The organism is Falsibacillus pallidus (assembly GCF_003350505.1).
Classification (GTDB): Bacteria; Bacillota; Bacilli; order Bacillales; family DSM-25281; genus Falsibacillus; species Falsibacillus pallidus.
Genome location: NZ_QQAY01000007.1, coordinates 1 through 57,671, shown reverse-complemented (window position 1 = coordinate 57,671; position 57,671 = coordinate 1). Strand labels below are relative to the sequence as shown.

Sequence of the window (57,671 nt, the reverse complement as noted above, 5' to 3'; positions counted from 1 at the left end):
ACGCTGATTGAATTCTACAACGGCAAAAATCCGGATTTTGAGATCGGAGAGGACATTTATACGCCGGGTACTGCAGGCGATGCCCTTCGTTCCATGAGCGATCCGACGAAATATGGCTATCCGGATAATTATTCTAACCGCTACACTGGTACGAGCGACAATGGAGGCGTTCATACGAACAGCAGCATCATCAATAAAGCTGCGTATCTTATGAGCGAAGGCGGCACACAATATGGTGTCACCGTCCCTGCTATCGGCCGGGATAAAATGGGTGCCATTTTCTATCGCGCCAACACGGTTTATCTGACTTCCAATGCAACCTTCAGCCAAGCGCGCGCCGCTGCTGTTCAGTCAGCTGCTGATCTATACGGCGCCGGTTCCGCTGAAGTGAATGCTGTGAATAAAGCGTTCGATGCTGTTGGTGTTCAGTAATTTGTTTTGGCAATTCTGCCACAATGATTGAAAGTGATTTTCTTTGATTGACTCTAGTATTCTCCCTAATACTATAGATTTTGACCCGTCCCTGTTGTGGGCGGGTATTTTTTATGGTGGAATTTGTTTTGACTGAGCGCTCAATCGAAACGAAGCAACACAACAAAAAAAAACACCCCTTACGCAACGTAGCGGGGTGTTTTTGAATATTCAGCCGAAATTGCAATAGTAGTGCTTCTTTCCGTACTGTATATAAGGTAGTTATGATTACGCGTTCATGTCTTCAACGTATTCAGCTGCTGGAGTTGTTTCGTCAGCTTCTGTAATGCGTTCGATGTCTGCTCCAAGTGCTGCAAGTTTGTTGTGGAAGCCCAAGTATCCGCGGTCTAAGTGTTTTAGCTCGGTTACACGAGTGTAGCCGTCAGCTTTCAGTCCTGCAATGATGAGGGCTGCTGCTGCGCGAAGATCTGTTGCTGCAACTTCTGCACCTTGAAGCTGGCTTGGTCCGTTCATGATGACGGAGCGGCCTTCGATTTTGATATCAGCATTCATGCGGCGGAATTCTTCCACGTGCATAAAGCGGTTTTCGAATACTGTTTCAGTAATCATGCTTGTGCCTTCTGCGCAAAGGAGAAGGGCCATCATCTGGGACTGCATATCCGTAGGGAATCCTGGGTGAGGCATCGTTTTGATGTCTACCGCTTTAAGCTTTTCAGGACCGATGACGCGAAGGCCATCTTCTTCCTCCTGGATGATGACGCCCATTTCTTCCAATTTGGAAACAAGAGAAGAGATATGTTCAGGGACTGCGCCTCTGACCAGGACGTTTCCGCCTGTAACAGCTGCTGCAACCATGAATGTACCAGCTTCGATTCTGTCTGGGATGATTGTATGATCGGCACCGTAAAGGCGTTCTACACCTTCGATACGGATAGTACCTGTGCCTGCGCCTTTAACGTTGGCGCCCATTTTATTTAAATAGTTGGCTAAATCGACGATTTCGGGTTCTTTTGCACAGTTTTCAAGGACGGATGTGCCATTTGCAAGGGCAGCAGCCATCATGATGTTTTGAGTTGCTCCCACACTTGGGAAGTCAAGGTAGATTTTAGCGCCTTGAAGTCTGTCTTCGACTTCTGCTTCAATGAAGCCATTTCCAACCTTTACTTTCGCACCCATTGCTTCGAAACCTTTTAAATGAAGATCAATCGGACGTGAACCAATTGCACAACCGCCTGGAAGTGCTACACGTGCTTTTCCGTGACGCGCCAATAAAGGCCCCATCACAAGAACAGAAGCGCGCATTTTACGCACATATTCGAATCGTGCTTCAATATTCAACTCTTTTGATGCATCCACAACTACATATTCACCATTGAATGAAACGTCTGCATTCAATGAACGTAAAACTTCATTAATTGTATATACATCGGAGAGAGTTGGTACGTCGCGAATGATACTTTTTCCTTCACTTGCTAATAATGTTGCAGTGAGAACAGGCAATACAGCATTTTTAGCCCCTTCGGCTTTTACTGTACCGTTCAATCTGTTTCCACCGCGGACGATGATCTTTTCCAAGAGTATTCCCCTCCGCGTCCAATTTCTATATATTAATATTCAATCGTTATGATGGGTGTGCCAATCACTACAGTAGTTTTGGCGCCCATTCCATTTTTCCTAAGGCCTATTTGGACATTCATCTGACTGTTCTTTAATGGAACAGCTTGTGTAAAATCTGGCGAGTATGCAGAAACTGAATAGAAATCTTTTTCTTTCAAAGACTCCTTTTCTTCAGCATGCAGATCTTTCAGCAATTTGCCTGCTTTTAGCAATAAAACATTATCCATCTTATCATTGAATTCGCCTTTGATACAAGAGAATATAGCAGGTTTTTCCTTGTAAATTAGAGCCAATCGCTCAGGGAACGATTCCTTGATGCTTTCGGCAATATGGCTGCTCCAGGTTTGACCTGACACTTCATAGATAACATACGAATAGCGATGTCCATTTTTGAGGGTCGAGATCAATTGGATTTTTTCTTGCAAGGCGGAATCTACTGCGGAAGGGTTGGTGCCGACTGCTGCAAAGCGGTTCTCGCCGTTTGGCTGCTTCCAATTCCATTTCGGGAATTTTCGTTTTAATTCGACAAGCTTTGAGCGGAACTGCTCCTCATCCTTCATGTTCAATGTCTCTCTTGTATATAGAGACCATTCAATGACTTGACCGTTTTCATGTTCAATTGCTTCAGCCATCTGCCAAAGATCAGCGCCTTGTTTCGCTGCATTGGTTGTTGTATTCCCCAATAAAAAAAAGATGAAACCTATTAAAACAATGGATATAAGTCCAATTGAAAATTTCTTTATCTTTTTATTCATTACTATCTCCCCCTCTTAGTAACCATTCTTTCCACTAAGAGTCAGAGAATACATGGGAATTGTCGTCACATTTTGACAAGTACGAACAACCTAAAAAATCTTGATGCAAATCAAATAATAATCAATTATCTTTTATTTGGAAACATGCAGTAAGACCTATTTTTTTACAAAAATGAAACGAATTGAAGCAGGAACTGAAGCTGCTTGGACCATAAGAGATAATCTAGGAAAAAATTGCTCAAAATGGTGCCAAGGGCAATGGTCAAAACGATATAGAGGAGCCTTGCCTGGAAAACACGGTTGGCTCTTATGAGTTTCTCAAAATTCAATGCCTGCAGCGCGTAGAATGCGACAGCCATGAACACAAGTTGAGAAATGATGCTGATCAATGCTTCGTGCCCAAATTGAGATACCATCCTTTTAACCTCCATAATCCCTTCAATTTCGCTAAAATTCGACCCAACCCACATTGTAACACAAACCCCTTGATTTTCATCTGTAAATTATGTTATTTCAGTAAATTATTTTTCGTGAAAATCCAGTAGCGGCGCGGGCTTTTAATGATAGCGTTTACACAAGGAAAACCGAGGCGTGACCGTCCCCATTCGATTTTAGTCGAACACAAAAAACCGCCCTTTTTTGAGGCGGTTTTGGTTATTTTGATGACTCTTTTTAGGAGCCGAAGTAGTGCTGGAAGTAGTCGAGCGGGATGTTTGGCAGGATGCCGAATAGGACTGTTGCCGCTACGGCGATGCAGAGTGCGAGCTTCCCTCCGAATGAGAGGCGGTCTTTCAAAATCTGCTCCTCTTTTCGGAAGAATACTTGGATAAAAATCCCGAAATAATACACATAAGATACGACGGTCGCAACAATCATGATGATTGCAAGCCACCATAGGCTGTTATCCTGCACCAACAGGGACATGATGATCTTTAGCTTGGCGATGAAGCCGGCCGTACCCGGTATTCCTGCCAAGGATAACAGCAGGATTCCAAGCGTACCAGCAGTCCATGGCGAACGCTGATACAGGCCTGCAAAGCCGCTGATATCATTGGATTTTGTCTGCATGATGACCCATTGAATGATGACGAATGTCCCGATTGTCATTAGAGTGTAAGTCAGCAAGTAAAACCAAATAGTATCCATCATAAAAATGGACAGCGATGCCACGGCGCCAAGCAGATATCCTCCGTGGACGATGCTTGAGTAAGCCAGCATCCGTTTGATATTCCGCTGCCGGAGTGCACCGAGCGTACCGATGATCATGGCTGCAGCGGCCAAAGCTGCAATGTACATCCGCATATCGGTAAGCATCGAGACGGAGGTCAATCCCTTTGAAGGGGCAGCGGCGAAGATCCCTGCCAATAACCGAAGCAGCAGAATGAACCCGGCCGTCTTGGAAACGGCGCTTAAGAATGCCGTTACAGCAGCCGGAGCTCCCTCATAGACGTCCGCCACCCACATATGAAACGGGACAGTCGCTGTTTTAAACGCCAGACCGACAAGGATCAAGAGGAAGGAAATCCCGAGCAGGAGCTGAAGTCCGCTGTCATAGACCCCGCTCAGCGCCTCCCCCATTTTCGCCAGGTTCGTCGTGCCTGTCACTCCATATAAATAGCTCATCCCAAACAGCGTAATCGCTGTTGAAATGCCTCCATTGACGACATATTTCAGTGCCGCTTCATTCGAACGGATGTCGTCTTTTTTAATTCCGGCCAATATATAAGAAGAAACCGCCAATAGCTCCAGTCCTACAAACAAGGTAATCAAGTCTCCACTGGACGAAAGCATCATGGCGCCGAGCAATGCGGTTAGGAGCAGGTAAAAATACTCCCCCCTCACATTCTCACTCCCATTTTCCTCCCCTTTGTGCATGCTCATCAGCAGAATGAGCAGGACCCCGATCATCAAAATGAGCTTAAACGCTTTCGCGAACGCATCCAATTGGAATGTTCCGTATAAAATTGAGGCGCTGTCGACTCCTGAAAAGAGGAGCAGTACGATCCCGCCGGCAAGGACGGCAAGCACCGACAGCCAGCCAAGCACCAGCCGATTCACTTTTTTCGGGAGGAACAAATCGAGCAGGGAGATAATGACGGCAGCAAGCAGCACAATGAATTCCGGGGTCATCAAATACCATTTTTCATCCATGATTGATTCATTCATTTATTCACCCTCCCATTCCCATTAGAATCGACTGAATGCTGTCTTGAATCGCCGTGCTCACGATGCTTGGATAGACGCCCATCACGACAATCATCAAAGTGAGGCAGACCGCCGGCACCCATTCCGCTTTCCGCAGATCGAACCATGTTTTCTTCAGCGGCGTCAACCCGCCAAAACTCATGTCCATCACTGCTTTCAACACATACACAGCAGTCAGGATCACACCGAGTGAGGCAACTGCCCCAATGATAGGCCATTGTTCGAACACCCCTAGGAACGCCGTGAATTCACTGACAAACCCGGACAAGCCCGGGAGCCCCAAAGAGGCAAGACCTGCAATCAGCAGGAACCCGGAGAACTTCGGCATTTTTTTCGCCAGGCCGCCGAGTTTCCGAATATCAGTTGTGTTGCTACGGTAGACGAGAATCCCCACAAGCAGGAACAGGAACGCAGAGATGAACCCGTGGGAAACGGTTTGGAAAATCGCTCCCTGGATGCCTGCTTCATTAGCCGCCCCGAGCCCCAGCAGGACAATCCCCATATGGGAAATCGATGAATAGGCAAGCACTTTTTTCAAATCCGTCTGGACGAATGCGACAAATGCGCCAAACAAAAGATTCACGACACCGGCAATTAAAATCCAAACAGATGCCTTTTGAAACGTATCAGGAAAAAGTTCCAGGCCGAATCGGATGATCCCGTAAGCCCCCATCTTCAAAAGGACGCCTGAGTGCAGCATAACAACAGATGGCGGAGCTTCCACGTGGACCTTTACCATCCAGCGGTGAAGCGGGAATGCCGGCAATTTAAATCCGAATGCGACCAGGACGGCAGCAAGCATCCAGCCCTTCGCTACTCCGGAAATCGTCGACGCCATTTCTCCCCCGTCTCCCGCAAGCAGGAACTGAAGTTTTTCAAAATTGACCGTGCCTGTTTTAACAAAGAGATACACAATGACAAGGAGCAGGATCGCTGAGCCGAGCCCGTTGTAAATGAGATACGCATAGGATGCCCTTTCCCGGGCAATCCCGCCCCACTTTCCAATGAGGAAAAACGTTGCAATCAGCGTCACTTCAAAAAATATGAAGAACAAAATCATATTTTGAGAGGTGAAAACGCCGAGCATCCCTGCTTCCAAAAGGAAAAATAGAAGCGTGTAGCCCTTCCATTCCTTTTGAATTTTAAAAGAAGCGATTGCCGCCATGGAAGCAATCACAGCCGTGAGCAGGACCATGAGCATGGAGAGTCCGTTAGCCCCCATTTCGAAGTCGATGTTGAAAAGCTGTTCCTGCAAATAGCTTATATTCCCGAATTGTATCCAGCTGTGTTTGATGCTCCAGTCGCTCAAATGGCTGCCGTGAAGCACCTCGCTGTATCCGTAAAGCGCGATTAAAAGGGACGGCAGCGTGCCGATCATACCGAACCATTGAATGAATGTCCTCTCTGTTTTTGGGACAATCAACAGGAGAAGAAGCATGACAAGAGGACTAAAGACGAGTATGAGTAAGAAATAGCTGGCATTCATCCGAAATAGCCCCCTGTCAAAAAGAATACGAGCATGATAAGGACGAGGCCCGCGAGAGCTGCAAATCCATATACCTGAACCTGCCCGTTCTGCGTCCTTGTAACGAATTTTCCAAAGTTCTGAAAGAGGTTCGCCGCACCTGAAGCAATCCCTTCAACGATTAAGCTGTCAAACCTCTTCAAAAACTTCCCGAATACTCTCGTAAAGAGGACCACTGTCCAGCCATAGACTTCGTCGATATACCCTTTCTTCAATAAGAATTGGCGGGTAATCGGCATTGCCGTTGACCAGGCTTCCGGCGGGAATGCGGGATTTTGAAAGCAGTAGTAGGCAATAAAGATTCCCATCAAGGAGAAAATAGACGAATACAACATGATCCAACTAGGAGCATGCACTGGTGCCAGATCCGGCCTGAGCCAGTCGCTGAACAGGCTGCTCCACGGGCTCTCGATAAAGCCGATTCCGAAGGCGAAAACCGCCAATACCGCCATCGGCACAATCATGACGGCTGGAGATTCTTGAATGGCTGCGTGCCTTGTGTGCCCTGTCCGATTTCTGAAAAATACCATAAAAAACATCCTGAACACATAGATGGATGTGAAAAATGCCGTGATCAAGGCTAGCCAAAATAAATAATTCGGGCCATTTTCATATATGGCGGTGAAAATGGCTTCTTTGCTGAAGAACCCTGAAAAGAACGGGAATCCCGTCAAGGCGAGTGCCCCGATCAGAAAGAGGGGAGCGGTGAATTTCATTTTGCCCCAAAGACCTCCCATGTCCCGGATATCCTGTGTATGAGCAGCATGGATCACACTGCCTGCAGCCAGGAACAATAGCGATTTAAAGAAGGCGTGCGTGAATAGATGAAAGACGCCAGCCGTATATCCCGCAGAACCGAGCGCCAACATCATGTAGCCGAGCTGACTCACAGTGGAATAAGCCAGGATCCGTTTAATGTCGTACTGGACCAGACCGAGTAGTGCTGCAAAGATGGCCGTGAACCCACCGACGATGGAAACGGTGAGGAGCGCCGCACTGCTTGCTTCGAACAGCGGAAACATGTCTGCGACCAAGTAGACCCCTGCCGCGACCATGGTTGCAGCGTGGATCAATGCGGATACAGGCGTCGGTCCTTCCATGGCATCCGGAAGCCAGGAGTGGAGCGGGAACTGCCCTGATTTCCCCATGGCACCGACAAAAATGAGAAGCGCCGTCAACGTGATCATGCCGCTCGTCAAATCGCCGGATGCGATGGAGGCAAAAATATCATCGTAGTCAAAGCTTCCGGTCTTCCAATATAAAAGGATGATCCCGATCAAGAGGCCGACATCGCCGATCCGCGTCATGATGAACGCTTTTTTTGCAGCCTGCTTCGCCTCTTGTTTGTAAAAATAAAATCCGATCAACAGGAATGACCCGAGGCCGACCAGCTCCCAGAAAAAATACAGCTGAAGCAGATTCGGGGACAGCACCAATCCCAGCATCGCGAACGTAAAAAAATTCAAGTATCCATAAAAAATCGCCATCCGCTTGTCGCTTTTCATGTAGCCGAGCGAATAGATCTGAACCATGAGGCTGATGAATGAGACCAGGACGAGCATCAGGACATTCAGCGTCGTCAGTTCAAACCCCATTTTCACAGTGTAATCGCCGAATTTCAGCCAATCCCAAGACTTTTCCCCGTCCACACCGTCAAAAAGGATCATGGCGGACAGGAGAAAGGAGATGGCGGTGGCCAGAATCCCCGTATATGCTGCGGCCAGGTCTTTTCCCCTTTGCAGCAAAAGAATCAGGAGAAAGGCTAACAGTGGTACGATCGGTATGAGCCATGCGGACTCATTCATGGTTTCTCAACCCCTTTTGTCTATGGCTCTTTTCGCAAACAATATTTTGTTCACGCAAGAGTAGGAATGTATATAAGAAGCAATCAATGCTTCAGATCCGTGAATTCGGTAATCTTGACGGTTTTCCGGTTCCGGTAGAGCGCCAGAAGGATGGCCAGTCCAACAGCCGCTTCTGCTGCAGCCACCGCGATGGAAAACAACGCAAAAATCTGTCCATCGATGGATGGCACCGCTCCCATGCGGCTGAATGCAACCAGGTTTAAATTGACAGCGTTCAGCATCAATTCGATGCAAATCAGGACAATCACTGTGTTTTTCTTCGTCAATGCTCCGAAAAGCCCGATGGAAAAGAGCAGGAGCGCGACGGTCAAATAGCCCGAGACAGGAATGGATGTCATGATTCTTTCGCCTCCCCGTCTTCTTTTTTCGCTAAAATGACAGCGCCGACCAGTGCGGCCAAAAGCAGGACCGAAGCCAATTCAAACGGGATGATCCAATGGCTGTACAGGGCCTTTCCGATTTCCTTCGTATTGTCTTTTGCAAGCGTGCCTGCCGTCCCGAAATCCAAGGAGCGGATGGCGGTGAAGACCATGATGGCAAATCCGAGAACCCCAATGAAAATGCCCCACTTCTTCCAGGTGTACTCCCTTTTCCCCTGGTCTTCCATCCGATTTGTCAGCATGATGCCGAAAAGCATAATGATGGTCACTGCCCCGGAGTAGATGAGGAGCTGGACGACCGCGATGAATTCGGCCGCCAGCAGGAAATAAAGGCTGGCAATGCTGACAAATGTAAGAACGAGGGCAAGAACCATATGAATGACTTTTGTCAATTGAAGCATGAGCACTGCACCAGTGATCGCCATCAGGGACAATATGAGGAACATCCACCATTCACCCGTCATACCTTGTTCTCCTTCCTTACGTTCTTATCGTTTGCATCAAGCCAGGCCATGTCTTTATATAATTCGCCCCTCGTATATTGAGAAAGCTCGAAATTATTCGTCATGACGATCGCTTCCGTCGGGCACACCTCCGTGCAGAGGTCGCAGAGGATGCAGATTTCAAAGTTGATGTCATACGTTTCGATGACCTTCCCTTTTTTCTCCGGATCTGGGTTTTTCTTTCCCGTCAGTGAAATGCAGTCAGTCGGGCAAATATTGACGCACATGTTGCAGACGATGCATTTATCCGGGTAAAACTTCTGTATGCCCCTGAACCGGTCTGGAAGCGGCAGCGGCTCATTCGGATAATCGTAGGTGACTTTTTCCTTTGATAAATTTTTCAGCGTGTAGGCAAGTCCTTTCGTCCATCCAAGCATGGTTATCCCTCCTCCTTCACAAGTTCAATAATTCCTTCAGGAGAGCCGTCAATACAATGTTTCCAAGCGCAATTGGCAGGAGGACCTTCCATCCGAACTCCATCAGCTGGTCTGCACGGAGACGCGGCAGGGTCACCCGCAGCCAGATCATCAGGAAGACGATGATGCTGAATTTCACAGCGAACCAGATAGGGCCGGGGATGAAATCAAGATGGAATGCCGGACTCCAGCCGCCAAAGAACAACACGGTCGTCAATGCCGCCATTGCAAACAGGTACACATATTCCGACAGCATAAAAAATGCCCACCGAAACCCGGAGTATTCTACATGATATCCTGCAACAAGCTCCGATTCCGCTTCAGGCAGGTCGAATGGCGTCCTGTTCAGCTCGGCGATGGATGCAATGAAAAAGACGATAAATCCTATCGGCTGATAAAAGATGAACCACACACTGTCCTGTGCCGAAACGATTTCCCGCAGATTCAGGCTCCCCGTGAGCAGGATGACGCCGATCACAGACATGACGAGCGGAATTTCATAGGAAATCATCTGTGCGGCCGCCCGCATGCCCCCTAATAGGGCGTATTTATTATTCGATCCCCATCCTGCCGTGAGGATACCGATTGTCGTCAATCCAGACACCGCAATATAGTAGAGCAGCCCAACCCCGATATCGGCAAACTGAAGCTGGTCCGTAAACGGAATGACCGCAAGCACCATGAACGCCGGCGCAAAGGCAATGACAGGCGCGATGATAAACAGCGGCCGGTCCGCTGCCTTTGGAATGGTATCTTCTTTCAGGAGCAGCTTTAAAACATCCGCGACGGTCTGGAGAAGCCCCCATCTGCCGCCGACCTGATTCGGCCCGTGCCTCAGCTGCATGAAGCCCATCACTTTCCGTTCTGCCAGGATGGCGTACGTCACAAATCCTAAAACGACGAAGAGCAGGATGACACCCATGAGAAAAAATCCAAGCGTGCTCCCAAACGTCGGTGTACCATGCAACAGCTCCTGTACCATCAGCCGTCCACCTCCCCGAGTACGATATCAATGGCTCCAAGAATGGCAATGACATTGGCGATATTCTGGCCTTTCAGGAGCTTCGGGAGAATTTGAAGGTTATAGAAGGATGGCCTCCTGAATTTCAGCCGGTAAGGCTCTTTTTTTCCTTCACTTGCGATATAGCAGCCGATTTCTCCCCGGGGCGACTCGATTTTCACGTAAGCCTCCCCTTTTGGCGGCTTAATGATCTTCGGCACTTTTGCCATGATCGGTCCTTGTTCCGGAAATTGCTCTGCTGCCTGTTCAATGATTTTCAACGATTCCTCGATTTCCGCCATCCGGCATTCATAGCGGGCAAGGCAGTCCCCTTCTTCCCGGGTGATGACATCGAAGTCAAACCGATTGTAGATGGAGTAAGGTTCATCTCTTCGCAGATCCCGATTGATCCCCGTACATCTGAGGTTGGCCCCGCTCAGGGAATATTGAAGGGCATCTTCCTTCGAATAGACGCCGACTCCCCTCAAGCGCTTCAGGAAAATTTCATTCCCGGTCACGAGCTGGTGGTACCCTTTCAGCTCCTTCCGCATATGGGGGACAAACGCCTTCACTTTATCGATCCAGCCGTCCGGTGCATCCCATTTCACCCCGCCGATCCGCATATAGTTGAAGGTCAGGCGAGCGCCGGAAAGTTCAGCGAGCAGGTTGATGATCATCTCGCGTTCCCTGAAGGCGTAGAGGAACGGGCTTACAGCGCCGATATCCAATAGGTAGGTGCCCCACCAGACGAGGTGGCTTGCGACCCTCCCAAGCTCCATGGCAAGAAGCCTGAGAAATTCGGCGCGCTCCGGCAGTTCGATTGCCATCATCGTTTCGACCGCATGGCAGATGACATAGTTATTCGTCATGGCCGAGACGTAGTCCATCCGGTCGGTGTAGGGAATGATCTGCGTATATTGCAGGTTCTCAGCGATTTTCTCCGTGCCGCGGTGCAGGTAGCCGATCACAGGCTCTGCTTTCGTGATGGTCTCTCCATCGATCGTCAGCACAAGGCGAAAGACCCCGTGTGTGCTCGGATGCTGCGGCCCTACATTCAAGATCATTTCTTCGGTTCTTACCATTCGCTCACCTCCTCTGCTTCTTCATAGTCCTTGCGGAGCGGGAAGCCGATCCATTCCTCTCCCAAGAAGATCCGTCTGAGGTCAGGGTGGCCCGTGAAGCGGACCCCGAGCAAATCATAGACTTCGCATTCCGGCCATTCAGCCCCTGGATAAAGGGAAGTGATGGACTCCACTTCCGGGTTGCTGCGGTCGAGCTCCACTTTGACGGCGACATCCTTTTTGCCTAAAAAAGAAGAAAGGGACACATACAGTTCCATATGCGTGCCGTAATCCGTTGCGTGCAGCTCGCTCATATAGGAATAATCCATTGTTTTCAAAAGTGAAATGATAGAATAATAGACGCTTTTTTGGACCTTTATGGTCGGTACATCTTTGGATAATGGATTGATTGATGCTTCCTCGATTACGTCCTTCCCAAGCTGAACCGTGATGGCATTGACGCATTCGTCGAGAAAGGGCTGATTCGGTGACGGAGCCTTTGGCACTGATTGGCTTTCTTCCTCAGCACCTGTCTCCTTCCCTTTTGCCTTTGCAGCAGCTGCGGCCTTTGCTTTTGCTTTGGCGGCCGCTACCGCTTTGGCTTTTGCTTCAGCAAGGTCGGCCTCAGGGCTTTCGATCGACTGAGACTCAGCAGAAGCTTCTGCCAGCTCTTTCGCTTTTTTCTTTGCGAGTGCAGCAGCTTTTGCTTTCGCTACGGCTGCTGCTTTCTGTTTTGCCAGGTCCGATTCAGAGTCAGTTTTTTCTGTTTCTGCTTCCCCTGTTTCAGCTTGCTGTGCTGCTTCTTTCGCTTTCTTCCGTGCAAGGGCTGCGGCTTTTGCTTTGGCGGCGGCTGCCGCCTTTTGTTTGGCGAGATCATCTGGTTCCGCTGGCGTCGCCTCTGCTTCCTTCGATGATGCTGCCGCCTGTGCCTCTTCCTTCGCTTTCTTTCGTGCAAGGGCCGCGGCTTTTGCTTTGGCAGCTGCTTCTGCCTTTTGCTTCGCCAGGTCTGTTTCGGCAGAGGATTCCTGCTCCTCCGCTTCTTCTGATGCATTTTCCTGTGAATCGGCAGCTTCTTCTTTCACCGAAGCTGGATCAGGCTCTTTCTTTTCTTCATTCTCAGTTGGCTCCAGCTCCTCTTCTGTTTCAGGTTCCTCCTGAGAAGCTGCACGCTCCTTGATAGCCTGCTTTTTGGCAGGGGCCTCTGCCTTTGCTTTTTCTGCAGCAGCTTTCTTTTTCTTCTGAAGATCGAGCCCTTCTTCCAGCGTTTCGGTCCGGGTTTCCTTTTGGACGGGCGTTTCCTCAGCTTCTGCTTCAACCGATTCTTCCTCGGGCTCTTCCAGCCAATCTATGAGTCTATCGATTTCTTTCTCGTCCTCTATCGATTTCTGATCTTCGTTTTGTTTCATTAACTTTAGTGCTTGCTGTTTTTCTTCCCTCAATTTCCGGGCTTTTTCCCTCGCTTTGCGAGCCGCTTGCTTTTTCAAGCTGTTGTTCCCTTTTTTCCGCGTCACCGCTACTTCACCTTCTTCCCGGTTTTAGCTTCATAGCGAATTTTTTCCTTGAGTTTATTGATGCCATAAATCAATGCAGCCGGATTTGGCGGGCAGCCCGGGATATACACATCCACCGGCACAACCTGATCGACCCCTTTTACCACGCTGTACGACTTTATGTATGGTCCGCCAGCCGTGGCACAGGAGCCCATGGCAATGACCCATTTAGGTTCAGGCATCTGATCATAAAGCCGTTTGACAATCGGCGCCATTTTCTTCGTCACCGTCCCAGATACGATCATGACATCCGACTGCCTTGGGGACGTCCTGAAAAATGAACCGAATCGATCGAGGTCATAATGGGCAGAACCCGATCCCATCATTTCGATGGCACAGCAGGCTAGCCCGAATGTCATCGGCCAAAGTGAATTGCTTCGCGCCCAGCCCTTCAGCTGCTCCAGGGATGAGAAAAATATATTTCGTTTCACTTCTTCCATTTCTTGAACACTTACATCCACGTCAACACCTTCTTCTTCCAAGCATATAGGAGACCAATGGCAAGCATCGCGATAAAAATGATCATTTCAACGAGTGCAAACAGCCCAAGCTGATTGTAGGCAGCGGCCCATGGATAAAGAAAAACCGTCTCGACATCAAAAATGACAAATAATAGAGCGAACATATAATAGCGGACATTGAATTGCACACGGGAGTCGTGGAATGGCTCAATTCCGCTTTCATACGTCGTTTCTTTGGCTTCACTCCTTACATTTGGACGGAGCATCCTCCCTAAGCTAAGCGCCACAATCGGCAGCAGAAGCCCCAGGACCAAAAATATGAGAAGAATGATGGTGCTATTTTTATAGACATTGAGCAGATCCAATACTTCCCCTCCTTCTTTCGTCAGCCTATTCTTTTTTCATATATATGTAGGGATGTCCCATGCTATTCATCCCCCTGGATTTTTCTCCTCGTGTTCTTCTATATCGCTTTGGTATATTCACCTAATTTGCTAGAAAACAGGCCCTTGTCCTAGTACCTTGTCCTCCCGTGACACATATACTTACAGTGAAAATGCTTATATTAATTGGAGGGAATTAGGAAATGAATGGAGAGTTAATGAGAGGGCTGCAGGGAAAGGTAGTCAAAATCAATAGAGGCGGACATGAAGCAAGGACCGGATTAGTCTTGGGGAGCACAGATGACTTCTTCACTCTTTTGACAGAAAAAGACGGCGTTGTCTATTACAAGCACGACCATGTGAAAAGCATGACGGACAATGCGAAAAAAGGGTTCGATTTCAACATGGAAATGCCTGAAACACTAGCCTATTTAAAAGCGGATTCGTTTGGGGAACTTCTTGGCCAAATGAGATATCAGTGGGTCAAAATTAATAGAGGCGGACATGACGCTTTGGAAGGCGTCCTCGATGATGTAAATGAAAACTATGTCACAGTCGTCCATCACGAAGAAGTGGTGCGAATCGCCCTTTACCATATCAAGAGCATCAGCTATGGCGTCAAAGCTGAGAAAAACGAGGATAAAAAGGAAGATAAAAAAGAAGAAAACAAAGAGGACAACAAACAATCCAAGTAAGGGCTTCATACACTGTAGGTATATTAGCCATCAGTGTGTGCAGATTTTATGAGGAGGTCCCTAAATTGGAATACAACGAAAAGAAGTTGTCTTTTATAGATGCCATTAAAGAATTGATGGGTTTTAAGATAGATGTTTTTTTAAAGGACGGGGAATTGGTCAAGGGATTGCTGGCCCACTCGGAAGTAGATTTTTTAGTACTGGAAAAAGCCGAGGATCAATCCCATTATGTAAAATTCGAGCAGATCTTAGCTGTATCCAAGAATACGAGGGATTATCAGCCGCAGGACTCGACTGTCGAATTCAATCAGGGTGAATCTCTCAATGATATTTTGGCGGAGTGCCAGTATCAATGGATCACGCTTAAATGCGGAACAGACACCTTTGAGGGAATATTAAGCCGCAGCCATGACGAACACCTTGTCCTTTTAAGCAAAGAAGACAGCATCTTAATCAATAAATCCCATATTTCCCAGCTTTACATCGGAGAGCTGAAAGAAGAAAAGCAGCAAGAAAAAGAGGTTCAGGAAAAGCAAGAAGAAAAGAACGAAACATCTAAAGAGGTTAAGCAGGAAAAAGGGGAGAAAAAAAGCAGCCAGGAAATCATCGATGTGGCACCGCTTCCTCCGCTCAATCTCAACCAGCATCAAAAATCCACAGCAGAATCCGCAGTTAAAGACACCAATTCCCCAATCCAAACAGTAGAGGATTTTGAACCATTTGTGATGGAAAGCAATATTCAACGGCGAAAAAAGAAACAGAAGAATCTCGCTCTATTCGAGGAATCCATGCAATCATCTAAAACAGATGAAAACGAACCTGTGAATCCGGAAGCCAGTGAAACGTTAGATACTCCGGCTGTTCCCGAAGCGAGAGTCGAAAGCTCAAGTGATTTACAGCTTGAAAATCAATATTACTCTTTGATGAAACATGCAGAAAAAATGTATCTGCAGCTAAAGGAAAAGCGTCTTCAAAGAGAACAGGAAGGGTAATTTCTCTTCCGAACCTTTATGAAAGGAGGAATCTTGTATGCTGATGGTTCCTATTGTCCTTCTGTTCTTCATCCTGTCCGGCATTTGTTTCTATTTGGTTTTCATCAAGCCGGCTGAACCTGATAGTGTGCATTTCATTCCTGCTGCTCCAACACCTCCCGCCATATCGGCTGAGGCGGCTCACTCTCATGGGTGAGTTGAATTTGATCATTATGATTAGTGTTTTTACGATAACCATCTTCGTTATGCTTTCCCGGCCATTTGGCTTAAACGAAACGGTCCCCACTTCCATCGGGGCACTCATTGTATTATTGGCGGGCATTGTTCCACTTGCGGATGTTGCCCGTATCTTTTCGATTGTCAGCGGCGCGTCCCTGACCATCATTTCGACCATCATTATGTCCATCGTTCTCGACAGCATCGGCTTCTTTCGGTGGATTGCCGTCAATATCGTGCAGCGGTCGAATGGATCCGGGATAAAATTATATATTTACATCAATCTGCTCTGTTTTTTCATGACCCTTTTTTTCAATAATGACGGCAGCATCCTCATTACAACACCCATCATCATTCACATAGTCCACCTTCTAAAGCTAAAGCCGCATCAGATGACCCCTTACTTTATTTCCGGAGCCTTGATTGCCACTGCAGCCAGCGCCCCGATTGCCGTCAGCAATATCTCCAACCTGATCGCCCTGAAAATTGTAGGACTCAGCTTGAACAGCTATATTCAGATGATGTTCGTTCCTGCGATGCTTGCCATCATCGTCATTGCCGTCCTTCTCTATCGGCTATTCCACCGGAGCATTCCGAAGAAGATCCGCAAAGTCCCAATCAAATGGAATGAAGGAAGCAGCCGCTATGAATATACACACCCGCTATCAGCACATGAACAGCCGAAAATCGATTGGCTCCTTTTTAAAGTGAGCATGGTTATTGTAATTGCAACTCGTACAAGCTTCTTTGTCCTTTCCCCATTCGGCGTCTCGATTGAATGGATCGGATTGACCGGAGCCCTTCTCATGATCGCCGCCAGATGGATTCGGATGAAAAAAGGGGCATTCGATATCATTACAAAAACACCTTGGCATATCCTTCTATTCGCTTTCAATATGTATGTCCTCGTCTATGGATTGAAGAATGTGGGATTGAATACCTTTTTAACTGCCCATTTGCAAAATTATGTTCATGGCAGCGGCCTACAGGCAAGTCTCATCATGGGTCTTCTTCTTACAGTGTTTTCAAATATTTTCAACAACCTTCCTGCCGTCATGATTGGAACTTTGGCCATCACTGATTTGGGACTGGCCCCGCATATGACGCAGATCACATACCTTGCGAATGTCATGGGCAGTGATATCGGAGCACTGTTGACGCCGGTTGGAACCTTGGCCACGCTGATTTGGATGTATCTTTTGAAAGAACACGGGATTCCCATGACGTGGGGAAAATATATCCGCGTCACCATTCTAGTGATTCCAGTCGGACTGATTGTCGGCTTGTGCAGCCTTTATTATTGGATCGAGTGGTTTGTATATTAATAGGAGGAATACTATGAGCAAGTTAATTCAACCCTTTATCGGGGAAACCATTACCATTGAACTTTCCGGAAAAAAAATCGTCAAAGGCGTTTTGCTGGAGGTTGGCAGTGACATTGTCGTCTTGTATAACGGGGAAGATTTCTTATATGTCCCTTCTGTCCATATCCAGTATTTCTGTAAATCGGACAAGGAGGATTCTGTCTCCATCCCCTCCGATGCACCAAGTCTGAATTCTGAAGATGAGATTTCCTTCCGGAAGACGCTGAATGCAGCAAGGGGGCGCTTCGCAGAGATCTACACCACAGGAAATCAGCCGCTGCACGGATATATCACGAGTGTGATGAATAATTACTTCGTGTTCTATTCCCCGGTGTATAAAACGATGCTGATTGCCATTCAGCATGTGAAGTGGCTCATTCCCTATACGGATCAGCAGACGCCATATGCACTTGACCAGCAGAAGCTGCCGGTGAACCCTGCGCCATTCACCCTCGGAAGAACCTATGAAGTCCAAATTGAGAAACTGGTCGGGGAGCTTGTCATCTTCAACATCGGCGACACGTTCCATCATATCGGGAAAATCAACCGCTTCGAAGACAACATCATCGAACTCGTCACCGCGCGCGAAGAAAAATACTACCTCAACATGCACCACATAAAAACCATGCACCTTCCGTGAAACGAAACAAAAGGACCTGCCGCATTGTAGGCAGGTCCTTTTGGTTTTATATATTGTCTCGCTTGTTCATTCCTTTGGCGAAGTAGATGACGATCAGGAGGATGAGCCAGACTGGTCCTACGACCAATGCGATTCTTGTGTCTGGATACACTCCCATCAGCACGACTACCATAGCCAGGAAGGCGAGTGCGATATAAGAGCTGATTGGCCATAATGGCGCTTTGAATTTAATTTTGGAGACTTCTGTTTTGCCCAAGCTTCTCCGGTATCTAAGCTGGGCTATCAAAATGAGCGCCCATGTCCAGATGGCACCAAATGTGGAGATGCTTGTCACCCATGTAAATACTTTTTCAGGAACCAAGTAATTCAAGACAACCCCGATCAGCAATGCTCCTGCTGAAAGAATGACAGCCAAAGCCGGTACGCCGGACTTGCTTACTTTTTTCAATGGTGCAGGTGCCTGGTTTTGCTCTGCCAGGTTGAACAGCATGCGTCCTGTACTGAAGATACCGCTGTTGCAGCTTGAAAGGGCAGCAGTCAATACGACAAAGTTGATGATGCCGGCTGCTTTTGGAATTCCCACTTTTTCAAACGTTAACACGAATGGGCTTCCGCCTGTCCCGATTTCATTCCATGGATAAATGGCCATGATGACAAACAGTGCGCCGACGTAGAAAATCAGGATGCGCCAGAATACTGTATTGATGGCTCTTGAAATGGTGTGTTCCGGGTTCTTTGCCTCACCAGCGGTCACCCCAAGCATTTCAATTCCAAGGTAAGCGAACATTACCATTTGCATCGAAGCGAGTATCCCCTTGATGCCGTTTGGCGCGAATCCGCCATGCGTCCAAAGGTTGCTGATGCCTGTTGCGACGCCGCCATTTCCAAATCCGAAAAGAATAATTAAAAATCCGGTGATGATCATTAAGATAATGGCTACGATTTTAATCAATGCAAACCAGAATTCAAATTCTCCGTATGCTTTTACAGTGATCAAGTTTACGATTGTCATGATGATAAGTGCAGCAAGCGCCCAGATCCAGCGCGGCACGCCAGGGAACCAAAGCTCCATGTACACACCAACCGCCGTGATTTCGGCCATACAAGTTACGACCCATAAGAACCAGTAATTCCATCCGGTTAAAAATCCGGCAAGCGGACCTACGTAATCTCTCGCGTAGCGGCTGAATGAACCAGCCACTGGATTCTGGATGGCCATTTCTCCGAGCGCCCTCATGATAATAAACATGATGGCACCTGACACGATATATGCCAACAGAATGGCAGGTCCTGCGAGTTCAATTGTCTTGGCCGAGCCGAGGAAGAGTCCGACTCCGATACATGCCCCAAGGGACATGAGCGTAATATGCCTTTCTTCCAGTCCTCGATGAAGTTCTTGATTGTCCATCTTTCCACCCCTGTCTGAAGTTTCCACAACTAAGAAATAAAGCGTTTACAATCTTTTCGTTTTTCTAGTATAGCAATTTCTTTGAATATATTCAATTTTGTAAAAACAGAAAACATATGTCTCTACAGGATTTAGCGGCTATCCTCTATCTTTTTACCCAGAATTTCATGCGTAAAAACGCTTCATTTACTCATTATTCCATTAAAATAAGCATAATTTCTTTCTCTATAAATGGCATACTTATTTTAGTTTTACCGAACTGTCCAAAATTAGACTTATTAAAGGTTGATTTGATTGGTTTATATTTGAATGGTCCAGGGTCTGGATTGGATGTGGCTTGTGGGATTGAGCAGTTCCGAATGTAGAGTGGGACAGGCCAAATGGGGGTTTTCATCAAATTGTCTCTTTTTCTCTTTTGGACTGGGCCGATCTAGCAAAATTCCCGCAATCAGGCCAGGCTGGGGGGCGCTGGCGCATAGACTGGGGGTTCCCGCGCATGAGCACCACTTTTTCGCGCAAAGACACCATGTTGCGGCGCATAAGATCCGATTTGTGGCGCATTGGCACCTCAGTTTGGCGCATAGGCACCCTGCACGTATGCACTTCTCGTCAATTTTCTTATGATTTCGTGTCGCTGGCACTCCGAATCTTCTCTTCTATAGCACTTTTTCCAGGTTATCATCCTTCTAATGTGAAATGGGATAGTCCAAATGAGGGTTTTCATCAAATTGTCTCTTTTTCTCTTTTGGACTGGGCCGATCTAGCAAAATTCCCGCAATCACGCCGGGCTGGGGGGCACTGGCGCATAGACCGGGGTTTCCCGTGCATGAGCACCACTTTTTCGCGCATAGCCGCCATGTTCTGGCGCATAAGATCCGATTTGTGGCGCATTGGCACCTCGGTTTGGCGCATAGAGGCCGATCCGCACACCCCATCCCCCATAATTACCATATTTTTTCGCCATGCCAGCACTACATATTCACAAACCAGCATGAATTTCACTATAATTTGCCCAGAAACCCATACCAAGTTGCCATTTCACACTGATTTTCCACCAAATCCAGCACCACTTAAGCAGTGCAGACTCATTTCCCACTAAATAAACCACAGTCCTCAGACTGTGGTTCTATCAAACCAAACAAAAAACCCCTTCACTCAGTGTGAAGGGGAATTTTATTAGATGCGGTTTTCGAAAACGTTGATACGGTTTGTGGATCGGCGAAGGGCCAATTCGGCTCGCTTTACGTCTACGTCGGATTTGTTTCCGGATAGGCGCTGCTCTGCACGGGCTTTCGCTTCTTTCGCACGCTCGATATCAATGCTTCCAGCCGTTTCAGCTGTTTGTGCTAAAATCGTTACTTGTGTTGGGCGGACTTCCAAGAAGCCGCCGCTTACTGCAACTAACTCAGTTTTGCCTGCTTTTTTCAAGCGGACAGCACCGATCTGTAATGGAGCAACCATTGGAATGTGTCCTGGTAACACTCCAAGCTCACCACTTTGAGCCTTTGTACTTACCATTTCCACATCGGATTCATACACTGGGCCATCGGGAGTAACGATACTGACTTTTATGGTCTTCATTTTTAACCCTCCAGGTCCCTATATTATACTTCTACACCCATCTTTTTCGCTGCTTCGATTACATCTTCGATTGGTCCGACTAGGCGGAATGCATCCTCAGGAAGATGGTCGTATTTGCCTTCAAGGATTTCCTTGAAGCCACTTACTGTTTCTTTAACAGTTACATAAGAACCTTTTTGGCCTGTGAACTGTTCTGCAACGTGGAAGTTTTGAGATAAGAAGAACTGTACGCGGCGGGCACGTTGAACAATAAGCTTATCTTCGTCAGAAAGCTCATCCATACCCAAGATCGCGATGATGTCCTGCAATTCTTTATAGCGCTGCAATGTTTGCTGTACTTGGCGGGCAATTCCGTAGTGCTCTTCACCTACGATTTCAGGAGAAAGTGCACGGGAAGTTGATGCCAATGGGTCAACGGCAGGGTAGATACCCATCTCAGTCAATTTACGCTCAAGGTTTGTTGTTGCATCCAAGTGAGCGAATGTTGTTGCTGGAGCCGGATCCGTGTAGTCATCGGCAGGAACGTATACAGCTTGGATAGATGTAACAGATCCAACGTTTGTAGACGTGATACGCTCTTGCAATAGACCCATTTCAGTAGCAAGTGTCGGCTGGTAACCAACTGCAGATGGCATACGGCCTAGTAGGGCAGATACCTCTGAACCTGCTTGTGTGAAACGGAAGATGTTATCGATAAAGAACAATACGTCTTGTCCTTGCTCATCACGGAAATATTCAGCCATTGTCAAACCAGTCAAGGCAACACGCATACGTGCACCAGGAGGCTCGTTCATTTGTCCGAATACCATTGCTGTTTTTCCGATAACGCCTGAATCGCTCATTTCATGATAAAGGTCATTACCTTCACGAGTACGCTCACCTACACCAGCGAATACTGAGATACCGCCGTGCTCTTGAGCGATGTTGTTGATAAGCTCCTGGATCAATACCGTTTTACCTACACCGGCACCACCGAAGAGACCGATCTTACCACCTTTGATATATGGTGCAAGCAAGTCAACAACTTTGATTCCTGTTTCAAGGATTTCGACTTCTGTAGAAAGCTGCTCATACTTAGGAGCCTGCCTGTGAATGGAATCACGGCGGAATTCTGCAGGAACATCTTCTTTAAGGTCGATTGCTTCACCTAGAACGTTGAATACACGTCCAAGTGTTACATCCCCTACAGGTACAGAAATTGAAGCCCCTGTATCGATTACTTCTAATCCACGTCTTAAACCATCAGTAGATGACATGGCAATTGTACGTACTGTGTCATCGCCAAGGTGAATGGCAACTTCCAGCGTTAAATCGATCGCAACATCCGTAGCTGTTGCTATGCTTTCGATTTTTAACGCATTGTAGATTGCAGGAAGATGGCCGCTTTCAAACTTGACGTCAACAACTGGACCCATAACTTGTAGAACGCGTCCTTTGTTCATCATTTTCCCTCCTACCCAGCTATTTGGACTTGATGTCCATTGGAAAGGGCAGCGGGATGCGTGCTCCGATCAGCCCGCAAGCCCCACCGCTTTTCCGTCATTATATAATTACTACTCCAGAGCCGCTGCTCCGCCGACGATTTCCGTGATTTCTTGGGTAATCGCTGCTTGGCGCGCACGGTTGAATGAAAGTGTAAGGTTGTGAATAAGGTCTTTCGCATTGTCAGTTGCATTTTTCATAGCGGTCATACGAGCACCATGCTCGCTGGCTTTTCCATCCAATAATGCACCGTAGATCAAGCTTTCTGCGTATTGTGGAAGCAAGACATCCAAAATTTCTTCTGGAGACGGTTCAAATTCATAAGATGTGAAAGGCGTGCTTGAAGTGATTTCTGACAAAGGCAGAACCTTTTTCGCCGTAACATCCTGTTGGATGGCACTGACGTAGTGATTGTAGTACATATTTAATTCGTCAAATGTACCGTCAGCATAAAGGTTGACTGCTTTTCTTGCAATTTCTTGAATATCGGAGAATGCTGGCTGATCAGGCAGCCCTACGATATCCAAAACCACGTTCATGTCGCGCTTCTTGAAGAAGTCGCGGCCCATGCGGCCAATTGCAATGATTGCATATTCATCTTTTGAGTTGTGACGTTCGCGGATAGTGTTGTTCACCATGCGCAAAATGCTGCTGTTGTAAGCCCCCGCTAAACCTCGGTCAGATGTGATGACCAAATAGCCGGTTTTTTTCACGGGGCGGGAGACTAGCATATCATGCGTCACACCTCTACTGCCGAGTGCAACGGATGCTACTACTTCCTGGATCTTCTCCATGTAAGGAACGAATGACTTTGCATTCATTTCTGCACGGTTCAGCTTGGCAGCAGAAACCATTTCCATTGCTTTTGTGATTTGACTCGTTTTCTTCGTAGAAGTTATACGATTTTTAATGTCGCGTAATGATGCCATTGGTTCTCACCACCCTTGTATGAAAGATTTTAGACCGGAGTCCGGATTAAGCAAACAGCTTTTTGAATTCTGTAATGGCAGCAACCATTGCATCATCTTCAGGAAGCTTGCCTGTTGTGCGGATTTGGTCTAGAACTTCCGTATGGTTGTGGTCTAACCAACTTAGGAATTCATTTTCGAAGCGGCGGATATCTTCTACCGCGATATCATCTAAATGTCCGCGAGTCAATGCATAAAGGATCATGACTTGCTTTTCAACTTTAATCGGTTTGTTCAGATCCTGCTTCAATACCTCAACTGTACGCGCACCACGGTTCAATTTTGCTTGAGTAGCTTTATCAAGGTCAGAACCGAACTGAGCGAATGCTTCCAACTCACGGTAAGAAGCAAGGTCAAGACGAAGTGTACCTGCAACCTTTTTCATTGCGCTGATTTGCGCGGATCCACCTACACGGGATACAGAAAGACCTGCGTTGATCGCTGGACGTACACCGGAGAAGAATAGATCGGATTGCAAGAAGATCTGTCCATCAGTGATGGAGATAACGTTCGTTGGGATGTAAGCAGAGATGTCTCCAGCTTGCGTTTCAACGAATGGAAGTGCTGTGATAGAACCTGCACCTCTAGCGTCGCTAAGTTTAGCAGCGCGCTCCAATAGACGGCTGTGCAAGTAGAATACGTCACCAGGGAATGCTTCACGGCCTGGAGGACGGCGTAATAATAGGGAAAGTTCGCGGTATGCAGATGCTTGTTTAGAAAGATCATCATACACAACAAGAACGTGCTTGCCATTGATCATGAACTCTTCACCCATTGTTACCCCTGCATATGGAGCAAGGAACAATAATGGTGCAGGCTGTGATGCAGATGCTGTTACAACGATTGTGTAATCAAGCGCACCATGCTTGCGAAGAGTTTCTACTGCGTTGCGGACAGTTGATTCTTTTTGTCCGATTGCTACGTAGATACAAACCATGTTTTGGTCTGCCTGGTTAAGAATTGTATCGATCGCTACAGATGTTTTACCTGTTTGGCGGTCACCGATGATCAATTCACGTTGTCCACGGCCGATTGGCACAAGAGCGTCGATCGCTTTGATACCTGTTTGAAGCGGCTCATGAACTGATTTACGATCCATTACACCAGGAGCTTGGCTCTCGATTGGACGTGTTTTTGTAGTATTGATTGGGCCTAGACCATCAACTGGCTGACCAAGAGGATTCACGACGCGGCCGATAAGCTCTTCGCCAACAGGAACTTCCATGATGCGTCCTGTGCGGCGTACTTCGTCACCTTCGCGGATGCCTGTGTAAGGTCCGAGGATTACGATACCGACGTTGCCTTCTTCAAGGTTTTGTGCCATACCCATGACACCGTTTGAAAACTCCAATAGCTCTCCAGCCATGACACTGTCGAGGCCATGAGCACGAGCGATACCGTCCCCGATTTGGATAACCGTACCTACATCGTCCACTTTTAGTTCTGACTGATAGTTTTCAATTTGCTTTTTTATCAGTGCACTGATTTCTTCAGCTTTAATGCTCATGAATTTCACCCCTCATTTCAGAATGTTATCCGACTAATTCACGTTCTAAGCGATCAAGTTTGCCGCGAAGGCTTCCGTCAAATATACGGTTGCCGATTCGCACCTTCACTCCGCCTAAAAGGTTCGTATCGATGATATTTTGGATGTTTAACTGCGTTTTGCCTACTTTAGGTGCAAAGGCTGCGGAAACCGCCTGCTTCTCATCTTCCGTCAATTCGCGGATAGAGTAGACAACAGCGTCTGCGATGCCTTTTGCCTCGTTTGCCAATTCAATGAAAGAATCAGCTACTGCAGGGATATATGCGCTTCGATGACGATCAGTAAGGATCATCAATGTATTCATTACAAATGGTGAAGCTCCTTGGAACGTATCTTTCAAGATCTCTTTTTTCTGCACAAGAGGCAGTTTAGGAGATGACAAGATTTGTCCGAACCCAGGGTTTTCAATCAAGATTTTCTTTACAACGCGCAGCTCTTCCTCAACGGAATCAAGCTGGTTTTGTTCAGTGGCAAGCTGAAAAAGTGCCAATGCATAACGTTTTGCTACTGCTTCGCTGCTCATCGTTTTTCGCCTGCCTCTTGAATGTAGCGGCTGATCAACTGCTCTTGTGCAGATGCATCAAGTTCTTTTTCAATCACTTTAGATGCAATCATGACAGACAATGATGCCACTTGTTCGCGTAAAGCCGCGACAGCTTGTTCTTTTTGAGTTTCGATTTCGATCTTCGCAGCTTCCTTTAAACGGACAGCTTCCGCGCGGGCTGCAATAATCATATCTTCACGTTGTAAATCAGCTTGTTTCTTCGCATTTTCAATGATCGCATGCCCTTCTTCACGAGCTTGCTTCAATTCGGCGCGAGTTTCTTCAAGAAGTTTATTTGCTTCGACGCGGCTCATTTCAGCTGCTTCGATTTCTTTCGCAATATGAACTTCACGATCTTTCATGATGCCCATTAATGGACCCCAAGCAAATTTCTTAAGCAACGCTAACAGGATCAGGAACATGATCAACTGGAAGATGATGTCTCCCCCGTTGAAATGTCCAGCTTCTCCAAGGACAAATGCTTGTGTTAACATGCTCGATTCACTCCCTTCAAGAATCGATTGTATTCTTTATTCAGAAAACAGCTTAGCGTTTGATAACGCACCGCTTCTATATTTATCAAAAAAAATGGTGTGTTCAGTTAGACTAGGACATAAAGGAATGGCGAAGATAATCGCCTAGACGAACTTCGCCATCGAAAATACTATTAACTCGGCTGATGATTACTTTCCAAGAACGATGAAAGCAATAACTACACCGATGATCGGTAATGCTTCAACTAGTGCGATACCGATGAACATTGTAGTTTGAAGAGTACCGCGTAATTCTGGTTGACGTGCGATTCCCTCAACTGTACGACCTACGATAAGACCGTTACCAATACCTGCACCTACTGCTGCAAGACCAACTGCAATTGCCGCTGCTATAAGACCCATTCTAAAGTTCCTCCTTTAATGTATAAGAAAATAATTTGGCTATAATGTTTTGTTCAATAATTGAACAGGTATATATTAATGGTCATGGCTGACTTTGTGAGCCATATAAACCATCGTTAACATACAGAAAATGAATGCTTGGATAGACCCTACGAAAATAGAGAATCCTTGCCATGCGATCATAGGAACGATCGCTGCGATAGTACCGCCTACACCCGTTGCAAGCCCACCTGCGATCAACGCAAGAAGTACTTCACCAGCGTAGATGTTTCCATAAAGACGAAGACCTAGTGTGAGGGTATTTGCAAACTCCTCAATAATTTTTAGCGGGATTAAGAACCACATAGGTCTGAGGAAATCTTTCCCGTATTCGCCAATGCCTTTCATCTTGATTCCATAATAATGGGATAAGATGACGACCATGGATGACAGCGTAAGCGTGATTGCTGGATCTGCTGTCGGAGACTTCCACCAGAGCTTTCCATCTATGACAATGGAGAAAGGAAGTCCAAGCATGTTGGAAACGAAGATGTACATGATTAAAGTTATTCCCAGGATGTGAAAGCGGCCTCCCGTTTTCCAATCCATGTTACTTTTGATAATGCCTTTCACAAAGTCCATTATCCATTCCAGGAAGTTTTGCATTCCTGTAGGCTTTAATGCCATACGACGAGTGGACGCAACCGCGAGAAGGAATACGATGGCAGATGCCACAGTGATCATCAATACGTTCGCTAAGTTGAAAGTTAGGCCCAAAAACTCGTGTAAAGGAGCTTCATGATTCAATGAATTTCACCTCTCTTCCCCGCTATTTATTTGATTTCACATAATGAAAAAAGTAATCTATCATAATGACGATATAGGCTGTCATTAATCCAATGATAAAACTTAGGAGATGGAAAGTTTCCGGATAGCGGATGACGATAATCGCTCCAAGAACAGATGCGGCCATCCGCGCAGCAGTGCCGAGGGATCGCGTTTTCTTCCCTTCTAGTACCGCATCGCCTAATTTCACTGTTCGTCTTACCATAAGCCAGTGGTTGAACAAGCTTATAGCTGTTCCAAGGACCAGTCCGAGAAAGATAGTCTTATACTCGGTGAATCCCCACCCAAGGACGTAGATGGCAAGGAGGTAAAATATGTACTTGCGGTGCCTGTTAAACATTTGCTGGAGTTCCGGCATATTTGATTAGTCTCCTGAGAAATGTCGGACTGAACGGAGCATAGTGTAGATTCCTGCTGCTAACCCCAGGAATAGTCCGATGATTAAGAATAGTGGCTCGGTGCCTGTTTTCTGGTCGATCCATCTTCCTCCGAAGATGCCGATCAAAATGGCCCCGACGAGTTGTGAAAGTATAGCTGTATAAAGAGCTATAGCTTGGTACGGACGGCGTTGTTTTTGCCGCATAAGAGCATCCTCTCGATTCGAGAATGAGATTTTTGGGTAAAAAAATTTTGGGCTTTTCCGATTTTCAAAAAAGCGTTTTCATCCGCGCCAAATCTATGAAAACCCTATCATCCTATACCCTTTGTTAGCATACAATAGGCACCCTACCATGTCAATTGCTTTCGGGTGAAAAAGTTCACAATGTTTTAATAATGTTTGACGAATGTTCACAAATTCATCAAATATTATTTACCTATATTGATGCCCCTTTTTAAAGCCCCCTTTACTATAAAACATGACTGGAAATTATACAACCATCCCCATGTCATTTAATTTTTTCCAAATAATAAATCCATTGGAAAATGATTCTTTCAGGATAATGGAACCATGACATATTCCCTCAAAATGTGGGTTTTTTCGACACTTGACAGGGGTCTGCGGCATTGGGGTTGACCCGCGGATGGATATATCTATCAATTTTGGGTTTTTATCTATCATAAAAAGAAAAAAGGACCCATCAGGATCCTTTTTCTTTCATGTGCAAAGTCAACTCCTGATAGTCCTCCCGTCCTTTTGTCCGGGCAAAGGCGACCGCAACTATCTGCTCCAATCGGATGTTCTTTGGAAAAACAACTTCTTTCTCCTTCAAACCTGGTCCGATTTTCTTCTGCCAATCCAATAGGCCGAGATATTTCATGGATTCAGGATCATACAAGGCTATCCCAAATTCCTCCGCCCCGCCAGGAAGGTAGACTTCATAGTGAAGCGTATTTGTTTTCTTTCCATTATCCACTGCAAATCCCATCACGCGTGGATATCTTGGTTCATTCACCACATATAAATAAGGGATCCGGATCGTCGATTCTCCATCAGATAGAAAAATGGCGCCGTCGATCAGATCTTTCTTTTTTGAAAATGCATCAATGCGTTCTGCTCGTATGGTCACTTTCTTTTCACTATTCGGCCCAATCGAAAATGCCGTTGGAAGCTCAAACTCCATCCCTGCGCTTTTCGGAGGAGTGATGAAGCGGTAATGCTTCGTTTCTTTGCTGACATTGCGGATGGTCAGGACTTTTTCTTTTTCCATGAACAATTTCGAAGGGAGCCTGCCAATGGATAACGCACCAGGCATGACAAGCGTCCCGGTATTGATGGCTTCCTCGAGCTGGATCCTTCCTGCGCCTTGCTCATACGTATGATACGGCAGTCCTTTATCGTCCACCATGACCTTGGCCGTGTTCATGAAGGCGGCCTTTATTTCTGCCGGCGTCCAATCGGGATGCGCCTGTTTCAGGATGGCGCATGCCCCAGCTACATGGGGGGCAGCCATACTCGTCCCCTGCAGGGAAAGGTATCCGCCGGGAACGGTGCTTCTGATTTTGACGCCAGGTGCTGTGATGTCAGGCTTGATTCCCCAGTTGATTGTCACAGGACCACGCGAACTGAAATCTGCCAGCCGGTCTTCTTCTTCTTTATAGATGGTCGGACCAAGAATCGTTCCCTTTTTTATCATTTTCTTCAGCCATTCTCCGTCCTGTCTGCTCATGGCTGCAGCGGGAATTCTGGATTCTTTCCCAACACTTCCGAGGAACTCTCCTTTTTCATTGTTATAAACAATGACAGCAACTGCCCCTTTTTCTTCTGCATTCTTTACTTTTTGAGCAAACGTGATCGTCCCTCTTTGAATCAGGACGATTTTTCCCGAAACCCGCTTCAGCTCTTCCTTGTTTCCAATCCCGCCATAAATGATTGGGTAGGTCTTCGTCAGACCCCACGGCACTCCTCCGAACATCGGCAGGAGTTTCATGTCCTTTTCCACTCTGCCTCTTTTAATATGAAGAAACGGGATTTTCATCGGTGGTGTCGAAGCTCCTACTGAAATGGCGTCGCTTGCCGTACCTGGAGTTCCCACCGTCCAAAGATTCGGCCCGCTGTTGCCGCTTGATGTCACAGCGACCACCCCTTTGCTTACCGCCTTGTTCAACGCCTCAGTGATTGGAAGGTCGGGGGCATTCACATCCGTCCCGAGCGAAAGATTCAAGATGTCGACGTGATCCTTTACCGCCTGGTCAATGGCTGCCAGCACTTGGTCAGACGTTCCATGTCCCCCCGGTCCGAGCGCGCGGTAAGCATATAGTTCTGCTTCAGGAGCTACTCCTTTCATGACGCCATTTGCACCGATGATCCCTGCCACATGCGTTCCGTGGAGTGTCGAAGCACCATTTTTATTTCTTGATTCCATCGGATTTTTGTCCCCGTCGACAAAGTCCTGCCCGCCTTTATAGTTCCGGTTCAAATCTGGATGGTTATAGTCAATCCCAGTGTCAATGATCCCGACTTTTACGCCTTTCCCCGACAGCCGCTGTCCTTTTGGATCAAAGTAGCCCCGGATTTTATCGGCGCCGATGAATGGGACGCTCCCTTCCATGTCCGCTTTATAGGTATAGGCTTCCGAGCTGTACTGAACGTGGGGAAATTGTTTTTCAAGCTTCTGGAGATTAGACCTCTTGCCCTCTACCGAAAAGCCGGAGAACACTTCTTGAAAAACATAGCGGATTTTAATAGAAGGAAAATGTTTGACCACCTGCTGTAATTCAGCTTGGTCAGGGGTCTCTTTGGTGGAAAAAACCATGACCACTCGTTCATTCGGGGAAGGTTCCGGGAGCTGCGGCAATGAAAATGTAGTGGATGCAGACGAAACCAGCGCAGCACTCAGTGGCTGCTGCGGTAAAATTATGGTGAAAAATAAAATGGCGATCACAGCTGCGGAAATTTTCTTCATTTCGGACGCCCCCCTTTTAATCCTTAGGGTATCTCTCAATAGAGTGGTTATGCACAAAATAAAAAAAGCCTGGCATGCCAATGTATTTCACATGGCGTACCAGGCTTTATATTATGGTCTGAATGGTTCAGGACGTTCTTCTTTTTGTTTGAAGTAATAGCGGATGGCTTCTGTGATGCGGAATGATGCATTTCCATCGCCATATGGATTTGCTGCTTTTGCCATTTTTTCATAAGCAGCTTGATCTGTAAGGAGCTCATGTGCAAGATTGTAAATCGTTTCTTCATCTACTCCTGCAAGCTTCAATGTTCCTGCTTCGATTCCTTCAGGGCGCTCTGTCGTATCACGAAGGACAAGAACAGGAACACCAAGGGATGGAGCTTCTTCCTGAACACCGCCTGAGTCAGTCAGGATCAAATGTGAGCGGGAAGCGAAGTTATGGAAGTCGATGACATCCAATGGTTCGATCAAATGGATGCGTGGATCGTTTCCTAAAACTTCATCTGCAATTTCACGTACGGCTGGATTTAAATGGACCGGGTAAACGACTTGTACATCCGGCTGCTCATCCACGATACGCTTGACTGCACGGAACATATTCCTCATAGGCTGTCCAAGGTTTTCACGGCGATGAGCAGTCAAAAGGATCAGACGGTCATCCCCTACTTTTTCAAGCACTGCATGGGAATACTCGTCTTTTACCGTTGTTTCCAACGCATCGATTGCTGTATTTCCAGTGATGAAGATGCTCTCTTCTTTTTTATTCTCAGCCAAAAGATTGTCAGCCGCTTTGTCAGTCGGCGAGAAGTGCAAATCTGCCATGACACCAGTCAACTGGCGGTTCATCTCTTCAGGGAACGGAGAATATTTATTCCACGTCCTGAGTCCTGCTTCAACGTGGCCGACAACAATTTGATTGTAGAATGCCGCAAGACTTGCTACAAATGTAGTCGTTGTATCCCCATGAACAAGGACGATGTCAGGCTTGGTTTCTTTCATGACGCGATCCAGGCCTTCCAATCCGCGAGTTGTCACATCAATCAATGTCTGCCTGTCTTTCATGATGTTCAAGTCATGGTCAGGCGTAATATTGAAGATCCCAAGCACCTGGTCAAGCATTTGGCGGTGCTGAGCTGTTACTGTCACAATGGATTCAAAATGATCCGGGTATTTTTGCAGCTCCAATACGAGTGAAGCCATTTTGATTGCTTCAGGTCTTGTTCCAAAGATTGTCATTACTTTAATGGGCCGATCCATGAAAACACCTTCTTTTATGATTTTAGAAATTATTTTGTGCCGAATAAACGATCTCCTGCATCTCCAAGACCAGGAACGATGTAGCCTTTTTCGTTCAGCTTTTCATCAAGGGCAGCGATGTAGATATCGATCTCAGGATGCGCCTCTTTGATTGCTTCAACCCCTTCAGGACAAGCAACTAAGCACATGAACTTAATGTTTTTTGCGCCGCGCTTTTTAAGGGAGTTGATTGCTTCAACGGCAGAACCGCCTGTTGCGAGCATCGGGTCTACAAGGATAAAGTCTCTTTCTTCCACATCTGTTGGAAGCTTCACGTAATATTCTACCGGCTTCAATGTTTCAGGATCGCGGTAAAGACCGACATGTCCCACTTTTGCTGCCGGAATCAATTTCAAGATTCCATCAACCATGCCAAGTCCTGCACGCAGGATTGGAACGATTCCAAGCTTTTTACCGGAAAGGACTTTCGCAGTTGCCTTGCTTACAGGCGTTTCGATTTCCACTTCTTCCAATGGAAGGTCGCGTGTGATTTCAAAAGCCATCAATGTAGCAATTTCGTCCACAAGCTCGCGGAACTCTTTCGTACCCGTATTCAAATCACGGATGTATGTTAATTTATGTTGGATTAATGGATGATCAAAAACGTAAACTTTACCCATCATACTCGCTCCTTTTTTTCTTATTTTGCAGTTTGCCTGCCAAAAATAAACGGCACACCTAAAACTTCACACTTCGTACTATTTTACAGAAAAGCACCCGAATGAGCAATACGATATATAAAGACGTAACAAAAGTGAAAAATTGGCGGGACGGGGGGACAGGTTTGGTGTCCCAATTCTGGGGCGGGGGCGTGGGACGGGGGGACAGGTTTGGTGTCCCATCACTATGCTGAGAGGGTTTGAAGTGGTGATTACTTCTGCCGGCACCTATATTGTAGTGGAAATATAGAAAGCAACTGGGTTTGGTTTCCAGAAAATGGATTGTTGAGCGGTTGACGCCTAAAGTGCGGGAGTTTTGCGCTAAACTGCGGCGGTCGCAGCCGAAAGTTGCGGGGTTAACCCGGAAAGTGCGGCGGTGAACGCAAAAAGTTGAGAGCAAATTCCTCCAGGTGACTGAACAAGAGCTAATTTGCCCGGCTGCGCCCCTATTTGGCACCCCCTTATGCGATGAGACGAATCCAAAATATGTGAAGTTGAGCGGTGCGTGCCAAAAGTTGCGGGGTCAACCTCGAAAGTGCCGCGGTCGCAGCCGAAAGTTGCAAGGTAAACCGAGAAAGTGCGGCGGTGAGCGCTTAAAGTTGAGCGCAAATCCCCCCAGATGGCTGAACAAGAGATAATTTGTCCGGCTGCGCCGCTATATTGCAACCCCTTCCCCCCAAAAAAACCACAAAAAAATCCAGATACAGCCGACAAATCAGCTGCATCTGGATTTATGAGCGCCTTATCTCTCTGGATAAAGTGTGAACTTCGCTGTCAACGCTTCTACGCGTTCGCTTGCTTCTTTTAATTTTGCTTCGTCTTCATGGTTCTTCAATGCGAAAGCAATCAAAGATGCGATTTCTTCCATTTCTTCGAATCCGAAGCCTCTTGATGTGACTGCCGCCGTACCGATGCGGATTCCGCTTGTCACAAATGGGCTTTCCGGATCAAATGGGATTGTATTTTTATTGACGGTGATGCCGATATCATCAAGGACTTTTTCTGCTACTTTACCTGTAAGGCCAAGTGAGCGAAGGTCTACTAATAGCAGGTGGTTGTCTGTACCGCCGGATACAAGATCCAATCCTTCTTTCTTCAGGCCTTCTCCAAGATGTTTGGCATTTTCAATGATTTCTTTAGCGTAATCTTTAAAGGAATCTTCCAACGCTTCCCCGAATGCCACAGCTTTTGCCGCAATGACATGCATCAATGGACCGCCTTGGATTCCAGGGAAAATGGATTTATCAATTTTCTTCGCAAATTCTTCCTTGCAGAGGATCATTCCGCCGCGAGGTCCGCGAAGTGTTTTATGAGTAGTTGTTGTCACGAAATCTGCGTAAGGAACTGGATTTGGATGCAACCCAGCAGCAACAAGGCCAGCGATGTGGGCCATGTCCACCATCAAGTAGGCACCGACTTCATCCGCGATTTCACGGAATTTAGCAAAATCGATTTCTCTCGGGTAGGCGCTCGCACCCGCTACGATCAGCTTTGGCTTATGTTCAACCGCTTTTTGGCGCACGTCTTCATAATCAATGACCTGCTTGTCCTTATCCACGCCATATTCAACGAAATTATATTGAACTCCGCTGAAATTGACAGGGCTTCCGTGTGTTAAATGTCCACCGTGGGACAGATTCATTCCCAATACTGTATCTCCGGTTTCAAGGACCGTAAAGTAAACCGCCATGTTTGCTTGTGCACCAGAGTGCGGCTGAACATTTGCATGTTCTGCACCAAAAATTTTCTTCGCACGGTCACGCGCTAAATTTTCTACAACATCCACATGTTCACAGCCACCATAATAGCGACGGCCAGGGTATCCTTCTGCATATTTGTTCGTAAGTACAGACCCTTGTGCTTCCATTACCGCTTCACTTACAAAGTTCTCAGAGGCAATCAGTTCGATTTTCGTACGTTGACGCTTTAATTCATCTTGAATCGCTTGATACACTTCTTGGTCTTGACGCGCAATGCTGCTCATGAGTATCCCCCTTTAAATTAACGGTTTGAAACCCGTTTTCACTGTGATTAGGAAAATCCTCTCCTATTTTATCATGTTTTCAGAGCGGCTTGTTAAAGGAGTGGAAAATTTATTGGGGAAATGATTCGGGTGGTGTCCAGCTACGGCGGCTAGCCCGGATTTTTGTAGAAAAAACCGCAGCCCAGGATATCCCGACTGCGGTTCATTCACTTCACCTATTACATCGAACAGCTTTCTTCTTCTGGCGTTCGCTCATAGACGGCACGAGCCCCGCCGATCAGCTTCGGCCTTGTCTTGGCAAGGGTCACATGAGCGTGGCCGATCTCTTTCAACGGCGTTCGGACGGGAACCGCCACATGCTTAAGGTGCATGCCGATGAAGGTGTCGCCGATATCAATACCCGCTTCGGCCTGGATATGTTCAACGACCACCGGATCCTCAAACTTATTGAAAGCATGGGTCGCCATCGCCCCTCCGGCTTTTCTTACTGGGACAACCGTCACTTCAGGCAACTGGCGGCGTTCTGCCAACTCCCGCTCCACCACCAATGCCCGGTTGAGGTGTTCACAGCACTGGAATGCCAATGAAAGCTGGTGCTTGTCAGCGAAAGCCTTCAATTCCGAATAAATCATTTCTGCCACTTCACTTGTACCGGACGTCCCGATTTTCTGCCCGATTACTTCAGAGGTAGAGCAGCCGATCACAAAAACCTGCCCCTTTCGCAAATCTGCTTGCTTTGCGAAAGAGTCTACTATTTCTCGGAGCTGTGTCTGCCATTGAGAGAGTTCTCCCATATGGTTCCCTCCATTCTAGATGAATTAAAGGTGCTTGTTTTCAAACTCTGAAATTTTATTTAAGCGGTTGGCATGACGGCCGCCTGCATATTCCGTTGTGAGCCATTCTTTTGCAATTTCTCTTGCCAAGCCTGCACCAATTACGCGCTCACCCATTGCGAGCATATTGGAATCATTGTGTTCTCGGGTTGCTTTTGCACTGAATACATCGTGGACAAGCGCACAGCGGATGCCCCTCACTTTGTTGGCAGCGATGCTCATCCCGATTCCTGTTCCGCAGATGAGGATTCCTTTATCAAATTCGCCATTCGCCACTTTTTCCGCAACCGGGAGGGCATAGTCAGGATAATCGACAGATGTTTCACAGTCGCATCCGAAATCTTCATATTCAATGCCCATTTCTTCCAATAGACTTCTAATTTCTTCGCGGAGATGGATTCCCCCATGATCTGATGCAAGAGCAATTTTCATTTTGACTCCTCCTCGTATAGATGGTTCTAGTATATGTTTATTTTGGCATATGAAACTGAAAATATAAAGCGAACAGGGCTCTATGGGAAATAAAAAATACCCCTTTCCTCGTAAATAGGATTGGGGCTGGAAACTTATAATTTAAATCTCGTAATTGTTGCTTTCAAGCCTTCCGCATGTTCTTTCAATTCATGTGCCAATGATTCTACATTTTCCATCACTGACGCCTGGTCTATTGTCGCTTCACTGACTTCTTCAGCTCCTGCTGATGTTTCTTCTGCGATCGCTGCTACTTCCTGCGACTGCTGCGAAGTCAATTGGATGCTTTCCATTTGGCTGTCTACTAGTTCAGAAATATGTTTGACCGCATTTGCCACTTCATGAATCGTAGAAGTCATTTCTTCAATGACCGCATTGGTTTTAGAGCCTTTTTCTGCTTCTTGATTGGCTGCATTCACTTGAACAGTGATCTGCTTCACAACGCTTTCCACTTCTGTCTGGATGTTTTGAATCAATTCCGAAATGCCCTGAACTGCTTTTCCGCTTTCGTCCGCAAGCTTCCGCACTTCCTCAGCCACTACCGCAAAGCCTTTTCCATGCTCTCCAGCACGGGCAGCTTCAATCGATGCATTCAGCGCCAGAAGGTTTGTCTGTGCCGCAATATCTCCGACCAATCCGATAATCTGCTCTACCTTTTGGGCATTTTCCGCTAGTCGGCGTACCGCCTGAAGGGACTGCTGATTATCTTTCGCAAGGCTTTCGATTCCAGTGACAAGCGAGTTGACGACTGTTTTGCTTTCTTGAAGCTCCTGAAGCATTTCCCCTGAAATGGTTTCGGATGACTTCGCTTTATTTTGAACTTCCTGCGCAATGCGGATCACGTCTTCTACAGATTCAGCCGTCTTTTGAATGGAAACAGCTGAACTCTCAGCGCCTGCGGAAATTTCACGGATGGTGTGTGAAATACTTTCCGCCTGCTGCGATGCCCTCGTTGATTCAGCAGAAATCGCAATGACATTGTCATTCGTCTGCTGGAAGTTTGTTTCGATGCTATGTACCATTTCACGAAGATTTCCGAGCATTTGATTGAAGGCCAGTCCAAGTGAACGGAATTCATCATCCGATTTCGGCAGCTCTACATCTATATGGATATCCCCTTCACTTGCTTGAAGCGCCGCTTGTTCAAGCTTCTTCAATGACCTCGTAATGAAGCCGGAAGCAAAGAACGTCAACAGCCCGGACCAAACAATCCCCAATGCTAATGTACCAGTAGTGAAAGCACCTTGGCTTACTACACCCTTTCCAAATTCAGGATAAACAAAATAAATAAAGACCGCACTCGTTGAATAGGTAATGATTGCAAGCAGCGTAGTGAATAATACTAGTTTCCTGCGCAGACCGAATTTGTACTTCTTCTTTTTCTGTTTTTGCTTCTCCACCTTGTTTTCCTCCCCCAAAATAAACCCATTATTGCCCTTTATCTAATTTATCGAGCAATTTCTCAATAAGTTTATCTAATTCATGAAAAGTTTCCCGGTAAATTTCAACGCTGCCTCCATATGGATCGATTACATCCATCTTATTTCCATCTGCAAACTCATATAAGGTAAACACTTTATCAGCCGCAAATGGATAAAGATTCATGATAGTCGCTTTATGGTTCTCGGTCATCGTAAAAATGTGAGTGGCAGATTTTACATCTTCCTCAGTCAGCTGTTTGGAAGAATGGTTATGCTTAATATTTTTTTCGTTCAGGATGATGGTTGTATTCTCAGATGCTGGCGAGCCGTCAAATGCAAAGACTCCTGCAGAACGAACAGTGACGCCCTCCTGGTTTTTACTCTTTAAGATTGCCTCTGCCATGGGGCTCCGACATGTGTTTCCTGTGCAAATAAATAGGACATTTTTCACTGTCATCCCTCCTTCATTTTCATTATATAAAATTAATTAACATACCCAAAGTGCTCTACCCATTTAATTTACCAGTTTTCAGGGGAAATTCTATAATTTGTCACAATAAGGAAACGGAAAAGCAAAAAAATCCCCGAGGTTTCCCGGGGAATAAATGTTCGCTTTTTCATTTTTACATTGGCAGCAAAAGCTTGATTCCAAACGCAAAGAGAATGCTTCCACCCAATGCTTCACTATAGGAGCCAAGAAGGCCCTGTACTTTTCGGCCGATCAATAAGCCGCACCAGGTAAGGACGGCTGCAGCCATTCCAAAGCATATCAGTGTTGCGGCGGTTTTGGCACGATAGATTCCTAGAGTCAGACCTACAGAAAAGCTGTCGAGGCTGACACTGACAGCAAATATCACTAACCCGAATCCGACTGGCGCCATCAATGGCTTTTCGTCTTTTTTGAAGCTCGAGATAAACATTTGCAGCCCGAGAAGAATCAGCAATGCCCCTCCAACATATCCAGCAAATGTGCCGAATTGATCCGACAGAAACCTGCCGGCAATCATCCCAAAGAGGGGCATCCAGACATGGAAGATCCCTACCGTCAAACCTATGTAAAATATCTGCTTTAGGCGAAGCTCATACATGCCCATTCCCAGCCCAATCGAGAATGCATCCATTCCAAGCGCAAACGCCATTAGCATTAGTGTTATTAATTCGCCTATTATTGATGTCACTTTGCTTCCTCCTCTGGACGTGCCTACAAAAATCTTATGCACGTCCAAAGGCATTTAGAAGCATTTTTAGAGCCAGCGGTGTCCAGCTGCTTTTTCGAGGCGGTTCATGATTGCCGTCCCGATCCCGTCCCGCGGAAAAACTTCGGACACAATCATATCCAGATCGGCTTCATTGAAAGCTCGCAGGACATCGTAGAGCGATTGTGCGACCGTAGGGAGATCCTTCCGGGAGCCGCATGGAATTACCACATTTGCGGAATAGATTCCTTTAGACTCTTCTGTTGCGAGAACCCCTACTTTTAAACCCTCTTTTTGTTTGTCATCAACCAAGGTTTGAATTTTTTCCGGACTTCCCTCCATTAAGTAAAGGGGGGCATCCGGTGCGTAGTGCGTATATTTCATCCCCGGTGATTTTGGTGCTCCTTCTCCACTCAGGAGAACTGCATCGATTTCAACGGGTCCGATGATCGATTCAATCTCCTCTTTTGAAACCCCGCCCGGACGGAGGATGACCGGAGTTTCTGCCGTACAGTCGATGACCGTCGACTCTACCCCGACACCTGTTGCCCCGCCATCAACGATTCCTGCTATTTTTCCTTCAAGGTCATCCAGGACATGTTTGGCAGTCGTTGGACTCGGCCTCCCTGAACGGTTTGCACTAGGCGCAGCTATCGGCAGATCCGCCTCTTTTATTAACGCCATGGCAACGGGGTGATCGGGAAGACGAATGCCGACTGTATCGAGCCCTGCCGTCACCTTATCCGAAAAGACCCCATCTTGTTTTTCAAAAATGATGGTCAATGGCCCCGGCCAGAATGCTTCTATGAGCTTCTCCGCTTTCTCATTGATCTGCTTTACAAGAGCCGGCAGCTGGGCACGGTCTCCGATATGGACAATTAATGGGTTGTCGCTTGGGCGGCCCTTCGCTTCAAATATTTTGGCTACCGCCTCCGTAGATCGGGCGTTTGCCCCCAAACCGTAAACCGTTTCTGTCGGGAAAGCAACGACTTCATTATTATTCAAAAATTCAGCTGCCTGTGAGATATGTGGATAATCCTTTTGTTCATTCACATGTTTATCCACAATCCACTTGATAGTTTTCATTTTCATCCACCTTTTTATATACTGCTATAAGTACTAGCTACTAATTGGTTTTTTACCATTTTACCATGGCAAGTATATAAAAAATACACAACTTACTCAAGCTTTATCCACAATATGTGAATAAAATTTAAAGAACGGTGGATAACTTTGTGGATAGGTGGGGATAAATGACTGATTTTTCATTATTATAAGGATAATTTCATAAAAGTGCTTTGGACATTTGTTAATAACTCGGAGCCGTGGGCTGATTGGCCAATTTCAGGAGGAAGATCCTGTTTATCCACCTGTGAAAATCCCATCCAGGCCAGAAACGATAAGGAAGAAGGTTTATTGGTTGCCAAATATAATGTGGATAACCCTCTTTCCTTCGCAAGTTTAAACATCTGTTGAAAAAGTGTTAATAACCCTTCCTCGCCCATTTCCTTGACTACGACCAGGGAGCGGAGCAGCCCGCTTGTTTCAAAAGGCTCGATTCCCATTGTCCCAAAAATCTTCCCCTGCTCATTCTCGATGAGCAAGAAGTAATCAATCGACTCTTTTACTCCTTCTGTGCTCAAGCCTGCCGCTGTCAAAAAGCTTACCAGCTTATCTAAATCCAAACTTTCCGCCTGCCGAATGACTTTCATCTCATTTCCTCCCCTATGCTTTTCGTAATCTATTAACATGTATATGGAGAGGTGGAAATAGTAGAACAAAAAAATAGAAAGCACGAGGCTCTCTATTTTCGGCTTAGAATAGCTTTTCGAAAAGTTCCACTACGAAAAATTTCACTTTTACTTCTTGCTGTTCATCTCCTGCATAAACCGGCGTTTCTTCCTTTTCAGCTGAAGAAGCTGTTTCAATTTTTTCAGCGTGGCTTGTGTCCGGCAGCACTTTGTTTTGAACTGTATTATTTTCTTGTACCGCATCCTTTTCTTGAACGTCTCCCTTTTTTTCTGCCGCTTGAGCTTTTGCCGATTTATCTTCAAATCCTTCGCTGACGGCTACGCCATTTGAGAAATCAAGGAAGCATAATGGAGGGTATAGTACGCACCACCAGTTGGCTCCTTCTCCTTTGCCGAGTGTGATTAAAATGGCTTCGTACTCGCCCGCAGGATATAAATACTGTCCATACAATTTTGTTGGGAAGTTCACTTTGCCAAATTTGACGTGGATGCTTTGATCCATGTGCTGATTCTTCATTTCCTGCTTAGCGATTTCTTCGATTTCTGGAAGATGTGACTTGATGACTTTTCTTGCTTCTTCTATGGAAGTAAGGTCTTCCACCCACTTAGTGATTTCTGCATTCACGGCATCCCTGATTTTGCGCTTGACCGCCTGATCTTCCGACTTGTCGCTGTTTGCAAGGATTCGCAGCCTGATCGCTGAATCCGGAATCACCATCGCATCCTGCGCGGCCGTTTCTTGTTTTGGTATATACAAACTGAGGATTGTCCCCAATGATAATACGATTAAATAGATCCAAGCATATGATTTACGTTTCATGTCTGCTCCGTCCCCTCTTCTCCCTGATAAGAACAGTATGGACACGGACCCGGAATCTTAAACTATGAATTTGAAAAAAATTCGGATTGAAAGTTTCATAGAGTTAGAGTGGTGTGGCGTTGGGCTGGGATGGTTGGAGTGCGACGGGGCAGGGCAGGCAGGCGTGGCGTAGGGGCGCGGGGCAGATTAGAATGATTTTAAGCAGCGCAAAGAGAGGGGGTTTTAGCGCATAGGGAGATAACTTTTGCGCATAGAGCCCCTGAGCCGGCGCAAAAGAGCCAGTTTCCCGAGCATAAACCCCAATTTCCGGCGCATAGACACCAAAAAAACGCCCTCCCACACAGGGAAGAGCGCTATAATTCACAAAAAACCATCCGGTCTTTTCCATTAATATCAAATACCACTTCAACTTCGGCCATCGGGAATGCTTTTTTCATGATTTCTTTCACGGATTCGCCCTGGCCTGCTCCAAATTCAAAGCCAATGATGGCACGATCACCGACCACCGCTGGCAATTCTTCGGCAAAACGACGATACAGATCGAGTCCGTCTTCGCCGCCGAACAAAGCGGTATGCGGTTCATGATCCCTAACCACATCCGAGAGCTCCTCTTTTTCATGATTCGGAATGTATGGAGGATTGGAAAGCACGATATCAAATGTACTCCCAGCCTCAATAAAAGGCTGAAGCAAATCCCCTTGATAAAATACCACCTCTGCCCCAAGACGAGCTGCATTCTCCCTCGCCATCTTCAAGGCATCCTCTGAAATATCCGATGCTGACACATCCAGTTCCGGCATCTCCAATTTCATCGTCGAGGCAATTGCACTTGAACCTGTCCCAATATCCACTAGCTTCAGACCTGCAGTAGCGGTAAAATACCTCTTCACTCTTTTGAGCGTTTCATAGACCAGCTCTTCTGTTTCGGGCCGTGGAATCAATACATGTTCATTGACATGAAATTTTCTGCCGTAGAATTCCTCATACCCCATGAGATGCTGGACCGGCGTTCCGGAGATATGCGCCTCAACGGCCGCCTTAAATTCTGCTTCTGTTTCAACCGGAATCTCCATCTGCTGATTGGCAAAAAGCTGCGACCTGTCCAATTTCATCAAATGGCGCAGCAGGAGTTCACCCGCATTTTCATCCCGCTGCTTCTTCTTTAAATAAGAAGAAGCCCATTTGAGGGCTTCGAATACTTTCAATGGCATGGATTAGTCCTGCATGCTTTCAAGCTTCTTGGACTGGTCTTCCATTATCAATGCTTCGATGATTTCATCCAATTTGCCTTCAAGGATTTGATCAAGCTTTTGGATGGTCAATCCGATGCGGTGGTCCGTCACACGGTTTTGCGGGTAGTTGTATGTGCGGATGCGTTCTGAGCGGTCTCCGGATCCAACCGCGGATTTACGCTGTGCATCGTATTCCGCCTGTGCTTCACGCTGGAATTTATCATAGACGCGGGCACGAAGGACCTTCATCGCTTTTTCTTTATTTTTGATCTGTGATTTTTCATCTTGGCAAGATACAACCGTTCCTGTCGGGATATGTGTCAAACGAACGGCAGACATGGTTGTATTTACGCTCTGTCCACCTGGTCCGCTTGAAGCGAATGTGTCGACGCGGACATCTTTATCATGGATTTCAACTTCCACTTCTTCCGCTTCCGGCAGGCATGCCACGGTAGCAGTAGACGTATGGATGCGTCCGCCTGATTCGGTTTCCGGAACGCGCTGCACACGGTGGGCGCCATTCTCATATTTCAACTTGGAAAAAGCTCCGTTCCCGTTGACCATGAAAATGATTTCTTTGTATCCGCCGAGGCCTGTTGGTGCGGCATCGATGATTTCCGTTTTCCAGCCTTGCATTTCTGCGAATCGGCTGTACATGCGGTAAAGGTTTCCGGCAAAAAGGGCTGCCTCGTCTCCCCCTGCTGCACCGCGGATTTCAAAGATAACGTTTTTGTCGTCATTCGGATCTTTCGGGATAAGGAGGATTTTTAAACGCGCCTCAAATTCTTCGATGCGTTCTTCCAATTCACTGATTTCTTCTTTGACCATTTCGCGCATTTCAGCATCAAGCTTTTCTTCAAGCATTGCTTTAGCATCCTTGAATTGTGCGCGCGCTTCTTTATATTCACGGTAAACTTGAACAGTTTCTTGAATTCCGGACTGCTCTTTTGAATACTCTCTTAATTTCTTTGGATCATTCACGATTTCAGGATCACTAAGAAGTTCATTCAGTCTATCATAGCGATCTTCAACTGCTTGCAAGCGATCAAACACAGTTTTTCACCTCAAATTTTAGTCCATAACATAATAATTATAGTATACAGAAGTGGGCCCGTAAAGAAAATACCCACCATTTTGGCACCTGCGAAAGGCAGGTTCCTCGTGTGGGTACTCTTCTTATTTGTGTTTGATCTTCACGTCGACGTTATAGCGCGGGAACGCCTGCAAGATGATTTTATGAAGCTTGTCTTTTGCTCTCTTTGCTTCTTTTTTGCTTGAAAAATCCTTGTTTGTATAAACAGTGACGTTCATCGTGTTTCCGTTGATCCAGACTCCACCGGGCGTATACTCTGTATATTCCTTCACGACTTGGCGGGCTTTATCCATGTCTCGTTCCATGCTCGGCGGCGTATCGGAAAGGCCGACAAAATTAGGGTTTTGATTATTCCAGCCGGATTGCCTTGCCTCTTCATCCGGCCATGCTTTATTGATTTTATTGTTGACGAAGCGCTGTCCATTCACGTCGTTTTCGTTGGAATATGTGGAGTCATTTCTGACGCCGCAGCCGCTCATCAAGCTGATGATCATGATTGAGCCAATTATCCATTTTATCATTTCAGACACCTCCGTTTATAGCGTTTCCGAATGCCGGAAGGTTCTATTCATGCAAATGGGAGATTTTTTGGCCCAACTCAAACAAAAAACCACCCTCGCTTACAGGAAGATGTCCTGTGCAGCGGGGCGGTTCTTCTTTAATGTCCAGCTTCAGCGCCTAGCCCCTCGAGTCATAAGTCAAAACTCTACGGAAATCAGGATTTCCTTCGAGTTCCGTCTTATGCTGGTCGGGGCTGATCTAGGCGCTTCCGCTTTTCTTATTAGCTGTTTTTTAAGGCTGTTTCAACGTGCTTGCTGATGCCTGTTGGTACTTCGTGGTGGTGGCGACAGCGCGGTTCGTATGCTTCCGATGCTCCAACCAGGATGATCGGATCATCATAGCAGGCTGGTTTGCCTTCGATTAAGCGCTGCGTCCTGCTTGCTGGCGATCCACAGACAGCGCAGACTGCCTGGAGTTTTGTTATGGATTCAGCGATGGCCATCAATGCAGGCATCGGGCCGAACGGTTCGCCTCGGAAGTCCTGGTCCAATCCGGCTGCGATGACACGGTGCCCGCGGTCAGCCAATGTTTGAATCACGTTGACGATCTCTTCATCAAAGAACTGGACCTCGTCGATTGCCACGACATCTACATCCGCAGAAACCAATTCTACGATGTCGGCAGCCATTTGCACGGGCTTGGCGATGACGGATGTACCGTTATGGGAAACCACCATTTCTTCGCTGTAGCGATTGTCTAATTTAGGTTTGAATACAGCAATCTGCTGCTTTGCGAATTGGGTACGGCGAACGCGGCGAATCAGCTCTTCTGATTTTCCGGAAAACATGCTTCCGCAGATGATTTCTACCCATCCTGTTTGCTTCATGAGGTACACGAAACAGCCTCTCCTTCCTCGTCCTTACTATCTGTATTTATAGCCTGTCCACTTATGTACAGGGGATAAAAAGCAAAAAAGAGAAACAGTCCTCATAGACTGCCCCCATTTTTGGCTTCCATTTCATTTTAAAAAGGCTTTTTTAGTAAAAAAAAACAGGCAAGTATTTTCATGCTTGCCTGTTTTTGAAAAATTATTTCTTAAGGCCATATTTTTTGTTGAAGCGATCAACACGGCCACCTGCGTCAGCGAATTTCTGACGTCCTGTGTAGAATGGATGGCACTCAGAGCAAACCTCTACGCGCACTTCATCTGCTACAGAACCAGTTTCAAATTCGTTGCCACAAGCACAGCTAACTTTGATTTTCTTGTATTCTGGATGAATTCCTGCTTTCATTCTTTTCATCTCCTTCCGCCCTGAATCATCTGAAACAGAGTTTTATATACGCTAATGCGATATGAGCTAGTGCATTTATGGAACGCCGAAGCCGAAGCCTCTTCCCTCTAAAGGTTCGTTCCGCTACAGCCCCTTACCGCATTCATTTATAAACACATTGACTACATTATAGCAAGTTTCCTGCCGAAATGCAACAAGTTGTCCATGCATTCCTTCTCACTTTTTATGGAAAACGTCAGCTTCTTTTTGCTTTTACTTCTTCGCTCAGGTTGTTGAAGAACTCGTCATTGTTCTTGGACTGCCTCAGCTTGCGAAGGAATCGTTCTGCGAAGTCAGGCGCATCGGACATGGCTTTGCGGATGGCCCATAGGTTGTCCAGCTTTTCTTTTGGCATGAGGAGTTCTTCTTTCCTCGTACCGGAGCGGCGGATGTCGATGGCAGGGAAGATGCGCTTCTCTGCAAGGGAGCGATCCAAGTGAAGCTCCATGTTTCCTGTTCCTTTGAATTCTTCATAGATGACATCATCCATGCGGGATCCTGTGTCCACAAGCGCAGTTGCCAAAATGGTCAAGCTGCCGCCTTCTTCAATGTTTCTCGCCGCACCGAAGAATCGTTTTGGACGGTGGAACGCAGCCGGATCGATACCGCCGGAAAGTGTTCTTCCACTTGGCGGGATAACCAGGTTATAGGCACGGGCAAGTCTTGTAATACTATCCATAAGGATAACGACGTCGCGCTTATGCTCGACAAGACGCATCGCTCTCTCAAGGACAAGTTCTGCCACTTTGATATGGTTTTCAGGCACTTCATCAAACGTGGAGCTGATTACTTCAGCATTTACTGAACGTTCGATATCCGTTACTTCTTCCGGACGCTCATCGATCAATAGAACAATCAGCTCTGCTTCCGGATTGTTTGTTGAGATCGCATTGGCGATTTCTTTCAACAGCATGGTCTTCCCGGCTTTTGGAGGCGCAACAATCAATCCACGCTGTCCAAAACCAACCGGCGTCACTAGATCCATGATTCTTGTTGATAAATTCCTTGGTGTCGTTTCAAGCAAAATTTGACGGTCTGGATACAAAGGGGTAAGCGCAGGGAAATGCACTCGCTCCTTTGCCGACTCTGGATCTTCTCCATTGACTGCTTCTACATGCAGCAGGCCGTAGTAGCGCTCATTTTCCTTTGGAGGACGGACTTTTCCGGAAACTTTATCCCCGTTGCGCAAGTCAAAACGGCGGATTTGTGATGCAGAAATGTAAATATCCTCTGAGCTCGGGGAATAGTTGATCGGACGAAGGAACCCGAAGCCTTCTGATTGGATGATTTCAAGGACGCCTTCCATGAAAAAGAAGCCTTCCTGCTCTGCCTTGGCTTTTAAAATGGCAAATATCAATTCTTTTTTTGTCAGTTTGCTGTAATACGAGATTTTGTATTTTTTGGCCAGCTCATAAAGCTCCTTAAGCTTTAAATTTTCAAGGCCCATGATCGTTAGTTCTTCCATTATGACACCACGCTTATCAGTATTGTATTGCAATGACCATCCTATTAATGGCTGTTCAGTTTTTAACGATGGATGGAAAGTCAAAGATTTTTAAGGATTGAATGAAGAAAGTGAAGTAATGCAGAAGTGTTATTTATGCAGTGTTGTTTTTTCTGTTTGAGGTTGTCCAAATCATCAGGTGAAATGGTGTTGTTTTTTTATCTATTTTTCCAATTATATCTGCCAGAGGTAAAAATGACCCTCTCTGCCCCCATTTGAACAAGCACTTATAAACAATATCTATTTTTACCATATTGTTTATAAAGAATCAATATAGGAGGAAGAAAAGATTGTCCGGATGACATCGTTCCGTTCAATCCTTCTTCCTTATAGTTTACTAGTTTTTAAGGTTTAATGACAAGGTTAGGCTTTTTCTTCAAGCTGTGGCGCCCGTCGATAAAGCGGACCGTGCCTGATTTCGCGCGCATGACCAATGAATGCGTGGAGCCATAAGATCCCTTGAATTGGACACCTCGAAGCAATTCGCCGTCCGTTACGCCTGTTGCGGCAAATATGGCATCGTCTCCACGAACGAGATCTTCCATGCGGAGTACTTTATCCACGTCAAGCCCCATTGATTTGCAGCGCTGCAGTTCAGCATCATTTTGCGGTACGAGCTTCCCTTGGATTTCTCCGCCAAGGCACTTTAATGCCACTGCTGCGATGACCCCTTCAGGTGCACCACCTGAACCGAACAGGATATCCACTCCAGTGTGGTCAAATGCCGTATTGATGGCGCCTGCTACATCCCCATCGTTGATCAGTTTGATGCGGGCACCCGCTTCACGGAGCTGGGAAATGATGTGTTCATGGCGCTCACGATTCAATACCGTTGCCACTACGTCTTCAATGCCTTTATTTTTTGCTTTTGCTACAGCTTTCAGGTTATCAATGACCGAAGCATTGATATCGATCAGGCCGACAGCTTCCGGGCCAACCGCAATCTTATCCATGTACATATCAGGTGCATGAAGAAGGTTTCCGTGGTCTGCGACAGCCAATACAGCGAGCGCATTCCAACCGCCTGAAGCCACGATATTCGTCCCTTCAAGTGGATCGACTGCAACATCAACGCGAGGGCCGTAGCCGGTGCCGAGTTTTTCGCCGATATAAAGCATCGGCGCCTCATCCATTTCGCCTTCACCGATGACCACTGTCCCTTTCATCGGCACTGTATCAAATACGTCGCGCATTGCAGAAGTTGCTGCATCATCCGCTTCGTCTTTCTTTCCTCTTCCCATCCAGCGGGCGGAAGCAAGTGCAGCAGCCTCTGTTACACGAATCAATTCCATTGATAGACTTCGTTCCATTGATCTCGTCCTCCTGTATCACAAAAACATAGTGTTTGGTTATTTTGTATATTGTATAACACAATCCACCGTTTATTGTAACACATTAAGCGCAATTTGGGATTATCTTATGAACTTTTTAATTGTTCAATTTCTTCCTGCGTCAATGACTCGCGCCAAATTGTTGCACCAAGCCCATTTAGTTTTTCTTCCAAATTGCTGTAGCCGCGATCGATGTGCTCAAGGCCCGTCACTTCTGTGATGCCTTCTGCCATGAGGCCGGCAATGACCAATGCAGCTCCGGCACGCAAATCGCTCGCTTTTACTTTTGCACCTTGAAGCTTGATCGGACCGTGGATGATGGCAGATCTGCCTTCCACTTTAATATTTGCATTCATTCTTCTGAGCTCATCAATGTGCTTGAAGCGGGCTGAATATATGGTATCTGTCACAACAGCAGACCCTTCTGCCCTTGTCAGCAAGGACGTGAATGGCTGCTGAAGATCGGTTGGGAACCCTGGGTAGACAAGCGTTTTGACATCCACTGTCTTCAACTTGTCCGCTTTCCCGATGAATATCTGTTCGTCGCCAGCATCGACTGGTACGCCCATTTCTCTCAATTTAGCTGTAAGCGATTCCATATGTAGTGGAATGACGTTGTCGATCAGGACGCCTTCGCCAACAGCTGCAGCGAGGATCATGAACGTTCCGGCTTCAATTCGATCAGGGATGATGGTATGGCGGCAGCCGTGAAGGTGTTCTACGCCTTCGATCCGGATAACATCCGTTCCAGCCCCTTTGATTTTAGCTCCCATATTTGTCAGAAGTGTTGCTACATCAATGATTTCCGGTTCTTTCGCCGCATTCTCAATGATGGTTTTCCCTTTTGCCCTTACAGCAGCAAGCATGATGTTAATCGTTGCCCCGACGCTGACCACGTCTAAATAAATTCTTGCACCGACCAATTCATCTGCTCGCAAATATATAGCTCCCTGCTCGTTGGTGACTTGCGCTCCAAGAGCTTCAAACCCTTTTATATGCTGGTCGATCGGACGTGGGCCAAGATGACATCCGCCAGGCAGACCAATCACCGCTTTTTTGAACCGTCCAAGCATGGCTCCCATCAAATAATAGGAAGCACGCAATTTTTTTACCTTACCGTTTGGAAGCGGCATGGAAATCATTTTCGAAGGATCGACCGTCATATCTCCATCTTCAAATTGGACAGTTCCACCTATTTCTTCAAGAAGCGACTTCAGCATTGAGATATCAGAAATATCGGGCAGACCTTCAATCGTGACAGGGGAGTCTGCCAGGATGGTTGCGGGAATCAATGCAACTGCACTATTTTTCGCTCCGCTGACCTTAATGGTTCCTTTTAGAGGGTATCCGCCTGCAATTTTTAGCTTTTCCATTGTTAGCTCCCTTCCAAAACGCACTCTTTTTATGGAATAGTTTTCCATGAACAAAAGATAGAGTCCGGTATTTTACTTTTCCTTAGTTTAAACAACTTTTTCCTTTTCATGTATACAATTAATCATTTTTTCGAAAAAATCCTACCTTTTTCCTGTCAATTGGAAATTTTTAAGCCTGGCGATTATTCCAATCGCTCAGAAATGCTTCTATTCCTTTATCCGTTAGTGGATGATTGAACAGCTGCATAAGGACTTTATATGGAATGGTTGCAATATCGGCACCGCGAAGGGCAGATTCCGTTACATGCTGCGGGTGGCGGATCGATGCTGCAATGATTTCTGTTTCCAATCCGTGGATGGCAAAAACATCTGCGATTTTGGAGATCAGCTCAAGACCGTCATGCCCGATGTCATCCAAGCGTCCGAGGAAAGGTGAAACGTAGCTTGCGCCCGCTCTTGCAGCCAAAAGCGCCTGGTTTGCGCTGAACACAAGTGTGACATTCGTTTTAATGCCTTCTTTGCTGAATACATTCACTGCTTTCAAGCCATCCGGCGTCATTGGCACTTTCACGGTGATGGACGGAGCAAGCGCTGCCAATTCACGTCCTTCTTTGATCATCCCTTCCGCTTCAGTGGAAATGACTTCCCCGCTGACGGATTCAAATCCTAAGGAAGCGATTTCTTTTAATCGGTCATGAAAAGAAACATTCTTTTCTTTTGCTACTAGTGAAGGGTTTGTAGTTACCCCGGAAAGCACACCTAGTTCATAGGCTTCTTTGATTTCATCCATATTAGCTGTATCAATAAAAAATTTCATGATTCCCTCTCCCCTTGACGAAATATTCAATAAATTTACAGCGCAATTATGCTGTCTTTTATAAAATGAACGGAAACCGCCTTCGCAAAAAGGCGGTTTCTATTCATGTATATGAAATACAATTTATAGGCTGATTAAGCTTGACCTGAAGAACCGAATTCGCGCATTTTACCAATAACAGTTTCTTTGATAGCTTCGCGAGCTGGTCCCAAATATTTGCGTGGATCGTATACTTCTGTATCTGCAGCAAGCACTTCGCGTACTTTCTTAGCAGATGCAATTTGGTTTTCAGTGTTTACGTTGATTTTTGCTGTACCTAGAGAAAGAGCTTTCTTGATGTCTTTTGTCGGGATTCCAGTTCCTCCGTGAAGAACTAAAGGAAGACCAGTTGCTTTCAAGATTTCTTCCATTTCTTTGAACCCTAGGTTTGGTTCACCTTTGTAAGGTCCATGTACAGAGCCCAATGCTGGAGCTAGGCAGTCGATGCCTGTACGCTTCACAAGCTCTTCACATTCTTTTGGATCTGCATAGATGACGCCGTCAGCAACAACATCGTCTTCCTGTCCGCCGACAGTTCCAAGTTCTGCTTCTACAGAAACACCTTTAGAGTGTGCATACTCAACAACTTTAGAAGTTGTTTCGATGTTCTCTTCGAATGGGTGGTGGGATGCATCGATCATTACAGAAGTGAATCCTGCATCGATTGCTTCTTTACATTTATCATAGCTGGAACCATGGTCTAAGTGAATAGCCACTGGCACCGTGATTTTATAGTCTTCCATTAAACCTTCAACCATTTTTACAACAGTTTTGAAACCGCCCATGTAGCGTGCAGCACCTTCAGAAACCCCAAGGATTACTGGAGATTTTTCTTCTTGTGCAGCTTGCAGGATAGCTTGAGTGAACTCAAGGTTATTCAAGTTGAATTGTCCTACTGCATAACCGTTGTCTTTTCCTTTGTTAAGCATTTCTGTCATAGAAACTAATGGCATGATTGTTTCCTCCTTCATGTACTAGGTGATGTCCATTAACGCCTTAATCATCATCGACATACAAGCCTGTACATTGGTGATCAAGGTGATAGACTCGGGTAAATATCTTTTAGTATGATACCAAATTCACACCCTTTTTACCAATGAACAAGCCCTAATACAAAAAGAAGAATTATTCCCTATATTCTGACTGTTAATGGAATCTGCGCCACTGCTGAATAGCAAACGGTTACAAGGATTCCGCGATTTTTTTCGCATTTTCTTCTATATGTGGTTAATTTGATTTCAACGGAAGGTGTGTTCTGACAGCAGTACGAATGTCATCGATATCAAATGGTTTGGCAAAGTGGGTAAGTGCTCCCAGATCCTTTGCTTCCTGGATCATATCCAATTCTCCGTAGGCAGTCATGATGATCACCCGGATATCCTGGTCGATCACTTTCATTCTTTTTAGTATTTCGATTCCATCCATTCCAGGAATTTTCATATCCAATAGAACAAGATCAGGCGAGTGCTTTGTCACAATATCGAGCGCCTGAACGCCGTTTGCTGCCTGGAAAGTCTGATAGCCTTCCTTTTGAAGCACTTCATTCAGTAGTATTCGGATGCCAAACTGGTCGTCTACGATTAAGATTTTTTCTTTCATGTCATCCCCCTCTTTTTTCTTATTCTATAGTAATTTTTACCCTTAGAAAGTTCTGCTGATTATATTTTACATTCATCCTTCTTATATTTCGATGGATATTGATAATTTTCCTCCTTGCAATGACCGACGAATTTTGACAAAAACTGCCGCATCTTTTGCTTCACTATATAATTCATCTTATAATGAAAAGATAATAATTCAAAAAAGGAATACTCTCAGAGAGTTGTTCATGTTGATTTCCGCTGAAGGCTGCTCTCTTTCCGAGCGGCGGAGGACGTGGACTTTCTGAGATTGAAAAAGGAGTTTGAGTCATGTTAAAGATGTTTACGACGCAATTGGCCGGTTTGTTTAATCGGCTTTTTGATAAAGAGGAATTGTCCATTGAGGATGAAGCGCGGCTTTTGGCGCAGGCAGCCGTTGGCGAGGGAAAAATTTATATTAAAGGATTCAAGGAGATGGGTGCTGTGGAGATGGAAGCAATCCATGGAGCAGAGCCTTTGGCCCATTCCGCTCTTTTAATGGATGAAACCAAGCTGACGGATGCTGACCGAGTGCTTATTGTAAGCCGTTTTTCTACGGATGAGGAAGCTGTTGGGCTTGCGAAGCGTTTAGTGGAAAAAGGTCTTCCTTTTGCAGCCATTTCCGGGGCAGTCAAAGACCCTGGAAAAGAGGATCTCGTTTCCCTGGCAGATGCTCATTTGGATACAAAAGTATTAAAGGGTCTCCTTCCAGGGGAAGACGGTGAGCGTGTAGGCATGCCGACTAGCATGGCTGCTCTTTACCTTTACTTTGGGTTAAAGTTTACTATTGAAGAAATACTTGAAGAATATGAGTAATTCTATATTTTAATACAAGCAAAAAGCCAGCCAATTCTTACTCGGCTGGCTTTTTACGTATAATAGTTGGCATAAATTTCAAAAATCTTCTCTATATTCTGGTAAAATATAGTTAAATGTGTTTCTTCAAATAGTAAAAGTAAGGAAGTGGAAATTTGAGTAAAAAAGAAGCAGAATTAACAGATTCCGAAAAAGGGATAGACTTCGGATATGAGGATATATTGGAAATTTCAAAAACCTGTAAATTCTCCAATTGCACTCACTTATCCGAACCAGGATGTGAAGTTCAAAAAGCAATAAATAATGGCCTTCTCTCAGAAGAAAGATTTAACCATTTTTATAGGGATAAGAACGAAGCAGAGTATGTATCTCAACAAAAAAACAAAACGAAAGCAATCGATTATATGAAACAAAGAAAACTATTCCAAAGATAGGGCTTTAAAGGTGCCCTACAAGTCAAAAAGCTTGGAAAATCCCAAGCTTTTCGGCTCATCTAATCTATTTCCGCTTCCCATAAACATACGTGACGGCGAGTGCCAGCAGTAGAACCGAGCCTTTGACGATTTCAAACGCATAATAAGGAAGATTGAGCATGGTAAGTCCGTTCAATAGCACCCCTATCAGCGCTGCGCCGAAAAACGTCCCGATGACATTCGGCTTTCCTGCACCTAAAAAGGAGAAGCCTACGAAAACGGCAGCAACCGCCTCCATTAACAGCGGCGAACCTGCGTCGATCTGGCCTGACCCCACTCGCGCCGTGAAAAGGATCCCTGCCAAGGAAGCAAAAATCCCCGAGACGACATAGGCAATCAGCTTCACTTTCTTGACCCTCACCCCTGAAAGATGTGCCGCTTCTTCATTGCCGCCTGTCATGTAAAGAATCCTTCCCCATTTCGTATGTTCCAAGATGATGTACACCAATGCGACAAACACAAACATGATAATGACCGGGGCCGGGATGCCAAGCCATTTTCCCTGTCCGAGCCATAAAAAGGAGGTATAAAAGGAACCCGGTGCATTGCCTCCTCTGATCAATGGCATATGGTTATAAATCGAATAGCCCTCCGTATAGGTTCGGTGCAGCCCAGCAACGACGTACATCGTGCCCAGCGTAGCCAGAAGATCCGGAATTTTCAGCTTCACAATTAACAGCGAATTAAACAGACCAACTGCCGCACCGACAACGATTGGAAGCAAGATGACTGCCCAAATCGGGAGTTCGTACCATACCATCAGTGAAGCAGTAATAACCGTCGACAGCGACATGGTTGAGCCGACGGATAAGTCGAACCCATTGACAATCAGGGTAAATGTGACGCCTAGTGCCAGCAGGGTGACAATCGAAATGGAGCGCAATATATCGGTTAGGTTGCCATATGTAAGAAAGTGGCTGTTCACCAGGCTGAAATAGATGAGGACGGCAGCCATCAGTGCAGCTGCCCCGTATTTAAACAGATACGAAATGTACTTTTCTTTCATGATGCTCTTCCTTTCCTCCACTCGCATAAAGGAGCAGCTGTTCTTCTGTCGTATAGTCGCTTTGCAGTTCTTTGACAACCCTGCCGTCCACCATGACGAGGATCCTGTCGGCTACTGCAAGCAGCTCGCTCATTTCGCAGGAACAGTAAATGATTCCATTTCCTTCAACGGCAAGCTTGTCGATCAGCTGATAGATTTCTTGTTTCGCTCCGACATCCACTCCCTTTGTCGGTTCATCGAAAATCATGATTTCAGCCTCTTGCGTCAGCCATTTCCCAATGACAACCTTTTGCTGATTTCCCCCGCTTAGATAGTTCACTTCCACATCCTCATCGACTGCCTTTATACCAAGGTCGGCAATGATCTGTTTTGAAAAGACGCGTTCCCTCTTTTTTCGCAAAAATCCATTAGAAGTGAAATTTTTCAAGTGAGGAAATGTAAGATTTTTCGTAATCGATTCCGCCATGAACAGCCCTTCTCTTCTTCGCTCTTCAGGAATATAAACAATGTTTGAATCGATAGCATCAGCCGGATTGTGGAAAACAACGTTTTTTCCATGAACGGAAATGTTCCCGTTTTTCAATTTAGAAGCACCGGCCAACAGTTTGGACAACTCGGTTTTTCCGGCGCCAACGAGTCCGGCTATTCCGATGACTTCCCCTTTTTTCAGGGAGAAAGAGACGTCCCTGACGATTTTCCCGTCGCTGATATGACTCGCTTCAAGGATGGCTTCTCCTGTTTTTCTGGTTGTCTTCGGAGCCAGTTCCTGAAGTTTTTTGCCGAGCATTTCTTTTACGACCTCTTTCATCTCAGTTTGGGAGGTGAGTGAGGTTGAGACCGTCCTGCCGTCCCGCATGACCGTCAGCCGATCGGTTATTTCAAAAACCTCAGGCAGCCTGTGGGAAATAAAAATGCAGCCGACTCCCTGCTTTTTCAAAAGCTTGATGACTTGGAAAAGATGCTTCGTTTCTTCCAAGCTTAATGGGGCAGTAGGTTCATCCAGGATCAAAATGGAAGCATCCTGGATGATGGCTCTTGCGATGAGCAATAGCTGCTTTTCGGCAAGCGTGAGTGTTTTCGCCTCGTTTTCCAATGAAATATGGCTGCAATTCAGCTGATCGAGCGCTTTTTTGGCAATGCGCTTCAATTCCTTTTTGGGAAGGAACCATTTTTTAGCTGAGGCGATTTCGTTCAGCATTAAATTATCGAGCACAGTCAGCTCTGGTACGATGGCTGTATCCACTTCCTGATAGACGCAATGGATGCCGGATTGCAGTGATTCTCTCGGAGAAGGGAGTGTCCTCTTGCTTCCGGAAATCTCAATTTCCCCTTCATCCGGCTGATGGACGCCTGCAATGATTTTCATCAAGGTGCTTTTTCCAGCTCCATTCGCCCCGAGGAGTGCATGCACTTCCCCTTCGAGCAATTCAAAATGCGCGCCCTTTAACGCCTGATTGCCTCCAAATGTTTTATGGATATTCTTCATGGTCAACAAAGCCATTGCTGCCTCCTCCTTTCCGGTTCTTCGCCTGTTTTTTTATTTGCCGCTCTCTAAATCTTTCAGATAATCGGTATATCCTTGATCGCTTGCACCCCATCCGTCAACGTATTGTGACAGCTGATCGGTCGTAACGGACTGCTCCGGAAGCTGATCTCTCTTAACGAATACGGGATTAAGGACGACTTTGGCATCGGTTTGATCCCCTTGTAGTTTTTGGTACAAATAGCGGACTTGGATTCTGCCGATATCTTTCGGATCGACGGCAGCGGATGCGATCCAAGGGCTATTTTTATCCTGGATAAGCTGAAGATCTTCATCGCTCATATCGATCCCGTAAACCTTGATTTCATTCCTTCCGGCTTCCTGAATCGCTCTCGCAGCGCCTTTTGCGAATTCATCCCAAGCTGCCCATACGGCCGTGATGTCCCCTTTATTCGGATATTGCTTCAAGATCGCTTCCATTTGAGATTGAGTATCGAGAGCAGTATTTTGTGTGGCGGATCCGAAAGCAGCAACTTCTTCAATTCCAGGATGATCCTGCATGAACTGCTTGTAGGCAGCTTGACGTCTTTCCATCGGGGCGAAACCTGCGACCCAGATCTTAACGATTTTCCCTTTTCCGCCAATGTCATCAGACAGTGCGTTCAGCGTCTTCTCCGCCATTTGCTGATCTCCCTGTTCCAGGACCGTTACACCGTCTTCTTGAATGTCGGCATCAAACACAACAACGGGAATCTTGCTTGACGCTGCTTTTTTTACGCCTTCAGACAATGCTTCACTTGTACCGTGGTCGATTAAAATCCCATCAAAGCCTTGGTTTACCGCAGCATCCAGGTTGGAAGCCATTTTTGCCAAATCCCCATCTGATGTGAAAACAGTGACTTTTCCCCCGAACTTTTCAACCTGCTCCTTCACACCTGCTATGTATTGAGCAGAAAATGTGCCGAGGTTCAACTGCATAATCAGGGCAATTTTTTTATTAGCCAATGGATTATCCTTCTTCACTTTTGCATCAACGGAACCGGATTCGCCGCCTGTTTCTGCACTTGGCTGGCAAGCCGCCAGAATCCCGACTAATACCACAACGATTAAGAACAATGACACGAGTCTCTTTTTCAATTTTCTTCTCCCCTAAATTTCATATTTTTGTATTTTTGTTTTTGGATTGGTCATGCTCCCTTCGTCCAGAGCCGGCATTCTGAACGAAAAAAAGCCTCTTTTCCCTAGGAAAAGAGGCTTCTGATTATGACATCACCTTCTCTTATCTCCCAGGATTACTCCTGCAGGATTTAGCACCTTTCCGCAAAATGCGGTAGGTTGCCGGGCGTCATCGGGCCAGTCCCTCAGCCAACTCTTTATAAGAGGTATTCAATTGTGATTCAGATTTGCGGCACGCGCGCGCAGTCTGAATGGATATTAACGTACTATTTTCACATGCGATAAAAGTAATATTAAATATACTCAGTAAAATTGTCAATATTCTTTTTATTTAAAATTATAAATAATTTTCAAAATTGAATTTTACCTTCGTTCTGGGCAATCTAATTCTCAAAGGAGGTAATGGCAGATGGCTAGAAGAAAAATTCTCGTTCCGGAGTCCCGGGCAGCCCTTGATCAATTGAAGGCGAGGGTCACCGGCGCAGCGGACCCGGCGGATGCAAGGTTCGAAGCAGCAAGGGAGCAGGGCATCCCGCTGCAAAAAGGATACAACGGCAAATTGACATCAGAAGAAGCCGGAAAAGTCGGCGGCCGCATCGGTGGAAGCATGGTGCAGGAACTCATCCGCATGGCTAAAAACAACCTTAAAGAATAAACATTTAGACAAAACCCAACAAAAACCGGGCGGTGACAGGCACCATAGCCATCAAGTTAACCATTTTTCAGGTTTTTCTAAACGATTGAGCGGGAATCCACTCGCTTTCCGCGGACGAACTGGCAAGCCTCCTCGCT

The 57,671-nt window shown here is 46.2% G+C and carries 61 protein-coding genes and 1 riboswitch (1 of these 62 running past the window's edge); of the genes, 10 read left to right on the top strand and 51 right to left on the bottom strand.

Going from position 1 to position 57,671, the window contains the following annotated elements:
* Positions 1-432 carry the 3' end of a M4 family metallopeptidase gene (locus DFR59_RS12285; RefSeq protein WP_114745945.1) on the top strand. 1,203 nt of this gene lie to the left of the window's left edge, so 432 of the gene's 1,635 nt are visible here — the last part of the coding sequence; its start codon lies beyond the left edge, outside the window; its stop codon occupies positions 430-432.
* Between the two features lie 267 nt (positions 433-699).
* Here the strand turns inward: DFR59_RS12285 and murA are convergent, their stop codons facing one another.
* The 14 genes from murA to DFR59_RS12215 form a co-directional block, all read right to left on the bottom strand.
* A complete protein-coding gene (murA, locus tag DFR59_RS12280) occupies positions 700-2,007 on the bottom strand; it encodes a UDP-N-acetylglucosamine 1-carboxyvinyltransferase (RefSeq protein ID WP_114745944.1) in 1,308 nt (435 codons plus the stop codon).
* A 32-nt stretch (positions 2,008-2,039) separates the two neighbouring features.
* Positions 2,040-2,804 carry a YwmB family TATA-box binding protein gene (locus tag DFR59_RS12275; protein ID WP_114745943.1) on the bottom strand — a complete coding sequence of 255 codons (765 nt, stop codon included), beginning with the start codon at positions 2,802-2,804 and terminating at the stop codon, positions 2,040-2,042.
* A 164-nt stretch (positions 2,805-2,968) separates the two neighbouring features.
* A complete protein-coding gene (locus DFR59_RS12270; RefSeq protein ID WP_114746014.1) occupies positions 2,969-3,220 on the bottom strand; it encodes a DUF1146 family protein in 252 nt (83 codons plus the stop codon).
* Between the two features lie 256 nt (positions 3,221-3,476).
* Positions 3,477-4,970, bottom strand: a complete 1,494-nt coding sequence (gene nuoN, locus DFR59_RS12265; protein ID WP_114745942.1) for an NADH-quinone oxidoreductase subunit NuoN — start codon at positions 4,968-4,970, stop codon at positions 3,477-3,479.
* Positions 4,971-4,974: 4 nt separating this feature from the next.
* Positions 4,975-6,495, bottom strand: a complete 1,521-nt coding sequence (locus tag DFR59_RS12260) for a complex I subunit 4 family protein (protein WP_114745941.1) — start codon at positions 6,493-6,495, stop codon at positions 4,975-4,977.
* A complete protein-coding gene (nuoL, locus tag DFR59_RS12255; protein ID WP_114745940.1) occupies positions 6,492-8,339 on the bottom strand; it encodes an NADH-quinone oxidoreductase subunit L in 1,848 nt (615 codons plus the stop codon). The genes DFR59_RS12260 and nuoL overlap by 4 nt, the downstream gene beginning before the upstream one ends.
* A gap of 83 nt (positions 8,340-8,422) precedes the next feature.
* Positions 8,423-8,737 carry an NADH-quinone oxidoreductase subunit NuoK gene (nuoK, locus tag DFR59_RS12250; RefSeq protein WP_114745939.1) on the bottom strand — a complete coding sequence of 105 codons (315 nt, stop codon included), beginning with the start codon at positions 8,735-8,737 and terminating at the stop codon, positions 8,423-8,425.
* On the bottom strand, positions 8,734-9,243 hold the full coding sequence (locus DFR59_RS12245; RefSeq protein ID WP_114745938.1) for an NADH-quinone oxidoreductase subunit J: 510 nt from the start codon (positions 9,241-9,243) through the stop codon (positions 8,734-8,736). Before DFR59_RS12245 ends, nuoK begins: the two co-directional genes overlap by 4 nt.
* A complete protein-coding gene (gene nuoI, locus DFR59_RS12240; protein WP_114745937.1) occupies positions 9,240-9,659 on the bottom strand; it encodes an NADH-quinone oxidoreductase subunit NuoI in 420 nt (139 codons plus the stop codon). The genes DFR59_RS12245 and nuoI overlap by 4 nt, the downstream gene beginning before the upstream one ends.
* A 16-nt stretch (positions 9,660-9,675) precedes the next feature.
* Entirely contained in the window at positions 9,676-10,680 is a 1,005-nt protein-coding gene (nuoH, locus tag DFR59_RS12235) for an NADH-quinone oxidoreductase subunit NuoH (protein WP_114745936.1), read from the bottom strand.
* Positions 10,680-11,780, bottom strand: a complete 1,101-nt coding sequence (locus tag DFR59_RS12230) for an NADH-quinone oxidoreductase subunit D (RefSeq protein WP_114745935.1) — start codon at positions 11,778-11,780, stop codon at positions 10,680-10,682. Before DFR59_RS12230 ends, nuoH begins: the two co-directional genes overlap by 1 nt.
* Entirely contained in the window at positions 11,774-13,270 is a 1,497-nt protein-coding gene (locus DFR59_RS12225) for an NADH-quinone oxidoreductase subunit C (RefSeq protein WP_245948476.1), read from the bottom strand. Before DFR59_RS12225 ends, DFR59_RS12230 begins: the two co-directional genes overlap by 7 nt.
* A 2-nt stretch (positions 13,271-13,272) precedes the next feature.
* Positions 13,273-13,749 (bottom strand): NuoB/complex I 20 kDa subunit family protein, encoded by a 477-nt coding sequence (locus DFR59_RS12220; protein ID WP_114746011.1) that lies wholly within the window; start codon positions 13,747-13,749, stop codon positions 13,273-13,275.
* 11 nt (positions 13,750-13,760) lie between these two features.
* Complete coding sequence (locus tag DFR59_RS12215) at positions 13,761-14,129, bottom strand: NADH-quinone oxidoreductase subunit A (protein ID WP_114746012.1); 369 nt, start codon at positions 14,127-14,129, stop codon at positions 13,761-13,763.
* Between the two features lie 227 nt (positions 14,130-14,356).
* On the opposite strand from DFR59_RS12215, the gene DFR59_RS12210 reads away from it, so the two are divergent.
* The 5 genes from DFR59_RS12210 (at position 14,357) to DFR59_RS12195 (ending at position 18,060) form a co-directional block, all read left to right on the top strand.
* On the top strand, positions 14,357-14,848 hold the full coding sequence (locus tag DFR59_RS12210; RefSeq protein ID WP_114745934.1) for a hypothetical protein: 492 nt from the start codon (positions 14,357-14,359) through the stop codon (positions 14,846-14,848).
* A gap of 65 nt (positions 14,849-14,913) precedes the next feature.
* A complete protein-coding gene (locus DFR59_RS12205) occupies positions 14,914-15,840 on the top strand; it encodes a hypothetical protein (RefSeq protein ID WP_114745933.1) in 927 nt (308 codons plus the stop codon).
* 37 nt (positions 15,841-15,877) lie between these two features.
* Positions 15,878-16,036 carry a hypothetical protein gene (locus DFR59_RS20085; protein ID WP_158538374.1) on the top strand — a complete coding sequence of 53 codons (159 nt, stop codon included), beginning with the start codon at positions 15,878-15,880 and terminating at the stop codon, positions 16,034-16,036.
* Positions 16,029-17,381, top strand: coding sequence for an arsenic transporter (locus DFR59_RS12200; RefSeq protein ID WP_114745932.1), 1,353 nt, complete (start codon positions 16,029-16,031; stop codon positions 17,379-17,381). Before DFR59_RS20085 ends, DFR59_RS12200 begins: the two co-directional genes overlap by 8 nt.
* A 13-nt stretch (positions 17,382-17,394) precedes the next feature.
* Positions 17,395-18,060: a DUF2642 domain-containing protein gene (locus tag DFR59_RS12195; RefSeq protein WP_114745931.1), complete on the top strand. Its 666-nt coding sequence runs from the start codon at positions 17,395-17,397 to the stop codon at positions 18,058-18,060.
* A 46-nt stretch (positions 18,061-18,106) separates the two neighbouring features.
* Here the strand turns inward: DFR59_RS12195 and DFR59_RS12190 are convergent, their stop codons facing one another.
* Positions 18,107-19,468, bottom strand: coding sequence for an amino acid permease (locus tag DFR59_RS12190; protein WP_114745930.1), 1,362 nt, complete (start codon positions 19,466-19,468; stop codon positions 18,107-18,109).
* Positions 19,469-19,964: 496 nt separating this feature from the next.
* Here DFR59_RS12190 and DFR59_RS20340 point away from each other — a divergent pair, with 496 nt between their 5' ends.
* Positions 19,965-20,567: a hypothetical protein gene (locus DFR59_RS20340; RefSeq protein ID WP_147278270.1), complete on the top strand. Its 603-nt coding sequence runs from the start codon at positions 19,965-19,967 to the stop codon at positions 20,565-20,567.
* Positions 20,568-20,644: 77 nt separating this feature from the next.
* Here DFR59_RS20340 and DFR59_RS12180 read toward each other — a convergent pair whose 3' ends face one another.
* The 33 genes from DFR59_RS12180 to DFR59_RS12020 form a co-directional block, all read right to left on the bottom strand.
* Positions 20,645-21,049 (bottom strand): F0F1 ATP synthase subunit epsilon, encoded by a 405-nt coding sequence (locus DFR59_RS12180; protein ID WP_114745928.1) that lies wholly within the window; start codon positions 21,047-21,049, stop codon positions 20,645-20,647.
* Between the two features lie 23 nt (positions 21,050-21,072).
* On the bottom strand, positions 21,073-22,491 hold the full coding sequence (gene atpD, locus DFR59_RS12175; RefSeq protein ID WP_114745927.1) for a F0F1 ATP synthase subunit beta: 1,419 nt from the start codon (positions 22,489-22,491) through the stop codon (positions 21,073-21,075).
* A 111-nt stretch (positions 22,492-22,602) separates the two neighbouring features.
* Entirely contained in the window at positions 22,603-23,460 is an 858-nt protein-coding gene (locus DFR59_RS12170) for a F0F1 ATP synthase subunit gamma (RefSeq protein WP_114745926.1), read from the bottom strand.
* Between the two features lie 46 nt (positions 23,461-23,506).
* Positions 23,507-25,006, bottom strand: coding sequence for a F0F1 ATP synthase subunit alpha (gene atpA / locus DFR59_RS12165; RefSeq protein WP_114745925.1), 1,500 nt, complete (start codon positions 25,004-25,006; stop codon positions 23,507-23,509).
* A gap of 25 nt (positions 25,007-25,031) precedes the next feature.
* Positions 25,032-25,568 (bottom strand): F0F1 ATP synthase subunit delta, encoded by a 537-nt coding sequence (locus tag DFR59_RS12160; protein ID WP_114745924.1) that lies wholly within the window; start codon positions 25,566-25,568, stop codon positions 25,032-25,034.
* Complete coding sequence (gene atpF / locus DFR59_RS12155; protein ID WP_114745923.1) at positions 25,565-26,083, bottom strand: F0F1 ATP synthase subunit B; 519 nt, start codon at positions 26,081-26,083, stop codon at positions 25,565-25,567. The genes DFR59_RS12160 and atpF overlap by 4 nt, the downstream gene beginning before the upstream one ends.
* A 189-nt stretch (positions 26,084-26,272) precedes the next feature.
* Entirely contained in the window at positions 26,273-26,485 is a 213-nt protein-coding gene (gene atpE, locus DFR59_RS12150; protein WP_114745922.1) for a F0F1 ATP synthase subunit C, read from the bottom strand.
* A gap of 75 nt (positions 26,486-26,560) precedes the next feature.
* Positions 26,561-27,271 (bottom strand): F0F1 ATP synthase subunit A, encoded by a 711-nt coding sequence (gene atpB / locus DFR59_RS12145; RefSeq protein ID WP_114745921.1) that lies wholly within the window; start codon positions 27,269-27,271, stop codon positions 26,561-26,563.
* A 22-nt stretch (positions 27,272-27,293) separates the two neighbouring features.
* On the bottom strand, positions 27,294-27,668 hold the full coding sequence (locus DFR59_RS12140) for an ATP synthase subunit I (RefSeq protein WP_114745920.1): 375 nt from the start codon (positions 27,666-27,668) through the stop codon (positions 27,294-27,296).
* A gap of 6 nt (positions 27,669-27,674) precedes the next feature.
* Positions 27,675-27,893, bottom strand: a complete 219-nt coding sequence (locus DFR59_RS12135) for an AtpZ/AtpI family protein (protein WP_114745919.1) — start codon at positions 27,891-27,893, stop codon at positions 27,675-27,677.
* Between the two features lie 496 nt (positions 27,894-28,389).
* A complete protein-coding gene (locus DFR59_RS12130) occupies positions 28,390-30,654 on the bottom strand; it encodes a S8 family serine peptidase (RefSeq protein ID WP_114745918.1) in 2,265 nt (754 codons plus the stop codon).
* Between the two features lie 111 nt (positions 30,655-30,765).
* The gene (gene wecB, locus DFR59_RS12125) at positions 30,766-31,911 is read right to left on the bottom strand and encodes a non-hydrolyzing UDP-N-acetylglucosamine 2-epimerase (RefSeq protein WP_114745917.1); all 1,146 of its coding nucleotides are present in this window, start codon (positions 31,909-31,911) and stop codon (positions 30,766-30,768) included.
* Between the two features lie 29 nt (positions 31,912-31,940).
* A complete protein-coding gene (upp, locus tag DFR59_RS12120) occupies positions 31,941-32,570 on the bottom strand; it encodes a uracil phosphoribosyltransferase (RefSeq protein ID WP_114745916.1) in 630 nt (209 codons plus the stop codon).
* Positions 32,571-33,351: 781 nt separating this feature from the next.
* Positions 33,352-34,593: a serine hydroxymethyltransferase gene (locus DFR59_RS12115; protein WP_114745915.1), complete on the bottom strand. Its 1,242-nt coding sequence runs from the start codon at positions 34,591-34,593 to the stop codon at positions 33,352-33,354.
* 218 nt (positions 34,594-34,811) lie between these two features.
* Positions 34,812-35,387, bottom strand: a complete 576-nt coding sequence (locus tag DFR59_RS12110; RefSeq protein WP_114745914.1) for a TIGR01440 family protein — start codon at positions 35,385-35,387, stop codon at positions 34,812-34,814.
* Between the two features lie 24 nt (positions 35,388-35,411).
* Positions 35,412-35,858, bottom strand: coding sequence for a ribose 5-phosphate isomerase B (gene rpiB, locus DFR59_RS12105; RefSeq protein ID WP_114745913.1), 447 nt, complete (start codon positions 35,856-35,858; stop codon positions 35,412-35,414).
* Between the two features lie 134 nt (positions 35,859-35,992).
* A complete protein-coding gene (locus DFR59_RS12100) occupies positions 35,993-37,297 on the bottom strand; it encodes a methyl-accepting chemotaxis protein (protein ID WP_114745912.1) in 1,305 nt (434 codons plus the stop codon).
* A 28-nt stretch (positions 37,298-37,325) separates the two neighbouring features.
* Positions 37,326-37,775, bottom strand: a complete 450-nt coding sequence (locus DFR59_RS12095) for a low molecular weight protein arginine phosphatase (protein ID WP_342768317.1) — start codon at positions 37,773-37,775, stop codon at positions 37,326-37,328.
* Between the two features lie 166 nt (positions 37,776-37,941).
* Complete coding sequence (locus DFR59_RS12090; protein WP_114745910.1) at positions 37,942-38,496, bottom strand: manganese efflux pump MntP; 555 nt, start codon at positions 38,494-38,496, stop codon at positions 37,942-37,944.
* A gap of 66 nt (positions 38,497-38,562) precedes the next feature.
* Positions 38,563-39,600, bottom strand: a complete 1,038-nt coding sequence (locus DFR59_RS12085) for an L-threonylcarbamoyladenylate synthase (protein ID WP_114745909.1) — start codon at positions 39,598-39,600, stop codon at positions 38,563-38,565.
* Positions 39,601-39,785: 185 nt separating this feature from the next.
* Complete coding sequence (locus tag DFR59_RS12080; RefSeq protein WP_114745908.1) at positions 39,786-40,226, bottom strand: GNAT family N-acetyltransferase; 441 nt, start codon at positions 40,224-40,226, stop codon at positions 39,786-39,788.
* A 103-nt stretch (positions 40,227-40,329) separates the two neighbouring features.
* Positions 40,330-41,085 (bottom strand): stage II sporulation protein R, encoded by a 756-nt coding sequence (gene spoIIR / locus DFR59_RS12075; protein ID WP_114745907.1) that lies wholly within the window; start codon positions 41,083-41,085, stop codon positions 40,330-40,332.
* A 353-nt stretch (positions 41,086-41,438) separates the two neighbouring features.
* Positions 41,439-42,296: a peptide chain release factor N(5)-glutamine methyltransferase gene (prmC, locus tag DFR59_RS12070; protein ID WP_281269359.1), complete on the bottom strand. Its 858-nt coding sequence runs from the start codon at positions 42,294-42,296 to the stop codon at positions 41,439-41,441.
* A 3-nt stretch (positions 42,297-42,299) separates the two neighbouring features.
* Entirely contained in the window at positions 42,300-43,370 is a 1,071-nt protein-coding gene (gene prfA, locus DFR59_RS12065) for a peptide chain release factor 1 (protein WP_114745906.1), read from the bottom strand.
* A 123-nt stretch (positions 43,371-43,493) separates the two neighbouring features.
* Complete coding sequence (locus DFR59_RS12060) at positions 43,494-43,931, bottom strand: hypothetical protein (protein ID WP_114745905.1); 438 nt, start codon at positions 43,929-43,931, stop codon at positions 43,494-43,496.
* A 260-nt stretch (positions 43,932-44,191) separates the two neighbouring features.
* Positions 44,192-44,806, bottom strand: a complete 615-nt coding sequence (locus tag DFR59_RS12055) for a thymidine kinase (protein WP_114745904.1) — start codon at positions 44,804-44,806, stop codon at positions 44,192-44,194.
* Positions 44,807-44,999: 193 nt separating this feature from the next.
* A complete protein-coding gene (gene rpmE / locus DFR59_RS12050; RefSeq protein ID WP_114745903.1) occupies positions 45,000-45,203 on the bottom strand; it encodes a 50S ribosomal protein L31 in 204 nt (67 codons plus the stop codon).
* Positions 45,204-45,438: 235 nt separating this feature from the next.
* The gene (rho, locus tag DFR59_RS12045) at positions 45,439-46,707 is read right to left on the bottom strand and encodes a transcription termination factor Rho (protein WP_114746009.1); all 1,269 of its coding nucleotides are present in this window, start codon (positions 46,705-46,707) and stop codon (positions 45,439-45,441) included.
* Between the two features lie 383 nt (positions 46,708-47,090).
* On the bottom strand, positions 47,091-48,056 hold the full coding sequence (gene glpX / locus DFR59_RS12040) for a class II fructose-bisphosphatase (protein ID WP_114745902.1): 966 nt from the start codon (positions 48,054-48,056) through the stop codon (positions 47,091-47,093).
* A 107-nt stretch (positions 48,057-48,163) separates the two neighbouring features.
* Positions 48,164-49,450 (bottom strand): UDP-N-acetylglucosamine 1-carboxyvinyltransferase, encoded by a 1,287-nt coding sequence (locus DFR59_RS12035; protein ID WP_114745901.1) that lies wholly within the window; start codon positions 49,448-49,450, stop codon positions 48,164-48,166.
* A gap of 169 nt (positions 49,451-49,619) precedes the next feature.
* On the bottom strand, positions 49,620-50,267 hold the full coding sequence (gene fsa / locus DFR59_RS12030; protein WP_114745900.1) for a fructose-6-phosphate aldolase: 648 nt from the start codon (positions 50,265-50,267) through the stop codon (positions 49,620-49,622).
* A 134-nt stretch (positions 50,268-50,401) separates the two neighbouring features.
* Positions 50,402-51,259, bottom strand: a complete 858-nt coding sequence (locus DFR59_RS12025; protein WP_114745899.1) for a class II fructose-bisphosphate aldolase — start codon at positions 51,257-51,259, stop codon at positions 50,402-50,404.
* A gap of 274 nt (positions 51,260-51,533) precedes the next feature.
* Positions 51,534-51,905, bottom strand: a complete 372-nt coding sequence (locus tag DFR59_RS12020) for a response regulator (protein ID WP_114745898.1) — start codon at positions 51,903-51,905, stop codon at positions 51,534-51,536.
* Positions 51,906-52,216: 311 nt separating this feature from the next.
* Here DFR59_RS12020 and DFR59_RS12015 point away from each other — a divergent pair, with 311 nt between their 5' ends.
* The gene (locus DFR59_RS12015) at positions 52,217-52,741 is read left to right on the top strand and encodes a DUF2529 domain-containing protein (RefSeq protein WP_114745897.1); all 525 of its coding nucleotides are present in this window, start codon (positions 52,217-52,219) and stop codon (positions 52,739-52,741) included.
* Positions 52,742-52,896: 155 nt separating this feature from the next.
* The gene (locus tag DFR59_RS12010) at positions 52,897-53,175 is read left to right on the top strand and encodes a ribosome small subunit-dependent GTPase A (RefSeq protein ID WP_170137278.1); all 279 of its coding nucleotides are present in this window, start codon (positions 52,897-52,899) and stop codon (positions 53,173-53,175) included.
* Positions 53,176-53,239: 64 nt separating this feature from the next.
* Here DFR59_RS12010 and DFR59_RS12005 read toward each other — a convergent pair whose 3' ends face one another.
* From DFR59_RS12005 to DFR59_RS11995, 3 genes are read right to left on the bottom strand one after another with little or no spacing between them, the layout of a single operon-like run.
* A complete protein-coding gene (locus DFR59_RS12005) occupies positions 53,240-54,220 on the bottom strand; it encodes an ABC transporter permease (protein WP_114745896.1) in 981 nt (326 codons plus the stop codon).
* Entirely contained in the window at positions 54,189-55,721 is a 1,533-nt protein-coding gene (locus DFR59_RS12000; protein WP_245948475.1) for a sugar ABC transporter ATP-binding protein, read from the bottom strand. Before DFR59_RS12000 ends, DFR59_RS12005 begins: the two co-directional genes overlap by 32 nt.
* 36 nt (positions 55,722-55,757) lie before the next feature.
* A complete protein-coding gene (locus DFR59_RS11995) occupies positions 55,758-56,840 on the bottom strand; it encodes a sugar ABC transporter substrate-binding protein (RefSeq protein WP_114745895.1) in 1,083 nt (360 codons plus the stop codon).
* A 139-nt stretch (positions 56,841-56,979) separates the two neighbouring features.
* A riboswitch (SAM riboswitch) is annotated at positions 56,980-57,085 on the bottom strand.
* Positions 57,086-57,288: 203 nt separating this feature from the next.
* On the opposite strand from DFR59_RS11995, the gene DFR59_RS11990 reads away from it, so the two are divergent.
* A complete protein-coding gene (locus DFR59_RS11990; RefSeq protein ID WP_114745894.1) occupies positions 57,289-57,534 on the top strand; it encodes an alpha/beta-type small acid-soluble spore protein in 246 nt (81 codons plus the stop codon).
* The last annotated feature ends 137 nt before the right edge of the window (positions 57,535-57,671 follow it).

Coding starts and splice junctions, on each gene's coding strand:
- DFR59_RS12275 (WP_114745943.1), bottom strand. CDS start 2,804: ATGAATAAAAAGATAAAGAAATTTTCAATTGGACTTATATCCATTGTT.
- DFR59_RS12270 (WP_114746014.1), bottom strand. CDS start 3,220: ATGGTATCTCAATTTGGGCACGAAGCATTGATCAGCATCATTTCTCAA.
- nuoN (WP_114745942.1), bottom strand. CDS start 4,970: ATGAATGAATCAATCATGGATGAAAAATGGTATTTGATGACCCCGGAA.
- DFR59_RS12260 (WP_114745941.1), bottom strand. CDS start 6,495: ATGAATGCCAGCTATTTCTTACTCATACTCGTCTTTAGTCCTCTTGTC.
- nuoL (WP_114745940.1), bottom strand. CDS start 8,339: ATGAATGAGTCCGCATGGCTCATACCGATCGTACCACTGTTAGCCTTT.
- nuoK (WP_114745939.1), bottom strand. CDS start 8,737: ATGACATCCATTCCTGTCTCGGGCTATTTGACCGTCGCGCTCCTGCTC.
- DFR59_RS12245 (WP_114745938.1), bottom strand. CDS start 9,243: ATGACGGGTGAATGGTGGATGTTCCTCATATTGTCCCTGATGGCGATC.
- nuoI (WP_114745937.1), bottom strand. CDS start 9,659: ATGCTTGGATGGACGAAAGGACTTGCCTACACGCTGAAAAATTTATCA.
- nuoH (WP_114745936.1), bottom strand. CDS start 10,680: ATGGTACAGGAGCTGTTGCATGGTACACCGACGTTTGGGAGCACGCTT.
- DFR59_RS12230 (WP_114745935.1), bottom strand. CDS start 11,780: ATGGTAAGAACCGAAGAAATGATCTTGAATGTAGGGCCGCAGCATCCG.
- DFR59_RS12220 (WP_114746011.1), bottom strand. CDS start 13,749: ATGGAAGAAGTGAAACGAAATATATTTTTCTCATCCCTGGAGCAGCTG.
- DFR59_RS12210 (WP_114745934.1), top strand. CDS start 14,357: ATGAATGGAGAGTTAATGAGAGGGCTGCAGGGAAAGGTAGTCAAAATC.
- DFR59_RS20085 (WP_158538374.1), top strand. CDS start 15,878: ATGCTGATGGTTCCTATTGTCCTTCTGTTCTTCATCCTGTCCGGCATT.
- DFR59_RS12200 (WP_114745932.1), top strand. CDS start 16,029: ATGGGTGAGTTGAATTTGATCATTATGATTAGTGTTTTTACGATAACC.
- DFR59_RS12195 (WP_114745931.1), top strand. CDS start 17,395: ATGAGCAAGTTAATTCAACCCTTTATCGGGGAAACCATTACCATTGAA.
- DFR59_RS12190 (WP_114745930.1), bottom strand. CDS start 19,468: ATGGACAATCAAGAACTTCATCGAGGACTGGAAGAAAGGCATATTACG.
- DFR59_RS20340 (WP_147278270.1), top strand. CDS start 19,965: ATGAGCACCACTTTTTCGCGCAAAGACACCATGTTGCGGCGCATAAGA.
- DFR59_RS12180 (WP_114745928.1), bottom strand. CDS start 21,049: ATGAAGACCATAAAAGTCAGTATCGTTACTCCCGATGGCCCAGTGTAT.
- atpD (WP_114745927.1), bottom strand. CDS start 22,491: ATGAACAAAGGACGCGTTCTACAAGTTATGGGTCCAGTTGTTGACGTC.
- DFR59_RS12170 (WP_114745926.1), bottom strand. CDS start 23,460: ATGGCATCATTACGCGACATTAAAAATCGTATAACTTCTACGAAGAAA.
- atpA (WP_114745925.1), bottom strand. CDS start 25,006: ATGAGCATTAAAGCTGAAGAAATCAGTGCACTGATAAAAAAGCAAATT.
- DFR59_RS12160 (WP_114745924.1), bottom strand. CDS start 25,568: ATGAGCAGCGAAGCAGTAGCAAAACGTTATGCATTGGCACTTTTTCAG.
- atpF (WP_114745923.1), bottom strand. CDS start 26,083: ATGTTAACACAAGCATTTGTCCTTGGAGAAGCTGGACATTTCAACGGG.
- atpE (WP_114745922.1), bottom strand. CDS start 26,485: ATGGGTCTTATAGCAGCGGCAATTGCAGTTGGTCTTGCAGCAGTAGGT.
- DFR59_RS12140 (WP_114745920.1), bottom strand. CDS start 27,668: ATGCCGGAACTCCAGCAAATGTTTAACAGGCACCGCAAGTACATATTT.
- DFR59_RS12135 (WP_114745919.1), bottom strand. CDS start 27,893: ATGCGGCAAAAACAACGCCGTCCGTACCAAGCTATAGCTCTTTATACA.
- DFR59_RS12130 (WP_114745918.1), bottom strand. CDS start 30,654: ATGAAGAAAATTTCCGCAGCTGTGATCGCCATTTTATTTTTCACCATA.
- wecB (WP_114745917.1), bottom strand. CDS start 31,911: ATGGATCGGCCCATTAAAGTAATGACAATCTTTGGAACAAGACCTGAA.
- upp (WP_114745916.1), bottom strand. CDS start 32,570: ATGGGTAAAGTTTACGTTTTTGATCATCCATTAATCCAACATAAATTA.
- DFR59_RS12115 (WP_114745915.1), bottom strand. CDS start 34,593: ATGAGCAGCATTGCGCGTCAAGACCAAGAAGTGTATCAAGCGATTCAA.
- DFR59_RS12110 (WP_114745914.1), bottom strand. CDS start 35,387: ATGGGAGAACTCTCTCAATGGCAGACACAGCTCCGAGAAATAGTAGAC.
- rpiB (WP_114745913.1), bottom strand. CDS start 35,858: ATGAAAATTGCTCTTGCATCAGATCATGGGGGAATCCATCTCCGCGAA.
- DFR59_RS12095 (WP_342768317.1), bottom strand. CDS start 37,775: ATGACAGTGAAAAATGTCCTATTTATTTGCACAGGAAACACATGTCGG.
- DFR59_RS12085 (WP_114745909.1), bottom strand. CDS start 39,600: ATGAAAACTATCAAGTGGATTGTGGATAAACATGTGAATGAACAAAAG.
- DFR59_RS12080 (WP_114745908.1), bottom strand. CDS start 40,226: ATGAAAGTCATTCGGCAGGCGGAAAGTTTGGATTTAGATAAGCTGGTA.
- spoIIR (WP_114745907.1), bottom strand. CDS start 41,085: ATGAAACGTAAATCATATGCTTGGATCTATTTAATCGTATTATCATTG.
- prmC (WP_281269359.1), bottom strand. CDS start 42,296: ATGCCATTGAAAGTATTCGAAGCCCTCAAATGGGCTTCTTCTTATTTA.
- DFR59_RS12060 (WP_114745905.1), bottom strand. CDS start 43,931: ATGATAAAATGGATAATTGGCTCAATCATGATCATCAGCTTGATGAGC.
- rpmE (WP_114745903.1), bottom strand. CDS start 45,203: ATGAAAGCAGGAATTCATCCAGAATACAAGAAAATCAAAGTTAGCTGT.
- rho (WP_114746009.1), bottom strand. CDS start 46,707: ATGGAAGAACTAACGATCATGGGCCTTGAAAATTTAAAGCTTAAGGAG.
- glpX (WP_114745902.1), bottom strand. CDS start 48,056: ATGGAACGAAGTCTATCAATGGAATTGATTCGTGTAACAGAGGCTGCT.
- DFR59_RS12035 (WP_114745901.1), bottom strand. CDS start 49,450: ATGGAAAAGCTAAAAATTGCAGGCGGATACCCTCTAAAAGGAACCATT.
- fsa (WP_114745900.1), bottom strand. CDS start 50,267: ATGAAATTTTTTATTGATACAGCTAATATGGATGAAATCAAAGAAGCC.
- DFR59_RS12025 (WP_114745899.1), bottom strand. CDS start 51,259: ATGCCATTAGTTTCTATGACAGAAATGCTTAACAAAGGAAAAGACAAC.
- DFR59_RS12020 (WP_114745898.1), bottom strand. CDS start 51,905: ATGAAAGAAAAAATCTTAATCGTAGACGACCAGTTTGGCATCCGAATA.
- DFR59_RS12015 (WP_114745897.1), top strand. CDS start 52,217: ATGTTAAAGATGTTTACGACGCAATTGGCCGGTTTGTTTAATCGGCTT.
- DFR59_RS12005 (WP_114745896.1), bottom strand. CDS start 54,220: ATGAAAGAAAAGTACATTTCGTATCTGTTTAAATACGGGGCAGCTGCA.
- DFR59_RS12000 (WP_245948475.1), bottom strand. CDS start 55,721: ATGGCTTTGTTGACCATGAAGAATATCCATAAAACATTTGGAGGCAAT.
- DFR59_RS11990 (WP_114745894.1), top strand. CDS start 57,289: ATGGCTAGAAGAAAAATTCTCGTTCCGGAGTCCCGGGCAGCCCTTGAT.